A 57,530-nucleotide genomic window follows, 5' to 3' on the forward strand; every position below is an offset into this window, starting at 1 on the left:
TCATTTCCATTTATGCGCGCATCGGCTCCAACAGCGACCGTCTCTACACCGAGCTGCTGGCCAAGGCCAACGAGGTCAAGAACAAGCTGCCCCAGGACGCCGAAGACCCGGTGCTGAGCAAGGAAGCCGCCGACGCCTCGGCGCTGATGTACATCAGTTTCTACAGCGCCGAGCTGAGCAACCCGCAGATCACCGATTACCTGTCCCGGGTCATCCAGCCGAAGCTGGCGACGCTGCCGGGCATGGCCGAAGCCGAGATCCTGGGCAATCAGGTGTTCGCCATGCGCCTGTGGCTCGATCCGGTCAAGCTCGCCGGTTTCGGCCTGACCGCCAGCGACGTCACCGAAGCCGTGCGCAAGTACAACTTCCTGTCCGCGGCGGGCGAGGTGAAAGGCGAGTACGTGGTCACCAGCGTCAACGCCAGCACCGACCTGAAATCCCCCGAGTCCTTCGCGGCCATCCCGCTCAAGACCGTGGGCGACAGTCGCGTGCTGCTGGGCGATGTGGCGCGGGTGGAAATGGGCGCCGAGAACTACGACACGGTCAGCTCGTTCGACGGCACACCGTCGGTGTACATCGGCATCAAGGGCACACCCAGCTCGAACCCGCTGGACGTGATCAAGGAAGTGCGGCGCATCCTGCCGGAGCTGGAAGCTCAGTTACCGCCGAGCCTCAAGGCGTCCATTGCCTACGACGCCACGCTGTTCATTCAGGCCTCGATCCATGAAGTGGTGAAGACCCTGATCGAAGCGGTGCTCATCGTCATCGTCGTGGTGTTCCTGTTTCTGGGTGCCTTGCGCTCGGTGCTGATCCCAGTGATCACTATCCCGCTGTCGATGATCGGCGTGCTGTTTTTCATGCAATTGATGGGCTATTCGATCAATTTGCTGACGCTGCTGGCGATGGTCCTTGCCATCGGTCTGGTGGTGGACGACGCCATCGTCGTGGTGGAGAACATTCACCGCCACATCGAGGAAGGCAAGACGCCGTTCGATGCGGCAATCGAGGGCGCTCGCGAGATCGCCATGCCGGTGGTGTCGATGACCATCACCCTGGCAGCGGTCTATGCACCCATCGGTTTTCTGGAGGGACTGACCGGCGCGCTGTTCAAGGAATTCGCCCTGACGCTGGCCGGCGCGGTAGTGATTTCCGGCATCGTCGCGTTGACCCTGTCGCCGATGATGTGCGCCGTGCTTCTGCGCCGGGAAGAGAACCCCAGCGGCCTTGCGCACAAGCTCGATCACGCCTTCGAAAGTCTGAAGCGCCGCTACCAGCGCCTCCTCCATGGCACGCTGAATACGCGGCCGGTGGTCATCGTGTTCGCGGTGCTGGTGCTGTGCCTGATTCCGGTGTTTCTCAAGCTGAGCCAATCGCAACTGGCGCCGGACGAGGACCAGGGCATCATCTTCATGATGGCGACGGCGCCGCAGCCGACCAACCTCGATTACATGAACACATACACTGACCAGTTCATCAGCATTTTCAAGGCGTTCCCGGAGTACTACTCCTCGTTCCAGATCAACGGCTTCAATGGGGTGCAGACCGGCGTCGGCGGGTTCCTGCTCAAGCCATGGGATGAGCGCAGCCGCACGCAAATGGAGCTGCTGCCCGAGGTGCAGGCCAAGCTCAACGGCATCACCGGGCTGCAGGTTTTCGGCTTCAACCTGCCGTCGTTGCCCGGCACCGGTGAGGGCCTGCCGTTTCAATTCGTGATCAACACACCGGGCGACTATGCCGCGCTGCTGGAGGTCACGGATCGCATCAAGAAACGCGCCGCCGAATCGGGCAAATTCGCATTTCTGGACGTTGATCTGGCCTTCGACAAGCCGGAAGTGGTGGTCGACATCGACCGCGCCAAAGCCGCGCAGATGGGCGTGTCAATGCAGGACCTTGGCGGCAGTCTGGCGACGCTCCTCGGCGAGGCGGAAATCAACCGCTTCACCATCGACGGGCGCAGCTACAAGGTCATCGCCCAGGTTGAGCGGGCCTACCGCGACAACCCGGCCTGGCTGGCGAATTACTACGTCAAGAACGCCGATGGCAAGATGCTGCCGTTGTCGACGCTGATCACCGTCAGCGACCGGGCCAGACCCCGGCAGCTCAATCAGTTCCAGCAGCTCAACTCGGCGATCATCTCTGGTTTTCCGCTGGTGAGTCAGGCGGAGGCGATTGAGCTGGTGAGACAGATCGCCATCGAAGAGTCGCCGCCGGGTTTTGCCTACGATTACGCCGGCGCGTCCCGTCAGTACGTGCAGGAAGGCAATGCACTGTGGGTGACGTTCGGCCTGGCCCTGGCGATCATTTTTCTGGTGCTGGCCGCGCAGTTTGAGAGCTTCCGCGATCCGCTGGTGATTCTGGTGACTGTGCCACTGTCGATCTGCGGCGCGCTGATTCCGTTGTTCCTCGGCATCTCGTCGCTGAATATCTACACGCAGGTGGGTCTGGTCACGCTGATCGGGCTGATCAGCAAGCACGGCATTCTGATCGTCGAATTCGCCAATCAGCTACGCCGCGATAAGGGCCTGACTGCCCGCGAAGCGGTGGAGGAAGCGGCGGCGATTCGTTTGCGCCCCGTGTTGATGACCACCGCAGCGATGGTGTTCGGCATGGTGCCGCTGATTCTCGCGACGGGCGCGGGCGCGGTCAGTCGCTTCGATATCGGTCTGGTGATTGCCACGGGCATGTCGGTGGGGACGTTGTTCACGCTCTTTGTGCTGCCGTGCGTGTATACGCTGCTGGCGCGACGGGACGAGCCGCACCCCGAAGGCAATGGCCATTCGAATGCCGACACGACTCCCGGTACCTGACGCAAGGAAAAATAAACACACGCCCACAAAAAAGGCCCTGATTTTTCGGGGCCTTTTGGTCAATGCAACAGAAAGGAATCAGCCTTGAGGTCCGCTCCCTTGGGCCAGGCCGAACATCAACAGGAGCAGATCGTGATCAGGCCGGGCCGTGTCGGACATCTTGGCCACCCGAGGCAGCGGGCAATGGCCTTCGCCATGCACTGCACTCAAAATCTTTGGTCCGGGCTGATCCCAGGCCGCCAACGCGATGGAAGTCACCCCCAACGCCCCGACCAAAAACAAACCTCGCGCCATTTCTAACTTCATCGCTGTAAACCTTTGATGGGCCTGCCAAACGCGGTCTCGTAAAAGTAGACCAGCTTGGTCCAGTCCGCTGGCTGAAACGACGAATGGCGACGCAGTTGTTTCATGTCGTGCTGCGCGGCGGCATAAGACGTCAGCCGCTGACGGCATTTCTCCAGATCGAGCAGCGCGACCTCAGCATTGGCATTGGCGCCCTCGCCCACGACGCGAACGAAAACGTGCTTGATGTAAATGCAGCTGTGCTGCCAGCGACCCTTGTGCATACGGGCCAGGTTGCTGGCGATTGCCTGAAGCATCTGCTCGTACACCACTTCGCCGTGCTGCTCGCGACCGCCGGCGCGCAGCCAGTTTTCGAATTCGTCGAAGCCGTCCAGAGAAGCCGTGACCAGCAACGCACGCCACTCGTTGTTCTCATCGCGCTCGGCACCACAGAACACCATGCGCGGCACGTTGACGTCGAGCTGGCGAAGACCTTCGAGGGCATCGCGCTCACGCAGCACGGTCGGACGGCCAAACGGGTGCAACCAGCTGCGGTAGATATGGCCGGTTTGGCGCTTCACATACAGCAGCCGACCGTTTTCCGAGACGACACGCTGTACGCCACTTTCACCGCCACGGCGCACGTTGGGCTCTTCGACCCATTCGCCCCGCGTGTTCCAGAAATAGGCGAAGCGGTCCTTGGCGGGAACGGCTAACTCTGTTGCGAAATCCACGGCCATCCTGTTACCTCTTACGTAATAGATACACACGCCACATGGCGTACATCGGCAGGAAATCCAGGCGCTCCTGAATCCGAAACCCTGCCTGTTCAAATTCGGCCTCTACGGTGGCCACCGGCAGCACGAAGCGATTCTGATAATCATGTTTCGGTCGCGCCCCTTCAGCGCGGCGTCGCTTCCAGGCCTTGAAATTGCCATCCACCCACAGCGACACGATCACGCTGTCCCGGCTCACCCGGTGAAACTCTTTCAGCAGCACGGCGCGGTCTTCAGCCTTGCCGATGTGGTGCATCAAACGCATGCAGAAGATGCTGTCGACGGCGTTGTCCGGCATCTCGATGGCAAACGCCGATGTCTGCAGCGGCTGCACGCGCTTGACGATCTCCGCGGGTTGCGACTCGCAGGCAATCTTGACCATGGAAGCCGAGTTGTCCGCCCCGATGATCACCCGGTTGGCTTTCTCGGCCAGCACCGGCCAGAAACGTCCTGCGCCACAGGGGAGATCCAGCACCAGCCCCGGTTCGCCCGCCAACGCCAATGCGCGGCGTGCAAGTTGTTTGTCCCGGCGATCAGACAGGCGCCTGGCCAGTCCATCGTTGTGTTTGCGCAAATACCTTTTAGCGTGTTCGTCGTCGTATTTGCGTGAAAAATCCAGCTCGATCCGCTTGCTCATGGCTGCCTCCCCTTGATGAGAGGGCCAAACTAAGCAGCGAAGCGTCACGCTCAGGTCAGATGAATGTGAAAAAAGCGTCCGAAAAAGTGAAAAAATGTTACGAGGTTATTCAAGGACTTAGGGCCAGCATACGGCCATATCCCGGTCTGTTTTAGCACCTTTACACAGGCTGTACATTTGTCGACGGCAACCGAGCCGAGTCTTTGCCAAGGCGCAAACCCATGTCCACGCTGAATCGGCAACCGTTTGGCTCCATGGTGTCCAGGCTGACGGACCACCCTTGGTTCTCGCAGATACGCTGCACCAATGACAGCCCCAGACCCAAACCTTCGCCGCGTTGCTCAGTACCGCGCACGAACGGCTGAAACATCGCCTCACGTTTTTCTTCCGGGATGCCCACGCCGGAATCCTCCACCATGAACCCGCCTTCTCGCAGCGTCAGGCGGATAAATCCGGTGTCGGTGTAGTGCAACGCGTTGCGCAGCAAGTTGCCCATCACGGCATAGAGGAAGGTGGCGTTGTAAGCGGTATCGGAGGGCTCGCCGGGCAGGTATTCCAGGGTCAGGCCTTTGTGTTCGATCGGTTCGCGCCACAGGCTGATCAACTGCTGGGCGGCGCCTTGCAGGGTGAGTTGCGGGTACAGGGCGAGGTCATCGCGCTGGGTGCGGGCCAGCATCAGGAAGGTCTGCACCAGATCGCGCATTTCTTCGCACGCCCGCGCCACGCGCTCAACCTGGGCACGGGCGCGCTGATCCAGCGCCGGGTTTTCCAGCAGCAGCTCACAGGAACTGGCCAGCACCATCAACGGCGTGCGCAGTTCGTGGCTGACGTCGCTGGTGAACATCCGCTCGCGGGTCAAGGCATCACGCAGACGGCCCAGCGTGGCATCGAAGGCCACCGCCAGCTCACCCACTTCGTCGGCGGCGTAATCGGGGGCGAGAGGCGGGGCAAGGCCGAGCAACTGATCGCGATGACGCACCTGTCGCGCCAGCCGCACAACCGGCGCCATCACCCGGCGCGCCAATATCCAGCCGAGGAAGACTGCCAGCGCCAGCGCCAGCACAAAGCCCACCAGCACGACGGCGAACAGCACGCGCTCACGCTCTTCGAAATCGCTTTGGTCCTGAAGCAGCACATAGTGACGGCCGTCTACGACCTCAACCATGGCGTGGTAGGACAACGGCCCGCGAAACACTTCGTGAAAGCCTGGTTCCAGGTGACGCAAATCCTTCGGCAGCTCGAAATCCCCCGGGCCGCCGCTGAAGTAAAACAGCTGATCCGGCTCGGGGCGATGGCTCCAGTCGTTGACGCTGTCCATCAGCAGCAGACGCGTCAGGTCGCCGCCCAGTCCAGCCGAAATCAGCTTCTCTTCGACCAGGTGCACCGTCGCGACGATGCCCATGGCGAAGCACCCGGCAACCAACGCGCTCATCAAGGCGAAGGCGATGATGATCCGTTGGGCGAGGCTCTGCTTAAACTCCATCACGCCCCTCGGCGAGGCGGTAGCCGACACCGTGAACGGTCTGCAACAGCGGCTTGGCGAACGGCTTGTCGATGACCTGGCGCAATTGGTGAACGTGGCTGCGCAGGCTGTCGCTGTCCGGGCAGTCATCGCCCCACAGGGCTTCTTCCAGGACTTCACGACGCAGGACGTGAGGGCTCTTCTGCATCAACACCGCCAGCAATTTCAGGCCCACCGGGTTGAGTTTGAGCAGACGCCCTTCGCGAGTCACTTCAAGGGTGTCTAAGTCGTAGATCAGATCGGCCACCTGCAGGGTACGCCGCCCGCCGCCTTGGGCACGACGCAATACAGCCTCGATGCGCGCCGCCAGTTCCGACAGCGCGAACGGCTTGAGCAGGTAGTCGTCGGCGCCGGAGCGGAAACCCTGCAGGCGGTCGTCGAGCTGGTCGCGGGCGGTGAGCATGATCACCGGCGTGTCGCGGCGCGCGTCTTCACGCAGGCGCTTGCACAGTGTGTAGCCGTCGATGCCGGGCAGCATGATGTCGAGCACGATCAGGTCGTAATGCTCGGTGGCCGCCAGGTGCAGACCGGACAGACCGTCTTGGGCGCAATCGACGGTATAGCCCTTCAAACCGAGGTAATCGGCGAGGTTTGCCAGGATGTCGCGGTTGTCTTCAACCAGCAGAATTCTCATGGCGCGTGTCTCCCTATGCGGTGTGGCGAGACCCGGGACACGGCGCGAGGGGCCGTTCAACAAGGTCAGAGTTGGCGGCAGCTTACGGCGATGCGCGCTCAAGGGCCAGCACTGCGGTGTATAACGTTTTTTTCACTCGCGGTTCACGGCGCCGCGACAGCGTTCTGCTCAGACTTCGCACCGCTCCGGCTCTGTATACTCCCCGCTCTCCCTCGCCCACTACACGGGATTTGCCATGTCACACGCACTCGCACGGCCCGCCTCACGCCCGATCAACTTCTGGGTTTACCTGGGCATCCCGGCCGTGACCGCAATCGTTCTGATATTGCTCGAACTGACTTCGCTGGACATGGACATCGCCAAACTGGCTTACGACCCGGTGGCGGGCGAGTTCATCGGGCGGCACAGTTTCTTTCTTGAAGACATCCTGCATGACCGGGCCAAACAGGCCGTCATCGCCATTGGGGTGTTGTCCTTCGTGAGCTTCATCGCCTCGTTCTTCGTCAGCGCACTGAAGCCGTGGAAACGTGAACTGGGCTGCATGGTGCTGTCGATGGCGTTATCCACCAGCTTCGTCACGCCGGTCAAAGTCGTGACATCGGTGCAGTGCCCGTGGAGCCTGAAAGAATTCGGCGGCCAGGAAACCTACAGCGAACTCCTCAGCCCCCGCCCGCAAACCGACAAACCCGGCCGTTGCTGGCCCGGCGGTCATGCAGCCACCGGCTTCACACTGTTCGCCCTGTTCTTCGTCTTCCGCGACCGAAAACCTCGCCTGGCCAAAGCCGGCCTGATCTTCGCGGCGGGCCTGGGCACCGTCTTTTCCGTCGGCCGAATGCTTCAAGGCGCGCACTTCTTCTCCCACAACATCTGGACAGCGGTGTTCTGCTGGCTGCTGTGTTTGGGGGCGTATTACTTCGTGCTGTACCGGCCGGCGAAGAAGAAGGATGTGGCGGTGAATGGAGAAGCGGTATCAGGATGAGGCTACCGACGAAGTAGTTTCGGGATCATGGCTAGACCGGGGACAGATTGATTTACGGTGAAGCGCTGTAAATAAATCAGTCCCCTGCAACCTCCATCGGGGGTCAGACCAAAAATTGATGGTGCCCACGCGGGCCTCTTCCCGGCTAAAGCCGGTCCCACTGAAAGTACCGCGTACACCCTGTGGGATCGGCGGCGCTCCCCCCGTAGGACCGGCTTTAGCCGGGAAGCCCTTGATCTGCTTAAACCCGCTTTTGATCTTCGTACACAAAAAGCCCAGACGACACAAAACGCGACTTGGGTGCAGGCTGAACGCAGGTCTTGCGCAGTGGGCCGAGCCGCATGGATGCGGCGAGAGCGCCGTCAGGACATGGATGTCCGTTCGGCGCGGGCCCACGGAGCGAGACCGGAGTGAAGGAACCCGACGAAGTCGGGCCTAACCAGGAGCAAGCACCCTTGGTTACTTGGGGTGCTTTTCCAAGTAACTCGCCGGAGGCGAAACGTCTGCCCCTAGGCAGACGCTCTTGATCCTGAGGCTTTTCAAAGGTCACTCGCGGAGGGAGTCATTTAGCGCCGCCCATAAAAAAACCCCGCCGAAGCGGGGTTTTTTTCTACATCGGGGTACGACTGGCTTACATCATGCCGCCCATACCACCCATGCCGCCCATATCAGGCATACCGCCACCAGCAGCCTTCTCATCAGCCACATCAGCAATCATCGCCTCAGTGGTGATCATCAGACTGGCGATCGACGAAGCAGCCTGCAGCGCAGAACGCGTCACCTTGGCCGGATCAAGAATACCCATCTCGATCATGTCGCCGTACTCGCCGCTCGCAGCGTTGTAACCGTAGTTACCAGTACCCTGCTTGACCTTGTCGACCACAACGCTAGGCTCGTCGCCCGAGTTCGCAACGATCTGACGCAGAGGCGCTTCAACCGCACGACGCAGCAGAGCGATACCCACGTCCTGATCAGCGTTGTCGCCACGCAGTTCGGAAATCGCCTGCAGCGAACGAACCAGAGCAACACCACCGCCAGGCACCACGCCTTCTTCAACGGCTGCACGGGTTGCGTGCAAGGCGTCTTCAACGCGGGCTTTCTTCTCTTTCATTTCAACTTCGGAACCGGCACCGACCTTGATCACTGCAACGCCGCCCGACAGCTTGGCCAGACGCTCTTGCAGTTTTTCTTTGTCGTAGTCCGAAGACGTGTCGCCGATCTGCTGACGGATCTGCGCGATACGACCGTCGATGTCGGCACGAACGCCAGCACCGTCGATGATGGTGGTGTTTTCTTTGTTCAAGATAACGCGCTTGGCATTACCCAGGTGTTCCAGGGTAGCGGTTTCCAGGCTCAGGCCGATCTCTTCCGAGATAACGGTACCGCCAGTCAGAACAGCGATGTCCTGCAGCATGGCCTTGCGACGGTCGCCAAAGCCTGGGGCCTTGACCGCTGCAACTTTGACGATGCCACGCATGTTGTTCACGACCAGAGTCGCCAGTGCTTCGCCTTCAACGTCTTCAGCCACGATCAGCAGAGGACGGCCAGCTTTCGCAACGGCTTCCAGAACGGGCAGCATTTCGCGGATGTTGGAGATCTTCTTGTCAACCAGCAGCAGCAGCGGGCTGTCCAGCTCGGCAACCATGGTGTCCGGCTTGTTGATGAAGTACGGGGACAGGTAGCCACGGTCAAACTGCATGCCTTCAACAACAGACAGCTCGTTTTCCAGACCCGAACCTTCTTCAACGGTGATAACGCCGTCTTTGGTCACTTTTTCCATGGCTTCGGCAATGATGTCGCCGATGGAATTGTCCGAGTTGGCCGAGATGGTGCCGACCTGGGCGATTGCCTTGGTGTCGGTGCAAGGCTTGGACAGCTTCTTCAGCTCGGCAACAATGGCGATGGTCGCCTTGTCGATGCCGCGCTTCAGGTCCATCGGGTTCATGCCGGCAGCGACGGCTTTCAGGCCTTCGTTGACGATGGCTTGGGCCAGAACGGTAGCAGTGGTGGTACCGTCGCCAGCGTCATCGTTTGCACGGGAAGCAACGTCTTTGACCAGCTGCGCGCCCATGTTTTCGAAACGGTCTTTCAGCTCGATTTCTTTGGCTACGGACACACCGTCTTTGGTGATCAGCGGAGCGCCGAAGCTTTTTTCGATGATGACGTTACGGCCTTTTGGGCCCAGAGTTGCTTTTACTGCGTCGGCCAGGACGTTGACACCAGCCAGCATTTTTTTACGGCCAGCATCGCCGAATTTAACTTCTTTAGCAGCCATGATCGTTATTCCTTAAATACTTTGTAGTAACGGGAAATGGGGTATCAACTCAGCCTTCGACGACCGCGAGAATTTCGTTCTCGCTCATCACCAGCAGGTCTTCGCCGTCTACTTTCACAGTGTTGCTGCCGGAGTAAGGGCCGAACACCACTTTGTCACCCACTTTCACGGCCAGCGCGCGTACTTCACCGTTGTCCAGGATGCGACCGTTGCCGACGGCGAGGATTTCGCCACGGTTAGGTTTTTCAGCAGCCGAACCAGGCAGCACGATACCGCCAGCAGTTTTTGTTTCTTCTTCGCTGCGACGGATTACGACGCGGTCATGCAGAGGACGAAGCTTCATTGTCGATCTCCTAATTATGGTTTTTAAACGCCCGGTGCGGACACCGGCGGGTTAAAACATCCGGGCTTGCCGGTTACGGTTCGCAAGCGAACCGCAGAATACGGTCTGACGAAACGCGCCAGAAACCTTGCGGTGACCCATACATAAGGGCGAGCAAGCCGATTTCAAGGCTGACCCGAGAAATTTTTTGCATGAATGGCGGTCGCGAAAACGAACACGGCACCCGCAGGTGCCGTGTCGTGGTGACGTTGAATCACTTTTTATCGAGGGGTTCGAACTCGCCTTCGATCACTTCACCCTCAATGACTTCAGGGCGACGTGCTTCAGGACGGGCAGCACCGGGATGCATGGAGCCTGCCGAATTTGCCGCATGCATGTTCTCGGCAAACGCACGCTGGCGCGCGGCCTGGGCCTCGGCGCGATTGCGCACCTTGCCGACGATCATCCGGCGGGTGAACGGCATCAGGAACAGCAGACCCAGCACGTCACTGATGAAGCCAGGCAGCACGAGCAAGGCACCGCCGATAGTCATCATTAAACCGTCGAGCATCTGCTGCGCCGGCAGCTCACCACGGGCCAGACTCTGCCGGGCACTCAAGGCGGTAGCCACTCCGGCGACCCGCACCACGAACACACCGAGCATCGACCCGGCAACGACCAGCAGGAAGGTCGGCAGAAAGCCGATCGACATCCCGACTTTCACCAGCACGAACAGCTCGAGCACCGGAAAAAGCAACAAAAGCAGAAGAAAAACGCGCATCAAAGTGAGTTCCTAGACGGAAGAAGGCTTCCAGTAGACCTTACGTGACGTCGCAAAGTCGTTAATTCAAGCCTCGGCCTGTTCAAGTGTGGGCCATTTTTCAGCGTGAGCCAGCTGAACCAAGGCCTGGCGGACGTGTGTCGGCGTATTGCAGGGCTCTGCGAAGGCCAACCAGTACAGACTTTGACCCACGCGCAGGTGCATGCCCTCGCTGTCGATGCCCACCAGCGTGGCAGGCTCGGTCTTGGGCAAACCGGCCAGCTCGACGTAGTGGGCGATGGCCTTGGCGTGATCAGCATTCATGTGCTCGACCATGCTGAGCTCCGCAGCCCCGGCGAAGGGATTGGCCAATGCCGCGTCGTCCAGCCAGTGGATCGCGCCAAACCCGCCGATGAAACGGTAGCGCACCGGCTTCAGCACCCAGAAATCAAAATCATGAGCGCTGTGGTAGCTCTCGGATTCAGGAAAATAACGGTAGTAACGCTGAGCGGCCGCTTCAATCTGGGCCTCGTCGCTGATTTTCTCGGCCTCGGCCATCAGCGTGACGCGCCCCACCGCTTGCACATCCTCGGCGCCGCGCTCGCCCACCAGCAAGGAACACTTGGCGTCGAGCTGCAGATTGTGGGTGTGCTGCGCGATGCGGCTGATGAGGATCAACGGACGGCCCTGGTCGTCCAGGCAATAAGGCACCACAGAGCCAAACGGGTAACCGGGCATCGACTTGGAATGGGTCGATAACACGCCGCGGTATTCCTTGAGCAGCAAGGTACGGGCTTGCCGGTTGGCGCTGGCGCTCATGTGGGGCTCCTGAACAGTAAAACGAAGGCATCAAGGGACGCGTAGCAGCAGACGGCGACGCAGGCCCCACGATAATCGTTATCGCCGGAAGGTGCCAGATTGAGCGGGGGTGACGATTTCGTGGAGGGTTCGCGTAAAAAGAAAACGCTTGAAAATGAAACTGGCCAACGCACGCAGATCAGATTGTGATCTGCGCACGCTCAGGCATTGATAAAGCTTTTTTTACCAGGAAACACCAAAACCGGCGGTGTAGCGGGTCTTGTCCAGGTCGCCGTTGTCGGAGCCGCTGATGATGTCTTTCTCCGCCTTGAGGTTGAGCGACGCCCATTCGGTGACTTTGTAGCGCAGGCCCACTTCCGTCTCGAGGCTGTAGTCAGCCACGCCGCTGATCGGCTTGCCGACTTCACCGTTGGTGAAGAACTCGACCTTCTTGCCGATCAGGTAACGGTTGTAGTCCCAGGTGCCGGACACGGAATAGAAGTTGTCTTTCTCGCCGTTGGAGTATTCGAAATCGGTGCGGTTAAGCAGCGCGCCGATTTTGAATGCGCCCAGTTCGTCGTCCCAGAACTGGTAGCCCGGACCGGTACCCACGGTGCGCTGACGGGCCAGGTCTTCAATGGTGTCACGCTTGTAGGTGATACGACCGTCCCAGAACCACTTGTCCGTGAAGAACCGGTCGACCGAGTATTCGGCGTCCCAGTTATTGGTGGTGGTCAGGCTGTCCTGCGATTCGCGGTTGTACTCGCCCTTGGCGTTGTGGCGCCACTGGCCATGGGTCGCGGACGTCTTGAAGGCGATGTTGTAATCATCGGTGTCGTTCTCGGCGCGCTGGAAGTCCAGTGCAGCATCGACGTTGCCCTTCCAGACCAGATCGGTGACCACCGGCTTGGGTTTGATGATCTGCTGGATGCTCGCCAGTTCAACCGTCTTCGGCGCATCGCCATTGGCCAGCGTGACCTTGCCATCTTCGGCCGGCTGCAACGACTTGGACACTTCGCCGGTGGTGGCGTCCTGCTTTACCAGAAGGTGCTGGTCACTCTCCAGCGTCTTGATTTCCTTCCAGTCCAACGGGACGTCGCCTGCATATTTGGTATTAATCAGCAGCTTGCCGCCGTCGAAGAACTTGATAGTCCCGGTCATCTTGTCGCCGTTTTTCAACCAGACGGTGTCGGCGAGCAATGGGGTAGAAGCAGTAGCAACAGCAACGCACAACAGGGTTCTGGACAACATAAGCAACGACAAGGCTCTGGTTCGCGGAGAATCGGGCATTATCCGGATAGATAACGGGTTGGCCATCGGCAGACCGCCGACACAGGTAACACTGACAGTAGGAAGTTTCCCTAGTTCCTTATCGAAAATTCCCGTTCATCCCTTTTACAGGAACGAATGCGTGATCGAACAATCATCGGCTCAAAACGACCCTGCCGGCCTCTCTCCCGCTGAGGCACGGCGCACGGCGTTATACCTCACACTGCATCAAGTGCCGGAAGGCAAGGTAGTCGGTTACGGTCAGTTGGCCGAGCTGGCCGGTTTGGGACGAGCGGCGCGTTTCGTTGGCAGGGCATTGAGCCAGTTGCCGGACGGCAGCAGCCTGCCCTGGCATCGCGTGATTGGCGCCGGCGGGCGCATCAGCCTGGCCCCCGGAACCGTGTCGGGCGAGGAGCAACGGGCGCGCTTGCGGGCCGAGGGCGTGACCATCCGTAACAATCGTGTGGATATGCAGCGTCATGGCTGGCGCCCGACAGAGCACAACGGTTAGAGTGCGCGCTTTGTTTACGTAACCTGAGGCAGATTCCAGCCCATGCCCCGCAAAACCTGGCGCGCCGCGCTCGCCGCATATGCCAGCCCCTCTACGTTTGTGCTCCTGTTGCTCGGCTTTGCCGCGGGCATGCCCTACATGTTGGTGTTCTCAACGCTATCTGTCTGGCTGCGCGAAGCCGGCGTTGCGCGTGAAACCATTGGCTATGCCAGCCTGATTGGCCTGGCCTATGCCTTCAAATGGGTCTGGTCGCCGCTGCTCGATCAATGGAGCCTGCCGTTGCTGGGCCGGCTCGGCCGACGCCGCTCGTGGCTGGTGCTCTCGCAATCGCTGGTGACCCTGGGCCTGATCGGCATGGGGTTCTGTGACCCGCAGCAGCATCTGTCGTGGCTGATCGCGATTGCCGTGCTGGTCGCGTTCTCCTCCGCGACCCAGGACATCGCCATCGACGCCTACCGCCTGGAAATCGCCAGCGACAGCCAGCAAGCGACCCTTGCCGCCAGCTACATGGCCGGCTATCGCGTCGCCGCCCTCCTCGCCACTGCCGGCGCGTTGTATTTCGCCGAAGGCTTCGGTTCGACCGGCTTTGCCTACAAACACTCGGCCTGGGCCGGCACCTACGTGCTGTTCGGCCTGCTCATGGTGCCCGCGCTGATCACCAGCCTGATCATGCGTGAACCGTCCGTGCCGATCCGCACCCAGCTGTCGGCCGTGCGCTACGGCTTTGCCCATCAACTGGCCTCGGTGTTCGTGCTGATCATTCTGCTGGTCTCGGTGCCGGCGATGTTTACCCAGCTGTACAACACCGATTTCGCCAGCGTGCTGTTTCAGGGCACCACCTGGAAAGACCTGCTGATGGAAGACCGCGCCTTTCTGCGCGCGATCCTCTACACGCTGCTGACCGTGGCCTGCCTGTCGTCCATGGGCCGCCGCGGTCTGGCGCCGGTGCTGACGCCGATCAACGATTTCATCCTGCGTTATCGCTGGCAGGCCTTTCTGCTACTGGGGCTCATCGCCACGTATCGCATGTCCGACACGGTCATGGGCGTCATGGCGAACGTGTTCTACATCGACCAGGGCTTTACCAAGGATCAGATTGCCAGCGTCAGCAAGATCTTCGGGCTGGTGATGACGCTGGCCGGCGCGGCGTTTGGCGGTCTGGCGATCGTGCGCTTCGGCATTCTGCCGATCCTGTTCATCGGCGGCGTGACCTCGGCTGCGACCAACCTGCTGTTCCTGATGCTGGCCGACATGGGCCCGAACCTGAAGATGCTGATCGTCACGATCTCGCTGGACAACTTCAGCTCGGGCCTCGCGACATCGGCGTTCGTGGCCTACCTGTCGAGCCTGACCAACCTCAAGTTCTCGGCCACTCAGTACGCGCTGCTCAGCTCGATCATGCTGCTGTTGCCGCGCCTGATCGGTGGCTACTCCGGGGTTATGGTGGAGAAGCTGGGGTACCACAACTTCTTCCTGGCGACCGCGCTGATGGGCGTGCCGACGCTGTTCATGATCGCCCTGCACTGGGCGCAGGAAGCACGCCGGGAAGCGCGGGAAGAAGCGGCAGAACCCGAAGAGCCGGCCAAGCCTGCGGATTCGGTGCTCTAAAGAGCCTTCATCTTCCGGCTGCTACAAGGTTGCCTCCGCCACGGCGACCAACAAAAAGCCCCGCACTTTCACAAGTCGGGGCTTTTTGGTGTCTGCGGTCGAGCGTTACGCCTTTGCGGGCTGCTCATCCTGCACCACACGAATCACGCGCTGCGGGAACGGGATGTCGATGTTGGCCGCGCGCAGGCGGTCACGGATTTCAGCGTTGAAGCGGTTCGACACGTCACCGAAGTCACCGGTCTTGGTCCACACACGCAGCGACACGGTAATCGAGCTGTCGCCCAGTGCCGCGACCACCGCCTGTGGCGCCGGATCCTTCAGGATGCGCGGATCATCCGCCATGTCCATCAGCACTTGCAGCGCCTGCTTCAAATCGGCGTCGTAATCGATGCCCACGTCGAAGGTGATCTTGCGCGTCGGCTGACGGTTGGTATTGGTGATGATGCCGTTGGACAGGTTGCCGTTGGGCAGGATTACCGTCTTGTTGTCGCCGGTGCGCAGCACGGTGTGGAAGATCTGAATCCCGTCCACGGTGCCCGACACGCCTTGCGCTTCGATCCAGTCGCCAATGCGGAACGGACGGAACAGCAGAATCAACACGCCACCGGCAAAGTTCGCCAGACTGCCCTGCAACGCCAGGCCGATGGCCAGACCCGCCGCACCGATCGCGGCAACGAATGAGGTGGTTTCTACCCCGATCATCGAGGCAACGCTGACGATCAGCAGTATCTTAAGAATGATGTTGGTGATGCTGCTGATGAAGCCCTGCAACGCCAGGTCGACGTGGCGCAGCGCCAACAGCGCGCCCACTCGGGACGTCAGTCTATTGATCAGCCACCAGCCGACCAGCAGGACGACCACTGCCAGCAGCACTTTGCTGCCGTATTGCATGACCATCGGGATCCAGGCCTGAGACGCTTTCACCAGATGGTCTACCTGGCCGTTTAAATCCAAGTCCATCTATTTCTCCTCGGGGTCGCGACATGGAAGGCTTAAGCAACGGCGCCGAATGGGCCCGTTATTTCAGCCAGACCTGCATTCGGACGCACAGGAACCCCTCGGGTTCCTGAGCCAACATGAAATCGCGGGGCAAATCGCGGGGGAATCAGTCGCGGAAGTTGTTGAATTGCAGCGGCATGCCGAACTCGTGACCACGCAGCGCAGCGATCGCTTCTTGCAGGTCATCACGCTTCTTGCCGGTGACGCGCACTTGCTCGCCCTGAATGGCAGCCTGAACCTTGAGCTTGGCTTCCTTGATGTGAGCGACGATCTTCTTCGCCAGCTCCTTGTCGATGCCTTCCTTGAGCGTGGCCTCCTGCTTCATGACCTTGCCGGACGCGAAGGGGTCCTTCAGTTCCAGGCACTGCACGTCGATCTTGCGCTTGACCAGGGCCAGCTTGAGGATCTCGATCATGGCTTCGAGCTGAAAACCTTCTTCGGCCGTCATCTTGATCAGCAGGTCTTTTTCCGTGAATTCGAAGCTGCCTTTGCCTTTGAGGTCGTAGCGGCGGTCCAGCTCCTTGATCGCGTTGTCGACGGCATTCGTGACTTCGTGTTTATCCAGTTCAGACACTACGTCGAACGAGGGCATGTAGATTCTCCAATTGATACGGCGCGGCTCGACATGTGGATGGAGCACGCCTGACTTGACGGTATGAAAGCCCGGTCATTATAACGAGACTTTTCCCACGTTCATGTGAGCCTGCGATGTTGATTTGGTTTTCCTTGCGCACCGAGATCTTCGTCATCGGGGGTGATTTCAGTTGAATCCCGTGCGCTGGCATGTGCTGGGTGCGGGCAGTCTGGGCAGTCTGTGGGCCACGCGACTGGCCCGGGCGGGTTTGCCGGTGCGGCTGATCGTGCGCGACGAGGCTCGACTGGTGGCCTACAACACGCAAGCCGGTCTGGCGCTCAACGAAAACGGTCAACGCCAGAGGTTTGCTATCCCGGCACAGACGGTCAGCGCAGGCGAGCCCATCCAGCGGCTGCTGGTGGCGTGCAAGGCCTACGACGCTGAACGCGCCGTTGCAGCCGTCGCCCATCGTCTGGCCGACAAAGCTGAGGTCCTGCTCCTGCAAAACGGGCTGGGCAGCCAGGACGCCGTGGCCGCGATGATTCCTGAGGCACGCTGCATCTTTGTCTCCAGCACCGAAGGCGCCTACCGCGATGAAGACTGGAGCGTGGTGTTCGCCGGACAGGGTTTCAACTGGCTCGGCGACACGCAGCAAGGCGCGGCGCCGGCCTGGCTGGACGAACTCAAGCAGGCCGGCATCCCCCATCAGTGGACCGCTGACATCACCGAACGCCTCTGGCGCAAGCTCGCGCTCAACTGCGCCATCAACCCGCTGACCGTGTTGCACCAATGCCGCAACGGCGAGCTGCAGGCTCATGCCGAGGAAGTGACGGCGCTGTGTGCCGAGCTCGGCCATGTGCTGCACTGCTGCGGTCAGCCCGGCGCGGCGGAAGGGTTGCTGGAACAGGTGCAACAGGTGATTGCCGCCACCGCCGGGAATTATTCCTCCATGTATCAGGATGTCGCCCAAGGCCGCCGCACCGAGATCCGCTACCTGCTCGGGCACGTCTGCGCCACGGCGGCGGCGCTTGATTGCCCGGCACCCACACTGAACCTGTTGCGCCTGCGCCTGATCGAACACCTCAACGCCCGAAGTCTGCCCAGCGACTGACGGGTTTGCTCACGGGCGGAACAGCGCTAACCTGCCCGCTCCTCCTTCCGGTGACCTGCCCCATGCCATTGCGCCAGCGCCTCGAAAACCTGCCGGTCGGTCAAAAACTTCTGGCCGCCTTGCTGGTATTGCTCACCACCGTGCTGGTGGTCGCCAACCTAACCTTCATCAGCGCCGCCTATTACATCTCTCAAGAAGCGATGGCGCCCCAGGCGTTGCAAACGATCGGTCGACTGATCAGCAATCCCGGGCTGTCCGAGCAAGCCTTATCCTCGACCTACAACGCCCAGGCGCTGCTCAAGGAACTTAAAAATTACGGCCCGTTGCGGGCGGCGGCTGTTTACGACAGCAGCGGTACGCGTCTGGCGCAGATGCAGCAGGGCGACAAACTGCGCATGCCCGACCACTATCGGGATCTGGAGAGCTGGCGCATTACCGAGTTTCGCAACACCCAGGTCATCCCCATTCCCAAAGCAGGGCAAGCGGCGGGGCATCTGTTGCTGGTCGCCAGCAGCGAATTGCCGACGGCGTTCTACACCGGCACGCTCACCGCCAGTATCGGCATTCTGATTTTCAGCATCTTGCTCTGGGCCGGTGTGGCCCGGCAGATTCGGCGCTTCATCACCGAGCCGATCTACCAGCTGGAAGACCTATCGCGGCGGGTCACCCGCGAGGAGAACTACGCGCTGCGAGCGACGCCCGGCAACAAGGACGAGATCGGTTCGCTGGCCGAGGCGTTCAACACCATGCTCTCGCGCATGGAAGCCCGTGAGCAGCAGCTCAGACGCGCCCGCGATGAATCCCAGGAAGCCTACGATCAGGCCCAGGGTCTGGCGGAAGAAACCCGTCACACCAACCGCAAGCTGGAGCTGGAAGTTCAGGTGCGCAGCAAGATCGAGAAGAAGCTCACGGGGTTTCAGAATTACCTCAACAGCATCATCGACTCCATGCCCTCGGCGCTGATTGCCCTGGATGAGCAGCTGTACGTCACCCAATGGAATCAGGAAGCCGGCGCCCTGTCCGGCACCCCGCTGGACGAGGCGTTGAACCAGCCGATTTACTCCGCCTTCCCGCCGATGCGCGCCTTCTTGCCGCAGATCAAACAGACCGTCGAGCGTCACACCGTCACCAAGATCGAGCGCGTCACCTGGGTCAAGGGCGAAGAGTCGCGTCATTACGCCCTCACCTTCTACCCGCTGACCGGCGATGCAGGCCGTGGCGCGGTGATCCGCATCGATGACATCACCCAGCGCCTGTCGCTGGAAGAAATGATGGTCCAGTCGGAGAAAATGCTTTCGGTGGGTGGTCTGGCCGCCGGGATGGCCCATGAGATCAACAACCCCCTCGGTGCGATCATGCACAACGTGCAGAACATCCGCCGTCGGCTGTCGCCCGATCTGCCGAAGAATCTGGAGCAGGCCCAGCAGGAGGGCATCGAGCTGGCGGCAGTGAATCAATACCTGATCGCCCGCGAAGTGCCGCAGTTGCTGGACGGCATTCAGTCAGCCGGGGCGCGGGCGGCAAAGATTGTCAGCCATATGCTCAGCTTCAGCCGGCGCAGTAACCGTCAGCTGGCGCCCTGCGATCTGCCGGCACTGATTGATCAAGCCGTGGAGATCGCCAGCAACGACTTCGACCTGACCATCGGTTTTGACTTCAAGGGCCAGAACATCATTCGCCAGTTCGATCCTGCTCTGGGCCCGGTGCCTGCGACGGCCAACGAACTGGAGCAAGTGCTGCTCAACCTGCTCAAGAACGCCGCTCAGGCTATCCATCAGCGTGAAGACGCGAGGGAGCCGGGGCGCATCATTTTGCGCACGCGCTTGAACCCGCCCTGGGCGGAAATCCAGGTCGAGGACAACGGCATCGGCATGTCGGAAAGCGTGCGCAAGCGCACCTTCGAGCCGTTTTTCACCACCAAGGAAATCGGTCAGGGCACGGGCCTCGGGCTGTCGGTGTCGTATTTCATCATCACCAACAACCACAAAGGCCAGATGGAAGTGCATTCCACCCTCGGCCAGGGCACCTGTTTCACCTTGCGCCTGCCGCTGGTGGACAATTCGATTGATATGCCTGCACCACAGGTCATTGGTCAGAACGACCGGGAGTAGAGCCATGGGATTTCGCTTGTCGAAAATTTACACGCGCACGGGTGACACCGGCGAAACGGGCCTGGGCGATGGCCGCCGAGTGCCGAAGGATCACCCGCGGGTCGAGGCCATCGGGGAAGTCGACTCACTGAACAGTCAGGTCGGCGTGTTGCTGGCCGGCCTTTCGGCGGCAGTCGCGACTCATCCGGCACTGCAGGAAGTCATCGACGTGTTGGCGCCGTGTCAGCATCGACTGTTCGACCTGGGCGGCGAGCTGGCGATGCCGGAATACAAGGCGCTGAATGCGGCGGAGATTGAGCGCCTGGAAACGGCCATCGATCACTGGAATGAGGAGCTGGGGCCGCTGGAGAACTTCATTCTGCCGGGCGGCTCGACGCTGATCGCCCAGGCCCACGTTTGCCGGAGCCTGGCACGCACGGCGGAGCGGCGTTGCCAGCACCTGAACGCGGTCGAGCCACTGGCCGGGGTTGGTCTGGCGTACATCAATCGGCTGTCGGATTTGCTGTTTGTCGCGGCACGGATCATTGCCCGGCGCGAGGGGGTGGCGGAGATTTTGTGGGAGCCTGCGAAGAAGCCGCAGTGACTGGGTAAGGAGTAGGCAGGACTGTGCTGCGGTGATGATGTGCTGATACACCGCAACTCAGCTGGCAAATGCAAAAGCTGTGGGAGTGAGCTTGCTCACGAAGACTGCCTTTCAGCCACTAGAGATCTAGTGGATGTACAGACCTCTTCGCGAGCAAGCTCGCTCCCACAAGTTCTTCATCGGCAGCGGAACCAGGTGTTGTGCCAAGAAGGATGAGCCGGCACCGACATTTGCTTTGTCAGTCCTGCGGCCAGAACGCGCGAATGCCGGCCACACCCTGCGCGCCACATTCCCAGGCGTGCTGACGGTCCGTCGGCCCTACCCCGCCCAGCAGATAAACCGGTTTACTGAAGCCCTCAATCAACTCGCGGGCGTTTTCCCAACCCAGCGGCTGTGCATCAGGGTGAGTTTGCGTCGGCAGCACGGGCGAGAGGGTGACGAAATCCACGCCCATCTGCTCGGCCAGACTCAACTCTTCAGCGTCGTGACATGAGGCTGCCTGCCAGCGATCGTCAGGAAACGGACGGCCCTTGCTGGCGTATTTGCGCAGCTGTTCGCTGGTCAGGTGCCAGCCCGCTGCCGGAAAGTCGCCCAGCCATTCCCTCGGCCCTTTGAGCATCAACTGCGCCTTCCCCGCGCACAGCCCGACCGCGTCCACCGCAACGTCACGGTATTTCGGGTCGTACATGTTCGGCGCACGCAGCTGAACCAGCTTGATGCCGCCAGCCACCGCCGTGCGTATGCCCCGCAGCAGCTCGGGCGTTTCCAGATCGTCCGGGGTGATCAGGTATTCACCCGGCAAACGCGCGGCGGCCACGATCGGCCTGTTCGCTGCCGGGAATTCATACTCGGCCAGTTCCCGCTGCGATACCCAGGCCAGCGGTTGCCCTTCAACACCGTGGGGCTCGCCGGTAAACGACGAGACTTCCCAGACGTCCAGCAACACCTGTTTGTCCGGGTAGTCGTGCTTGATCTTGATCAGCGGGCGCGCCGCAGTCACGACGATGCCGAGTTCTTCGTGCAGCTCGCGAGACAGCGCGGCTTCGACCGATTCATCAGGCTCGACCTTCCCGCCGGGAAACTCCCACAAGCCGCCTTGATGCTGTTTGTCGGCGCGTCGGGCGATGAGGATCTTGCCGTCGGTGCCACGGATAACCGCCGCGGCCACATGGATGCGTTTCACGTTCAACCTTCCTCCAGACCTGCCTGCTGCCAGCGCTTGAACTCAGGCCACTGATAAATCGTTTCGACGTAGGCGGCCGCATCTGCTGGCAGCTCGACGCGATAGGTACGAAAGCGCACGGCGACCGGTGCGAAGAACGCATCGACGATGCCCGGCGTGCCGAACAGGAAACCCTCGCTCACACCCGACACCGCGCGGCATTCACGCCACAGCGCAACCATGCGGTCGATATCTGCCTGAGCTTCGACCGCAATGACTTCCAGCGCCTCGTCCTGACGCAAGTCCATCGGCAAATGCGAGCGCAGTCCGACAAAGCCGCTGTGCATCTGCGCGCACGCCGACCTAGCTTGAGCGCGGGCGGCGATATCCGCCGGCCACAAGCCTGCATTCGGAAAACGCTCCGCCAGATATTCACAAATCGCCAGAGAATCAACGATGGTGCCGTGCTCGCACTTCAGTGCCGGGACTTTACCGGTCGGCGAATGCTCCAGAATCAGGCGCGTGGTGTCAGCCTGATTCAGGCGAATCACCTGATCGGTGAACGCCTCGCCGGTCAGCGCAAGTGCCAGCCACGGACGCAGCGACCAGGAGGAATAACGTTTGTCGCCGATGATCAGGTGCAGGCTCATGTCTTGGCTCCGTTGAAACCGGTGGACTCGCTCGTGACTCAGGTGCGGTATTCCGCGTTGATCTTCACGTATTCGTGCGACAGGTCGGTGGTCCAGATGGTTTCGCTGCAATCCCCACGTCCCAGCTCGATGCGGATGGTGATCTCTTCCTGCGCCATCACCAGCGAGCCTTGCTCTTCAGTGTAGGTGCTGGCGCGGGCGCCTTTGCTGGCGATGCAAACGTCACCCAGAAACACGTCGATCTTGCTGACGTCCAGGTTCGGCACGCCCGCACGCCCTACGGCCGCCAGGATCCGGCCCCAGTTCGGGTCCGACGCGAACAGCGCGGTTTTGATCAGCGGCGAATGGGCCACGGTGTAACCCACGTCCAGGCATTCCTGGTGATTGCCGCCGCCGTTGACTTCGACGGTCACGAACTTGGTCGCGCCCTCGCCGTCACGGACGATGGCCTGGGCGACGTCCATGCACACTTCGAAAACGGCTTTTTTCAGCGCTTCAAACAGCGGGCCCTTGGCTTCAGTCACCGCAGGCAAGTCGGCCTGACCGGTGGCGATCAGCATGCAGCAGTCGTTGGTCGACGTGTCGCCATCGATGGTGATGCGGTTGAACGACTTGTTGGCGCCGTCGCGAATTAGGTCCTGCAGCACGCTCGGCGCCACCTTGGCGTCGGTAGCGATGTAGCCCAGCATGGTCGCCATGTTCGGACGAATCATGCCCGCGCCTTTGCTGATGCCGGTCACGGTGACCGTCACACCATCGAGCACGAACTGACGGCTCGCGCCTTTAGGCAGCGTGTCGGTGGTCATGATGCCGGTGGCCGCAGCAGCCCAGTTGTCGACGGACAAATCATCCAGTGCGGCCTGCAGCGCGCCTTCGATCTTCTCGACGGGCAACGGCTCGCCGATCACGCCGGTGGAAAACGGCAGCACGGCGCTGGCATCCACCCCGGTGATCTCGGCCAGCTTCGCGCAGGTGCGCTCGGCAGCCGCCAGCCCTGGTTCACCCGTGCCGGCGTTGGCGTTGCCGGTGTTGGTCAGCAGATAACGCACGGTGCCCTGCACGCGCTGTTTGGCGACGATCACCGGCGCCGCGCAAAACGCATTCAGGGTGAACACGCCTGCAACGCTGGAGCCTTCGGCGCAGCGCATGACCACGATATCTTTGCGCCCCGGGCGCTTGATGCCGGCGGAAGCGATGCCAAGTTCGAAACCGGGAACCGGGTGCAGCGTCGGCAAAGGACCAAGACCAACAGCCATGAAGTGCGCTCCTTGAAAGACAGTCACACCGCGCGGCCTTGCCGACACGGCTCGATTGATTGAAAAACGCCGCGACGGCTGAGCCGGTCGCGGCGTGATATTACAGGTCAGCTACAGCTCTTCGCGGTGGGCGACTCAGCTGATCTGGCCGTGACAGTGCTTGAATTTCTTGCCCGAACCACACCAGCACAATTCGTTGCGGCCCAGCTTTTGGTCGTTGCGTACCGGCGACAGTGCGGCGGCTGCAGCTACCGCAACGTCCTCGCCCTCTTCGGTGAGCAGGTCCGGCTGATCCAGACCCGGTGCTTCGGCGTGCTGGAACTGCATGCGCTGCGCCAACTCTTCGGCTTCACGACGCAGACGCGCCTCTTCCTCGGCCGGATCTTCGCGGCGAACCTGGACGTGGGACAGCACACGAATGGCATCGCGCTTGATCGAATCGAGCAGCTCCTGGAACAGGGCAAACGACTCGCGCTTGTATTCCTGCTTCGGGTTTTTCTGAGCGTAGCCGCGCAGGTGAATACCGTGACGCAGGTGATCCATGGTCGACAGGTGGTCTTTCCACAGGTCATCCAGCACGCGCAGGAGAATCTGCTTCTCGAACGTGCGCAGCGCCTCGGCACTGGCCTGGTCTTCTTTCTCGTTGTAGGCCGCCAGAATGGCTTCCATCAACTTCGGACGCAGAGTGTCTTCGTTCAGGTGATCGTCTTCGTCGAGCCACTGCTGAATCGGCAGCTTCACGCCGAAATCGCTGTTCAGCGCGGCTTCCAGACCGGCCACGTTCCACTGCTCAGGCAACGACTGCGGCGGGATGTGCGCGGTGATCGTGGCGTCGAGGACTTCTTCGCGGAACTCGGCAATGGTGTCACCAATGTTGGTCGCAGCCAGCAGGCTGTTACGCATGTGGTAGATCACTTTGCGCTGTTCGTTGGAAACGTCGTCGAACTCAAGCAGTTGCTTGCGGATGTCGAAGTTGCGACCTTCGACCTTGCGCTGCGCTTTTTCGATCGCGTTGGTCACCATGCGGTGCTCGATCGCTTCACCGGACTGCATGCCCAGCGCTTTCATGAAGTTCTTCACCCGGTCAGAAGCGAAGATGCGCATCAGGCTGTCTTCCAGCGACAGGTAGAAACGGCTCGAACCGGTGTCACCCTGACGACCGGCACGACCCCGCAGCTGGTTGTCGATACGGCGGGATTCGTGACGCTCGGAAGCGATCACGTGCAGACCGCCCGCTTGAATCACCTGCTGATGGCGCTTCTGCCAGTCGGCCTTGATTTGCGCGATCTGCTCCGGGGTCGGGTCTTCCAGGCTAGCCACCTCAACTTCCCAGTTACCGCCCAACAGAATGTCGGTACCGCGACCGGCCATGTTGGTGGCAATGGTCAGCGCACCCGGACGACCGGCCTGGGCAATGATCTCGGCTTCTTTTTCGTGGAACTTGGCGTTCAGAACCTTGTGCTCGATGCCTTCCTGCACCAGCAGGCGGGACATGTGCTCCGAGGTTTCGATGGTCGCTGTACCTACCAGCACCGGACGCTGCTCGGCCAGGCAGGCCTTGATGTCGGTGATGATCGCCGCATACTTCTCTTCGGCGGTCAGGTACACGAGGTCGTTGAAGTCTTTCCGCGCCAACGGCTTGTTCGGCGGAATAACCATCACGGCCAGAGCATAGATCTGGTGGAATTCGAACGCTTCGGTGTCTGCCGTACCGGTCATGCCGGACAGCTTGTTGTAGAGACGGAAGTAGTTCTGGAAGGTGGTCGAGGCCAGGGTCTGGCTCTCGGCCTGAATATTCAGGCCTTCCTTCGCTTCGATGGCCTGGTGCAGACCTTCGGACAGACGACGACCCGGCATGGTACGGCCGGTGTGTTCGTCGACCAGCAGGATCTGGCCGTCCTGAACGATGTACTCGACGTTGCGATGGAACAGCTTGTGGGCACGCAGGCCGGCATATACGTGGGTCAACAGGCCCAGGTTGTGCGCCGAATACAGGCTCTCGCCTTCCGCCAGCAAACCGACTTCGGTGAGCATCTCTTCGATGAACTGGTGACCGGACTCGTTCAGCTCAACCTGACGGGATTTCTCGTCAATGGAGAAGTGGCCCTGTTTGGTGACAACGCCTTCCACTTCCTCGATGTGCTGCTCGAGCTTGGGGATCAGCTTGTTGATTTCGGTATAGAGCTTGGAGCTGTCTTCGGCCTGGCCGGAGATGATCAGCGGCGTACGGGCTTCGTCGATGAGGATCGAGTCGACTTCGTCGATCACGGCGAAATTCAGCTCACGCTGGAATTTGTCTTCCAGGCTGAACGCCATGTTGTCGCGCAGGTAATCGAAACCGAATTCGTTGTTGGTGCCGTAGGTGATGTCAGAGGCGTAGGCGGCGCGCTTCTCTTCCGGCGGCTGGAAAGGCGTGACCACGCCTACGGTCAGACCGAGGAATTCATACAGCGGGCGCATCCAGTTGGCGTCACGACGGGCCAGGTAGTCGTTCACCGTGACCACGTGCACGCCTTTGCCGGACAGCGCGTTGAGGTAGACCGCGAGGGTCGCGACGAGGGTTTTACCTTCACCGGTACGCATCTCGGCGATCATGCCTTCGTGCAGCGTCATGCCGCCGATCAGCTGTACGTCGAAGTGACGCATGCCCATGATGCGTTTACCCGCTTCGCGGCAGACCGCGAAGGCTTCAGGCAAGAGCTGGTCGAGGGTCTCACCTTTGGCTATGCGGGCCTTCAACTCATCGGTTTTGGCGCGCAGCTGTTCGTCCGAGAGGGCGAGCATTTGCTCTTCGAAGCTGTTGACGACCTGGACCGTCTTGAGCATGCGCTTCACTTCGCGCTCGTTCTTGCTTCCGAAAAGTTTTTTTAACAAAGGTGCAAACATATCGAAAGGATCTTCCACACATAGGGATGGAGGGCGGCCCCGTGAGTCGCCCGAGCAGCCCTCATGGCCGCATGCGAACGAGCATTCTACCCGGAAATGGTGGTGAGGAAAGTGGCGTTATTCCACGATGCTGGCACAGCAATGTTACGGGGCAGAAGTACAATAGGGTCATTTCCCGCGACTTCAACCCATGCGGGTGAGAAGTTTTATTAATGTTTTTTCATGATCGCGCGGCGTATTTGCACCCTTGACGCCTGACGCAAAGGTGCGTCTACCGATTCTGCTAAGATCACGCCCTAGCAACACAAGGCACCCCATCATGGCATTTCGTCCCCTACCGGCTCGCGCACCGGCTGTGCTTCTGCGCGAAGCCCGGCCCCTCAAAGCCATCTTCAACCACGCCCAACGCCTCGCGCACTTGCAGCGTCTGCTGGAAAGCCAGCTACAACCCGCCGCCCGCGAGCACTGCCACGTCGCGTCATGGCGCGAAGGCACACTGCTGCTCATCGTCACCGACGGCCACTGGGCCACTCGACTGCGTTATCAACAGAAGCGTTTGCAACGGCAACTGGTCGCGTTCAAGGAATTCGGCAACCTCACCCGCTTGCAACTGAAGGTACAGCCCGCAAGGACTCATCGAATCGCGGCCGGGCATACGCGCGATCTTTCGGTCGCGGCGGCCGAGACCATCACCGCCACGGCGGAAGGCATCACCGACCCGAAACTGCGTGCTGCGCTCGAACGGCTGGCCGCGCATGCTGTGCCTAAAGAGGCTGGGGATTCGTAAACCTGCAGAATGCCGGCGTTTTCACTGGCCCCTTCCCGGCTAAAGCCGGTCCCACTAAAAAGCATCGCGTACACCCTGTGGGACCTATGGAGGTCAGTGGGACCGGCTTTAGCCGGGAAGCTTTTGATCTGCTTTAAAGCTTTCGATCTTCATACGCAAAAGGCTCGGACACCGCAAAACGCGACTTGGGTGCAGGCCGAACGCAGGTCTCGCGCAGTGGGCCGAGCCGCATGGATGCGGCGAGAGCGCCGTCAGGGCATGGATGCCCGTTCGGCGCGGGCCCACGGAGCGAGACCGGAGTGAAGGTATTCCGACGAAGGAGGAACCCAACCAGGAGCACGGCCTTTTTGGTTACTTTTTTCTGGGACGGCAATCCGGGCTGTTGGAAAAAGTGACCCGCCGTAAGGGCGGAACCATAACTCCAGTGAACACAAAAAACGGATATGCCCGCTATCTAATTGACACTCATAAAAAAGGCCACCCAAAGGTGGCCTGAAAACATCAAAACTAGGAAGAAGAGACTGTTTACACCGCCGCAACGGGGCGCATGTAAGAGATCGGTGCGGTGCTGGCATCTTCGAAGGTCACAACTTCCCAAGCGTCTTCCTGAGCGATCAACGCACGAAGCAAACGATTGTTCAGACCGTGTCCCGACTTGAAGCCCTGATACTCGCCGATCAGACTGTTGCCCAACAGATACAGGTCACCGATGGCATCCAGAATCTTGTGCTTCACGAACTCGTCTTCATAACGAAGACCGTCTTCGTTCAACACGCCGTCCTTGTCCACGACGATCGCGTTTTCAACGCTGCCGCCCAGAGCCAGGTTATGTTTACGCAGATATTCGATGTCTTTCATGAAACCGAATGTCCGCGCACGGCTCACTTCTTTAACGAACGAAGTGCTGGAAAAATCCACACAAGCCGTTTGCGTGCGGTTCTTCAGATACGGGTGATCGAAATCGATCTCGAACCCTACCTTGAACCCTTCAAACGGTAAAAACTTGGCGGACTTGCCGTCTTCTTCTACGCACACTTCTTTAAGTATGCGGATGAATTTCTTCGGTGCGTCCTGTTCTTCCAGGCCAGCCGATTGAATCAGGAATACGAAGGGACCTGCGCTGCCATCCATGATTGGAACTTCGGAGGCAGAAAGTTCAACGTAGGCGTTATCGATGCCAAGGCCGGCCATGGCCGACAGCAAGTGCTCGACCGTATCGACCTTCACGTCGCCATTGAACAGCGTCGTGGAGAGCGTGGTGTCACCCACATTCAACGCATGAGCGTTGATCTGGACCACCGGCTCAAGATCGGTACGGAAAAACACAATGCCAGCGTTCACAGGTGCTGGTTTGAGGGTCAGGTAAACCTTCTCCCCCGAGTGCAGGCCGATACCTGTGGCACGGATAATATTTTTCAGGGTGCGTTGTTTAATCATGGCATTGGCCGCTTCAGCGCGTATCGCGAATTAGTATCAACAAAGGCTGGCGATGATAGCAGACCCCGCCTTTGCTGAACACCAATCACCCTTATACCCCTGATAGAACCCATTAATCAGCCTGACGACGCAGGAACGCTGGAATATCCAGGTAATCCAGATCGTCTTGCGGGTTCATCTTCGCTGCGGCTGTTGCGCCCGCGTGTGCCTGATTGCGCATCACGGTTGGACGGTCCAGATCGCGGTAGTTGACCGAAGGCAACTCCTGGCGTGCGGCGTGCTGCTGCGCAGGTGCGGCTTGAGCGGTCTGCATGGTGTTGTCGATGACCTTCACAGGCTTCTCGATTTTTGCACCCAGGCCAGTAGCAACAACAGTCACGTGCAGCTCGTCGCGCATGTCCGGATCGATAACGGTACCGACCTTGACCATGGCGTGCTCGGAGGCGAACGCTTCGATGATGCTACCCACGTCGGAGTACTCACCCAGAGACAGGTCAGGCCCGGCGGTGATGTTGACCAGAATGCCGCGAGCACCTTGCAGGTTCACGTCTTCCAGCAACGGGTTGCGGATCGCCGCTTCAGTGGCTTCACGCGCACGGTTCGGACCGCTGGCGCAGCCAGTGCCCATCATCGCCATGCCCATTTCGGACATCACGGTGCGTACGTCGGCGAAGTCGACGTTGATCATGCCTGGGCGTTTGATGATGTCGGAGATACCGCGAACGGCACCGGCCAGTACATCGTCAGCCTTGGCGAAAGCCGACAGCAGGCTGGCGTCTTTACCCAGGATGGTCAACAGTTTCTCGTTGGGAATGGTGATCAACGAGTCGACGCTTTCGGACAGCGCGCGGATGCCTTCATCGGCGATCTGCATGCGCTTGCGGCCTTCGAACGGGAACGGACGCGTCACGACCGCAACGGTCAGAATGCCCATTTCCTTGGCCACTTCGGCAATGATCGGAGCCGCACCGGTACCGGTACCGCCGCCCATGCCGGTGGTGATGAAGACCATGTTGGTGCCTTGCAGCACTTCAGCGATGCGCTCGCGGTCTTCCAGTGCAGCCTGACGGCCGACTTCAGGATTCGCACCTGCGCCCAGGCCTTTGGTCACGCCGGTACCCAGTTGCAGAATGGTACGTGCGCCAATGTTTTTCAGGGCCTGAGCATCGGTGTTGGCGCAGATGAACTCGACGCCTTCGATGTTGCTCTTGACCATGTGATTGACTGCGTTGCCGCCGCCACCACCAACGCCGATAACTTTAATTACCGGGCTTTGTGGGATGTTGTCTACGAGCTCGAACATGTTCCCTCTCCTTCAGTTCTCTAGTTTTATGTCGCCTGTTGCCTGCCTACCACTTTTTGAATCTTAGAAATTCCCCTGAACCCAGCGCTTGAGACGCTCTAACACTGGTGCCTTCGGTTCATCGCTATAACTGCTACCGGAGCCGGAAAGGCCGGACAGCGAGATGCCGTCAGACTGCTTTTGCAGTCCGTACAGCAACAGGCCGACGCCGGTTGAGTAGATCGGGTTGCGAACGACGTCCGCGAGCCCTTTGACGCTGTGCGGCACGCCGAGGCGGACCGGCATGTGGAAGATCTCTTCGGCCAGTTCGACCGCGCCTTCCATTTTCGAGGTGCCACCGGTCAGCACGATGCCGGCCGGGATCAAGTCTTCGTAGCCGCTGCGACGCAGTTCGGCCTGAATCAGGGTGAACAGCTCGTCATAGCGCGGCTCGACCACTTCGGCGAGGGCCTGACGGGACAGTTCACGGGGCGGACGGTCGCCGACGCTTGGCACTTTGATGGTTTCACCGGCACCGGCCAGTTTGGCCAGGGCGCAGGCGTAGCGGATCTTGATTTCTTCGGCGTACTGGGTCGGTGTGCGCAGCGCCATGGCGATGTCGTTGGTGACCTGGTCGCCGGCAATCGGGATCACCGCGGTGTGACGGATCGCGCCTTCGGTGAAGATCGCGATGTCGGTGGTGCCGCCGCCGATGTCCACCAGGCACACGCCCAGTTCTTTCTCGTCGTCGGTCAGCACCGAGTAGGCCGAGGCCAGTTGCTCGAGGATGATGTCGTCGACTTCGAGGCCGCAGCGGCGCACGCATTTTTCGATGTTCTGTGCAGCATTCACCGCGCAGGTCACCACGTGGACCTTGGCTTCCAGACGCACGCCCGACATGCCCAGTGGCTCGCGAACGCCTTCCTGGTTATCGATGACGTAGTCCTGCGGCAGCGTGTGCAGCACGCGCTGGTCAGCCGGGATCGCCACGGCCTGGGCAGCGTCGAGCACGCGCTCAAGGTCGGCCGAGCTGACTTCGCGGTCGCGAATCGCCACGATGCCGTGGGAGTTCAGGCTGCGGATGTGGTTGCCCGCAACGCCGACGAACGCCGAGTGGATGCGGCAACCGGCCATCAGCTGCGCTTCTTCTACGGCGCGCTGGATCGATTGCACGGTGGATTCGATATTCACCACCACGCCCTTCTTCAGGCCGCGGGACGGGTGAGTGCCGATACCGACGATTTCCAGCGTGCCATCAGCCGCGACTTCGCCTACCAGCGCCACCACTTTGGAGGTGCCGATATCCAATCCGACGATCATTTTGCCGCTTTGCACGTTTGCCATGGGTCCTGCCTCTTATCAATTCTTCGCGACGGCGGGTTTGTCCGTCGTTGGCGCCGCTGCCTGTTCGCGCCAACCAACGGCCAGGCCGTTGTTGTAACGAAGGTCGACGCGCGCAATGTTCGTGATCTGGTCTTTCAGTGTCTTGTCGTAGATGGCGATAAAGCGGCGCATCTTCTCAAGCAGATTGCCTCGTCCCAGCAGCAGCTCCAGGCCTGGGCCTGCAGTGCCTGCGCCGGTGGTCAGAAACCAGCTGCCTCGCTCACGCAGTTCCAGACGAGCGATGGAGAACCCCAGCGGGCGCAACATCTGGCTCAGCACCTGGTACTGCTGCATCACCTGCTGTTGAGCCCGTTGAGGCCCGAACAACTGCGGAAGGTGTTCGTAGTTGGCCAGCTCACGCGGGGTGAATGCCTGACCCTGGTTGTTCAGCAGGGATTGATCGCCCCAGCGAGCAACCGGTAGTTGTTCTTCCAGCCGGATCACCACCTGATCCGGCCAGACGCGGCGAACCTCGGCGTGGGCAATCCACGGCATTTGCTCAAGCTCTGTGCGCATGCCGGCCAGGTCGACGTTGAAAAAGCTCGTCGCCACGTACGGCGCGATTCGCTGCTGCACGGCCTGCTGGCTGATGTAGCTCAGGTCGCCCTGAACGTTGATCCGCGAGATCGGACGGTCGGCGTACGGCAACAGACGCTGGGCCGCTTCGTACGTCCCGAACCCCAGCACGACCAACAACACCGGCCACATCAGGCTGCGCAGGAAACCGAAGTTCGGCCGCGGCATGCGAGACGACATGGGCTCCTTGGCAACCATGCGGCTGGCACCACGCGGCACCGGCTTGTTGCGGCCGGCGGCGGATTGCTGATGACGAACCGTTGCGCCATGCATGATTTACCCTCGCACCTGGACGCTGTCGGCCAGAATCGCTAACACCAACTGTTGGAAATCGAGCCCGGCCGCGCGTGCAGCCATGGGCACAAGGCTGTGATCGGTCATGCCAGGAACGGTGTTCACTTCCAAGAGCCAGAATGTGCCGTCGGCGTCCTGCATGACATCGGTACGCGCCCAGCCGGCAATGCCGACCGCTTCACACGCCCGCGCCGTGAGTGCCTTGAGTTCATCTTCTTTGGCTGCATCGAGGCCGCACGGGATCCGGTACTGGGTATCGGAGGCCAGGTATTTGGCGTCGTAGTCGTAAAAACTGTGGGGAGTACCCAGACCGATGGGAGGCAAGACCTGCCCACGCAGAGAGGCGATGGTGAACTCCGGACCTTCAATCCATTGTTCAACCAACACTTGCGAATCGTAGGTACGGGCGGCGTTCCAGGCGGCGATCAATTCGTCGACGCCGGTCACCTTGGCCATACCGATACTGGAACCTTCATGGGCGGGTTTGACGATCAAAGGAAAGCCCAGTTCCGTTGCTGCAGAAATACAATCTGCCTCGCTGCTCAGCACGGCATGGCGGGGCGTCGGCAACCCGAGGCTCTGCCAGACCTGCTTGGTGCGCAGCTTGTCCATCGCCAGCGCCGACGCGAGCACGCCGCTGCCGGTGTAGGGAATTTCCAGGCACTCAAGCAGGCCCTGCATGGTGCCGTCTTCGCCACCGCGACCGTGCAGCACGATGAACGCGCGATCGATCTTTTCGCTGACCAGCCGCTGCAGGAAATCCTCGCCCACGTCGATACCGAACGCGTCGACGCCTGCGCTTTGCAGGGCCTCAAGCACTGCACCGCCGGATTTCAGGGACACCTCCCGCTCCGCGCTCTTGCCGCCGAACAGCACGGCGACGCGACCGAAGCGTTTCGGCTCCAGCGTCGAGAACAGGGCGGACTGCAGGGCGGCTGTCATTTCAGCTTACCTTCGGTTGAGGCCACGATGGCGCCGGTGAAGAGCGGGCTTTTCAGCAGCTGTGGTGCAAGGCCGCCGATGTCGCCAGCGCCCTGGCACAGCAGGATGTCACCGGCGCGCAGCAGCGGTTTGACCAGCGGGGCCAGTTCGACGCCACGCTCGATGTAAATCGGATCAAGCTGCCCGCGCTGACGAATGCTGTGGGCCAGCTGACGGCTGTCCGCACCCGGAATCGGTTCTTCACCGGCCGGATAGACTTCCATCAGCAGCAACACGTTGGCCTCGTTGAGGACCTGCACGAAGTCGTCGTACAGATCGCGGGTGCGGCTGTAGCGGTGCGGCTGGTAGACCATGACCAGACGACGGTCCGGCCAGCCACCGCGCACGGCATTGATGACGGCAGCCACTTCACGCGGGTGGTGACCATAGTCGTCGACCAGCATCACGTTGCCGCCTTCCACCGGCAGTTCGCCGTACACCTGGAAACGACGGCCAACGCCCTGGAAGCCGGACAGGCCCTGAACGATGGCTTCGTCTGAGACGCCCTCATCAGTGGCGATGGCAATGGTTGCCAGCGAGTTCAGCACGTTGTGCTTGCCTGGCATGTTGACCGACACATCCAGTGGCTCGCGGTCACGACGCAGCACGGTGAAGTGTGTGTGCATGCCGTCCTGACGGACGTTGATCGCGCGCACGTCGGCGGCGTCATCGAAGCCGTAGGTCATGATCGGGCGCTTGACCGAAGGCAAGATGTCGCGCACCACCGGATCGTCGATGCAGACCACGGCCAGACCGTAGAACGGCAGGTTGTGCAGGAATTCGACGAAGGTCTTCTTCAGTTTGTTGAAGTCGCCTTCGTAGGTCGCCATGTGGTCCGCGTCGATGTTGGTGACCACGGCCACCAGCGGCTGCAGGTGCAGGAAGCTGGCGTCGCTTTCGTCGGCTTCGGCGATCAGGTAACGGCTGGTGCCGAGCTGAGCGTTGGTGCCGGCAGCGTTCAGACGCCCGCCGATCACGAAGGTCGGATCAAGGCCACCCGCCGCGAACACCGAGGCGATCAGGCTGGTGGTCGTGGTTTTGCCGTGGGTACCGGCGACCGCGATGCCGTGGCGATAGCGCATCAGCTCGGCCAGCATTTCAGCGCGTGGCACGACAGGAATGCGACGTTCAAGGGCAGTCGCCACTTCCGGATTGGAAGTATTCACCGCGCTGGACACCACCAGCACGTCAGCCGTCGAGGCGTTTTCCGCGCGATGACCAATGAAAATCTGCGCGCCGAACGATTCGAGACGCTCGGTCACCGGCGAAGCCTTGAGGTCGGAACCGGACACGTCGTAGCCCAGGTTCAGCAACACTTCGGCAATACCGCACATCCCCACGCCGCCGATGCCCACGAAGTGGATACGACGGATGCGGCGCATTTCCGGCTGTGGCATGGCGCGTTGATTCTCAACCATGGGCCACCTCCAGGCAGATATCGACGACGGTGTTGGTGGCATCAGGCTTGGCCAGTTGGCGAGCCGTGACGGCCATGCGGTTCAATTGTTCGGGTTGCATCAAAACCTCTTTCAGGCGAGCGGCCATTTCGGCGGCGCCAGTTGTCGCTTGCGGCATGACGAAGGCAGCGCCCTCGCGAGCCAGATATTCGGCGTTGCGCGACTGGTGGTCGTCGATCGCGTGGGGCAAAGGCACCAGCAACGACGGCAGCCCGGCAGCAGCCAGTTCACTGACAGTCAGCGCACCTGCGCGGCAGACCACCAGATCCGCCCAGCCATAGGCTTGGGCCATGTCTTTGATGAACGGGGCGACCTGCGCCTCGACACCGGCGGCGCGGTAACGCTCGGCGGTGACTTCATCGTGATGCTTGCCGGCCTGATGGAACACTTCAGGGCGGATATCGGCAGGCACTTGCGCCAGGGCTTCCGGCAGCAATTTGTTCAGCGGCTCGGCGCCCAGGCTTCCGCCCAGCACCAGCAAACGAGGCCGGCGACCGATCAGCGTCTGGCGCGGCGTCTCGAAAAACAGCTCGGCGCGCACCGGGTTACCGGTGGTGCGACGCTTGGTCGACGCGGCGAAGGTCTGCGGGAACGCTTCACAGACACGCGCGGCGAACGACGCCAGACTGCGATTGGCCGTGCCCGCCACAGCGTTTTGCTCATGGATAATCAGCGGCACACCGACCAGCTTCGCCGCCAGACCACCAGGGCCTGTTACGTAGCCACCAAAGCCGACGACGCAGACCGGCGACAGCTCACGCACGATCTTGCGCGCCTGCAACAACGCCTTGATCAACATGAACGGTGCCTTGAGCAACGACAGCCGGCCCTTGCCACGCAAACCCGTGACGTTGATCAGGTGCAGCTTCAGGCCTGCGGCGGGCACCAGCTCGTTCTCGATGCCGCGCGGCGTCCCGAGCCAATGCACGGTGTAGCCGCGTGCCTGGAATTCACGGGCGCACGCCAGCGCCGGGAACACGTGTCCGCCAGTGCCGCCTGCCATGATCAAAACGTTACCGGCGGCCATGGGTCGGCTCCTCGGCAAAGTCGCTTTCCTGGAACTCGGCTTCTTCACTGCCCATGTTGTTGCGCGATTCCCACTCGATGCGCAGCAACAGGCCCAGGCTGGCGCAGCAGATGATCAACGAACTGCCGCCGTAGCTGAGGAACGGCAGGGTCAGACCCTTGGTCGGCAGCAGACCGACGTTCACGCCGATGTTGATCAGAAATTGACCAATCCACAGGAAGGCCAAGCCATACGCGGTGTAGGCAGCGAAGAACTGCTTGGCGCGCTCGGCCCACATGCCGATGTACATCGCCCGGATACTGACGAACACGAACAGCGCGACCGTGGCGAGGGAACCCACCACGCCCAACTCTTCAGCCAGTACCGAGAACACGAAGTCGGTGTGCGCTTCCGGCAGGTAGAACTGCTTCTGCACGCTGTTGCCGAGGCCGACGCCGAACCATTCACCGCGACCGAAGGCGATCAGCGCCTGGGTCAGTTGGTAGCCGGAACCGAACTGATCGGACCACGGGTCGGTGAAGGTAATCAGACGCGCCATCCGGTACGGCTGTGCCTGAACCAGCACGAACACGGCCCCCACTGCCAGCGCGACCATCAAGCTGAAACGGAACAACCCGACGCCGCCAAGGAACAGCATTGCTGCCGCCGCGCCCATCATCACGACTGTGGCACCGAAGTCCGGCTCCATCAGCAGCAGACCCGCCATCGGCAGCAGCACGATGAACGGCTTGAAGAAGCCCATCCAGCTCTCGCGCACTTCTTGCTGGCGACGAATCAGGTAACCGGCCAGGAAAATCACCACGAATACTTTGGCGATTTCCGACGGCTGCACGTTGAACATGCCGAAGCCGATCCAGCGCATCGAACCGTTCACCTCACGCCCGATGCCGGGCACGATTACCGCGATCAACAGGCCGAACGCGCCAATCAGCATCAGCCAGCCAAGGCGCTGCCACGTGGCGACCGGCACCATCATGGTCGCGACGCAGGCGATCAGGCCGAGCACCAGATAGATCAGGTGACGGGTCATCATGTACAGCGCGTTGCCGGACTGGACTGCAGCCACTTCCGACGACGCGGAAGTGATCATCACCAGGCCCAGGCCCAGCAACGCGAGGCAACCGGCGAGCATCGGGAAATCGACGTCAACACCACGGCCGCTGATGATCGGCGACGGGTACGGCTTGATCACGCCAAAAATCATGACAAGTCCCCCACGGCCCGGGCGAACAGTTGTCCGCGCTCTTCGAAATTCTTGAACATGTCCAGGCTTGCGCAGGCAGGCGACAGCAACACGGCGTCCCCTTCCTGTGCGATATCAGCAGCACGTTGCACGGCTTCTTCCAATGTAGTGACGCGTACCAGAGGCACCGAATCGCCGAAGGTCGCGGCGAGCAAATCCGCATCGCGGCCCAGCAGGACAACGACGCGGCAATGGGCGGCAACCGGGGCTTGCAGCGGGGTGAAATCCGCGCCCTTGCCATCGCCACCGGCAATCAGCACCAGCTTGCCGTCGATGTCGGCGCCCAGGCCTTCGATCGCTGCCAGCGCGGCGCCGACGTTGGTCGCTTTGGAGTCGTCGTAGTAATTCACGCCGTCGAGCTCACGCAGCCACTGGCAGCGATGAACCAGACCGGCAAATGTCTTGAGGCTGGTAAGCATGGCGTCGAACGGCAGACCCACCGCATGACCCAGCGCCAGTGCGGCCAGGGCGTTGGCCTGATTGTGGCCACCACGGATTTTCAGCTCGCGGACCGGCATGAGGTTGTCGAACTGAAAGGCCAGGTACTTCTCGCCGTTCTCTTCGCGCAAGCCGAAGCCGTTTCTGTCGGGCGTGTTCAAACCAAAGGTCCAGCACGGCACGCCTTCGCCGATCAACGGGCGGGTCAGCGCGTCCTGACGATTCACCACCACTTGGCGCGCGCCACGGAAGATCCGGTGCTTGGCCAGGTGATAAGCCGGCAGGCCGCTGTAACGGTCCATGTGGTCTTCACTGATGTTCAGCACGGTCGCCACTTCAGCGCCAAGCTGATCGGTGGTTTCCAGCTGGAAGCTCGACAGCTCCATCACATACAGCTCGACGTCGTCGCTGAGCAGGTCCAGCGCCGGCGTACCGAGATTGCCGCCAACCGCAACTCGCTTGCCCGCTGCCGCCGCCATCTCGCCCACCAGCGTGGTGACCGTGCTTTTCGCGTTCGATCCGCTGATGGCCACGATGGGCGCCCTGGCATTGCGAGCGAACAGCTCGATGTCGCCGGACAGCTTCACGCCGCGCATCGCCGCTTGCTGCAGGGCCGGGGTTGCCAGCGCCAGACCGGGGCTGACATACAGCTCATCGGCGCGGCACAGGAATTCAACGTCCATCTCACCACAGCGCACTTCGACCTGTGGGTAGTCACGGCGCAATGTCTCGAGTTCTGGCGGATGCTCCCGCGTATCGGCGACAGCAAACGACACACCCCGGTTCGCCAGGAAGCGAACCAGGGACATGCCGCTCTTGCCGAGGCCGACAACGATGCGGAAGTGGTCAGAAGCGATCAGTGACACTCGTTCTACCTCAGTTTCAACGTGGCAAGGCCGACCAACACCAGAATCACGGTGATGATCCAGAAACGGACGATCACGCGCGGCTCAGGCCAGCCCTTGAGTTCAAAGTGGTGATGGATGGGCGCCATGCGGAAAACGCGGCGGCCGGTCAATTTAAACGATGCGACCTGAATGACGACTGACAGGGTCTCCATCACGAAGACGCCGCCCATGATGAACAGGACGATTTCCTGACGGACAATCACAGCGATGGTGCCCAGCGCCGCGCCCAGTGCCAGCGCCCCGACGTCGCCCATGAACACTTGAGCCGGATAGGTGTTGAACCAGAGGAACCCCAGGCCTGCGCCGATCAGCGCGCCACAGAACACGATCAATTCGCCCGCGCCCGGCACGTAAGGGATCAGCAGGTATTCCGCAAATTTCACGTTACCCGACAGGTAGCAGAAGATCCCCAGCGCGCCGCCGACCATTACGGTTGGCATGATCGCCAGACCGTCCAGGCCATCCGTGAGGTTCACGGCGTTGCTGGAGCCGACGATCACGAAGTAGGTCAGCACGACGAAGCCAATGCCCAACGGGATACTGAAGTCCTTGAGCATCGGGATCAGCAGCGTGGTTTCCACGGGCGATTGCGCAGTCATATAAAGGAAGATCGCCGCGCCCAGGCCGAACACCGATTGCCAGAAGTATTTCCAGCGGCTCGGCAGCCCGCGCGAGTTCTTCTCGATCACCTTGCGGTAGTCGTCGACCCAGCCGATGGCGCCGAACAGCAGCGTGACGATCAGCACGACCCACACATAACGGTTGCTCAGATCAGCCCACAACAACGTGGCGATGCCGATTGCAGACAGAATCAGCGCACCACCCATGGTCGGCGTGCCGGACTTGGACAGGTGCGATTGGGGTCCGTCGTTGCGCACGGATTGACCGATCTGCTTGCTCTGCAGGGCGCGGATCATCCACGGGCCCAGGCACAGGGAAAGTGACAGTGCGGTGAGCACGCCAAGGATCCCGCGCAGGGTCAGGTACTGAAAGACCGCGAAGCCTTTGTAGAACTGTTGCAGATACTCGGCCAGCAGCAGCAGCATTAATGTTTCTCCAGGCGTGTTCCGCATAAGGCCGCTACGACGTTTTCCATCGCAGCGCTGCGTGAACCTTTAATCAAAATGGTGGTGTTTTTATCGTGCTCGGCGCCAAGCGCTTCGATCAGCTCAGCCTGAGTTTCAAAATGGCGGGCATCCTGCCCGAAAGCCTTGACCGCATGGGCCATCAACGGACCGACGGCATACAGTGCGTCGACTTTGCCGACCGCGTATTCGCCGACGTCGCGATGGCCCTGCTCCGCCCAGGCGCCGAGCTCGCCGATGTCGCCCAGCACCAGAACCTTGCGGCCCGGGAAACCGGTGAGGATGTCGGTCGCGGCAGCCACGGAAGTGGGGTTGGCGTTGTAGGTGTCATCGATGACGCGCATGCCGTTCGGCGCCAGTTGCGCGACGGTGCGGCCCTTGACCGGCTGTACGTCGTTAAGCCCGGTGACGATGCCTGCCAGCGATACATCCAGCGCGTGGGCAGCAGCCGCTGCGGCCAACGCATTGGCAACGTTGTGCGTGCCCAGCAGATTCAATTGCACCGGGGCTGAGCCGTTCGGGGTGTTCAACGTGAATGCCGGGCAACCGCGCGCATCAATGCCCAGGTCGCTGGCGTAGAAGTCAGCACGGCTGTTGTTGAGCGCGAAGCTCAACACGTTGCGCGAGCCGGCGCGGGCCACCCAGATATCGAACGCCTTGTCGTCGAGGTTCAATACCGCAACACCGCGAGCGTCCAGGCCTTCGATGATCTCGCCCTTGGCTTCGACGATCTTTTCCGGACCGCCGAACTCACCGACATGGGCAGTCCCGGCGTTGGTCAGGACACAGACATGGGGCTTGGCGAGGCTGACCGTGAAAGCGATCTCGCCGACCCGGGACGCGCCCAGTTCGATGACGGCGGCGTCGAATTCCGGCGCCAGCTCCAGCAGCGTCAACGGCACGCCGAGTTCGTTGTTCAGATTGCCGCGGGTCGCCAGCACAGGGCCACGCGTGCGCAGGATGCTCGCCAGCATTTCCTTCACGGTGGTCTTGCCGCTGGAACCGGTGATCGCAGCGACCGGCTTGTCTATAAAGGCATTGCGGTTCAGCGCGCCGAGTTGCGCGAGGGCTTTGCGGGTGTCGGTGACGATCAACTGCGGCAGCGAACTGCCCGGGACCTCGCGTTCAACCAACGCGCCAACTGCGCCTTTGGCAGCGACTTGATCGAGATAGTCGTGACCGTCGAAGCGCGGGCCGGTCAACGCCACGAACAATTGGCCGGGCGTGATCGCGCGGCTGTCGATGCTGACACCGGAAAAACTGCAGTCATGGCCGACACGACGTGCGTCGAGCGGCACCAGCAGTTCGCTAAACGAGAGCGGCTTAAGCATGTGCAGCCTCCCAGGCGTCGAGCGCTTTGCTGGCTTCTTCCAGATCGGAAAACGGCTGACGCTGGCCGTTGATTTCCTGGTAATCCTCGTGGCCCTTGCCCGCCAGCACGATCACATCGGCAGCGGATGATTGAGCAATGATCTGCGCGATCGCCTGACCACGACCGGCCACGAAATCGACAGCGTTCGCCGAGACGAATCCACCGCGGATGTCATCAAAAATACGAGCTGGGTCTTCGCTGCGCGGGTTGTCGTCGGTGACCAACACTTTGTCGGCCAGACGCTCGACCACTTCCGCCATCAGCGGCCGCTTGCCGCGATCACGGTCGCCGCCGCAGCCGAACAGGCAGGTCAGTTGACCTTTTGCATGGGGGCGCAAAGCGGCGAGCACTTTTTCCAGCGCGTCAGGGGTGTGGGCGTAATCGACCACGACCAGCGGACGCGAGCCACCGCCCAGCCGTTGCATCCGGCCGGCAGGGCCTTCCAGCGTCGGCAGGACTTTCAAGATGTCGTCCAGTGGGTAATCGAGACCCATCAAAGCGCCGACCGCAGCCAGCACATTGCTCAGGTTGAAACGACCCAGCAGGCTGCTGCGCAACGCATGGCTGCCTTGAGGCGTTACCAATGTCGCGCGCACGCCGTCGTCATCGAAATGCGCATCACGGCAGAACAGGTAAGCGCTGCTGTCTTCCAGGCTATAGGTAATCAACCGTGAAGGGTGCGGCGCAGCGGCGAGCTGGCGACCAAACCCGTCGTCAAGATTGACCACACGGCAGCGCAGGTCATTCCAGGCGAACAGCTTGGCCTTGGCGGCCGCGTAAGCCTCCATGGTGCCGTGATAATCGAGATGGTCACGGGACAGGTTGGTCATCACTGCCACATCGAAAGCCAATGCAGTCACCCGGCCCTGATCCAGCCCGTGGGACGAGACTTCCATGGCAACCGCTTTGGCCCCGGCCCTTTTAAGGTCGTAGAGCGTCGATTGCACGGAGATCGGATCCGGCGTGGTGTGAATGCCGCTTTTCAGTTCGCTATAGAAGCCAGTGCCCAGCGTGCCGATGATGCCGCAGTGCTGCCCGAGCGTGTCCAGCGCCTGCGCCACCAGTTGAGTCACGCTGGTTTTGCCGTTGGTGCCAGTCACGCCGATCAGGTTCAGGTTGCGGCTCGGGTCGCCATAGAAGCGACCGGCGATATCGGACAGCTGCGCTGCCAGCCCCTTGACCGGAATCATCGGAATATCGGTAATCGGCAGCACCTTGGCGCCTTCGACTTCATAAGCAATGGCCGCCGCGCCGTGGGCGATGGCGTCGGTGATGTGCTCACGGCCGTCGACCTTGAGGCCCGGAATCGCCAGAAACAGATCGCCCGGACGCACTTTGCGGCTGTCCAGGGTCAGTTCGCGAATCAGCAGATCGCGGTTGCACTGCGCAAACAGCTTGCTCAAATTCAAAGACATCAGCCACGTCCTCCCTTGACTGGGGCGGCGGCGGGCGCAGCGTTGGCTTGTTGCTCAGGCGGAACCGGCGCGAGGTTGTCCGGGCGCACATTCATCAAGCGCAGCGTGCCCGACATCACCTTGCTGAAGACTGGAGCGGAAACCAGACCACCGAAGTAACCGCCTTTGCTCGGCTCATCGATGACCACAACGACCGCGTAACGCGGGTTGCTCATCGGGCCGAAACCGGCGAACAGCGAACGGTAGGAGTTTTCCGCGTAGCCCTTGGTGCCCACGGAGGTTTTCCGCGCGGTACCGGACTTGCCCGCCACGTGATACGACGGAACGCGCGCACGGTAAACACCACGGGGGTCTTCGATCACTTGCTGCAACATGCCCTGCACGGTCTTGGCCGTCGCTTCCGGAATGGCCTGAACCGACTCGGCTGGCGTATCGGTCTTGAGAATGGTCAGCGGCACAATCTTGCCGTTGTTGGCCAGCGCCGCGTAGGCGTGGACCAGCTGCAACGCCGTCACCGACAGGCCGTAGCCGTACGACAGCGTTGCGGTTTCAGCCTTGCGCCACTCACGGTAGTTCGGCAGGTTGCCGACGCGCTCGCCCGGGAAGCCAAGGCCGGTGTATTGGCCCAGGCCCACACGCTGCATGGCGTGGAAAATCGCTTCGCCACCCACGTCGAACGCGACTTTACTCATGCCGACGTTACTGGAGTTGATCAGGATGCCGGTCAAGTCGAGGATCGGGCCTTCGGTTTTGGTCACGTCACGGATGGTGTATTTGCCGATCTGCAACGTGCCCGGGTAGACCTCGACCTTGTCGCTCGGCTTCCAGCGGCCGCTTTCCAGCGCGGCGGTCATGGAGATCGGTTTCATGGTCGAACCCGGTTCGAACACGTCGATGATCGCGCGGTTACGCATCGCCGCCGGCACCATGGTGCGACGGTTGTTCGGGTTGTACGTCGGCTGGTTGACCATCGCCAGCACTTCGCCGGTTTTCACGTCCATGATCACCAGGCTGCCGGCCTTGGCGTCGTTTTCCTGAATGGCGTTGCGCAGCTCACGGGTTGCCAGGTATTGCAGGCGCAGATCAATAGACAAAGCCAAGGTCTTGCCGGCCTTGGCGTTTTTCTTCACTTGCAGGTCTTTGATCATCCTGCCGCGCCGGTCCTTAATGACCTGCCGCTTGCCGGGGACGCCGGCGAGCCAGTCTTCATACGCCAGCTCTACGCCTTCACGGCCGTGATCATCGAGGTCGGTAAATCCGACCATGTGCGCGGTGACATCGCCCGCTGGGTAGAAACGGCGGAATTCTTCCTTGCCGTAAACGCCCGGGACTTTCAGGTCGAGCACCGACTGACCCTGCTCCGGGGTCAGGCCACGGACCAGATAGATGAATTCTTTGCTTGCCTGTTCATTGAGGCGATCCGTCAACGCCTTGGGATCTTGCCCCAGCGCTTGCGCGAGCTGGACCCATTTGGTCTTGTCGGCCTGCATTTCGGACGGGTTTGCCCAGATGGTGGTGACCGGCGTACTGACGGCCAGCGGCTCACCGTTGCGGTCGGTGATCAGACCACGGTGGGCGGGAATCGAAACGGTGCGCAGGCTGCGTGCATCGCCCTGCTCAATGAGGAAACGGTGATCGATGACTTGCAGGTCGACGATGCGGTAGCAGATCGCGATGACCATGACCGACAGCAGGCCGACCACGACGCGAAACCGCCACGGGTAGAGCGCCCCTTCGAGTTTCATCATGGCGACACCATCCGGATGTCGGCGGCGTTCGGGATGCGCATTTTCAGCTGATCGGTGGCCAGGGCCTCGATACGGCTGTGGGCAGTCCAGGTGCTTTGCTCAAGAATCAGGCGACCCCACTCGGCCTGCGCTTTGTCGCGCACGCTGAGTTCACCGTAAAGGGAGTTGAGCAACTGACGGTTCCAGTGCGCGCTGTACGCCACACCGATCGCTGACACCAGCACGGCGATAAACAGCATCAGCATGAAGAAGCTGCCGCCCGGCAGGGGCTTGAAGAAACCGCGGTTCATCGGAGTTTCTCCGCGACGCGCATGACGGCGCTGCGCGAACGCGGATTGGCGCGGGTTTCATCATCGGACGCGAACTGCGCCTTGCCGATCAACTTGATACGCGGCTCGAACGCCTGATGACGGATCGGCAGGTTGCGCGGCAGGTTGTCGGCTTCGCCCTTGACCAGCTTGCGCATGAACAATTTGACGATGCGGTCTTCCAGCGAGTGGAAGCTGATGACCACCAGACGGCCGCCCACTTCAAGGGCTTCCAGCGCAGCGTCAAGGCCGGCTTCCAGATCGCCCAGTTCGTTGTTGACGTGAATGCGCAGGCCCTGGAAAGCGCGGGTCGCCGGGTTCTTGCCCTTTTCCCACGCCGGGTTGGCGACTTTCAGCACTTCGGCCAGATCGCCGGTGCGCTCGAACGGTTGAGTCTCGCGGCGGGCCACGACGGCACCGGCCATGCGGCGGGAGAAACGCTCTTCGCCGTATTCCTTGAAAACGCGGGCGATCTCTTCGGCGGGCGCAGTGTTGACGAATTCGGCTGCGCTGACGCCGCGGGACGGGTCCATACGCATGTCGAGGGGGCCGTCATTCATGAAGCTGAAGCCGCGCTCGGGGTCGTCCAGTTGTGGCGACGACACACCGAGATCCAGAAGAATGCCGCTGACTTTACCCGCCAACCCGCGCTCTTGAGCTTCGGCGCCCAATTCAGCAAAGCTGCGCTGCACAATGACAAAGCGGCCGTCTTCGGCCGCCAGCGTTTGCCCGGTGGCAATCGCTTGGGGATCTTTATCGAATCCGAGAAGCCGACCCTCCGGCCCCAGGTTCTGCAATATAAGGCGGCTATGTCCGCCACGACCGAACGTGCCATCCAGATAGCAGCCATCGGCGCGCACCGCTAGAGCCTCGACGGCTTCTTCGAGCAGTACGGTGATGTGGGTAAAGCCGCTATTCGTAGTCACAGGATCAAATCACGCAGTTCATCGGGCATCGCACCCGGTTTTTGAATGGCCGCAAGGTCCGCATCAGCAAGTGCGTTCCAGGCGTCCTCATCCCACAGTTGAAACTTGTTGAGCTGGCCTACCAGCATCACTCGCTTATCGAGCTTGGCGTATTCACGCAAACGTGGCGGCACCAGAAAACGCCCACTGCCGTCCAGCTCCAGATCAACCGCATTACCGATCAACAGCCGCTGCAGGCGACGGTTTTCTTCACGAAATGTGGCGAGCTCGCGCAGCTTGGCCTCAATCAACTCCCACTCGGGAAGCGGATAGATGCACAAGCACGGGTCGACGGTATCAATGGTGACAATCATCTGGCCGGCGCTACGCGAATCCAACTCGTCACGGTACCGGCTCGGCATAGCGAGACGGCCCTTTGCGTCGAGATTGATTGCGTTTGCACCACGGAACACAGGCGCGATCTCCAAATATTATCTTTTTGCGGTCAAAAAACCCACTTCACGCCACTTTCCGCCACTTGCGCACACTATAGGAATGCGCCCACCACACCGTCAAGGCGACTTCACGAGGAAAACCCTTACAGGACGGATATTTAGGAGCACTTACGCAGGAGATGTAGCGGATTTCAGACCGGTCCTACGGATATTTCCGAGGATGAACAAATAGATGAGGTCTGAAGTTAAAGTGATTTGTGAGGTTTAAGATTTTTTTGGTATTACGGAAGGGGATGAATCGTACAAACGAGGGGAAGAAAAGGAGGTGGAGAGTCGATCTGTAAGCCGGGTTCTGTCGAGGACAGTCATTCCTCTACGATGGCCATCACTGGACATCTTTAGCAACCTACCCGGTTCCAGCGCGGGCCACGCCTTGGAACCCTATTTGGTCTTGCTCCGAGTGGGGTTTACCTAGCCACGAACTGTTGCCAGACGTGCGGTGCGCTCTTACCGCACCTTTTCACCCTTACCGGCACCGAAGTGCTTAGGCGGTTATTTTCTGTGGCACTTTCCGTAGGCTCACGCCCCCCAGGCGTTACCTGGCACTCCGCCCTATGGAGCCCGGACTTTCCTCCCCCCTCCATTGCAGAACAATGAAAGGCAGCGACTGTCCAATCGACTCTCCGCCGCCAAGGTTAATGGGAGGGCGGCTCAAGAACAAGCTTTAATCGGCTATCGCGCCATTTGCAGAGCTGCCCGCGACATCCCGTCACACGCCTTTCTGTTTATCCAGCGCCACCTGATAGAGCAGGTTCTTGCGTACGCCGGTGATCTCGGCTGCCAGTGCGGCGGCACGCTTGAGGGGCATTTCCTCCAGCAGCAGATCCAGCACCCGCCGCGCTTCGGCGCCAATCACGTCTTCGCCTTCGGGCTCGCTCCAGCCCGCCACAAGCACCACGCACTCGCCGCGCTGCTGATTACTGTCGCCCTCAACAAAGGCACGAAGCTCGGACAGCGGCAGCCCCTTGAGGGTTTCGAACGTTTTGGTCAATTCGCGGCCAAGCACGGCGGGGCGGTCGGGGCCGAAGACTTCTTCCATGTCCTGAAGGCATTCGAGAATGCGGTGGGGCGCTTCATAGAAGATAAGCGTGCGCGGTTCTTCCTTGACGAGTTCGAGCCGCGCTTTTCGGCCCACCGACTTGGCCGGCAAGAAGCCTTCGAAGATGAATCGGTCCGAGGGCAACCCCGCCGCAGACAGCGCCGCAATCAAAGCGCAGGCGCCCGGCACAGGGATCACTTGAATACCCGCTGCCCGGGCCTGACGCACCAGATGGTAACCGGGGTCGGAAATCAGCGGCGTCCCGGCATCGGAAATCAGCGCAACGTTATCGCCGGCCAGCAGGCGCGTGATGAAACGGCTCCCCTCCTCGCGCTCGTTGTGCTCATGACAGGCCGCCAATGGCGTCGGAATGCCGAAGTGCTGCATCAGCCGTAACGAGTGGCGGGTATCTTCTGCGGCAATCAGCGAAACATCGCGCAGCACCTTCAAGGCGCGGGCGCTGATGTCATCCAGGTTGCCGATCGGCGTGGCCACCACATAAAGCGCGCCTGTAGTGGAATTCGAAGCACCCGGAGCAGTCAAAGCGCACACCTCATGTTGTGTAAAAGCCTGCATTGTACAGGCTGCGGCCGACAAAACAGGACGTCGCACCCCGTGAGTCCAGAAAAGCAGCTCGAACACCCGCAACATGGCAGCGACTCCGCGACAGACCGACTCACGTCAACTGACGCGCCCGGAGACGATCAATATCGCCGCTTTAACGCCTTCAACGTCGCGCCCCGGCCAGTGCTTGGGTACACTTCCACGCTAATTTGCTCGAGTATCAGGAACATACACATGATCGCTTGCCTGCGGCTGTTCTCTGCCCTCTGCCTCGCTGCCCTTCTGGCTGCCTGTGCCGGTTCGCCCTCCTCCAGCCTTGGCGAATTGCCTCGCTCCCCCGATGCCAGCATCGAACAACTGCTCGAACAGGCCGCTGCGGCAAAATCGCCTGATCAGGCAGCGTTGCTGAAACTGACGGCGGCCGACCTGGCAGCGCTTCAGAACAACCCGAGCCGCGCTGCGAGCATTCTCGAGCAGGTCCAGATGGATCAGCTCAAGACCGACAAGCAAATCTACGCCAACACCCTGTCTGCCGAACTGGCATTGGGTCGCAGCCAGCCGAAGGCCGCGCTGACCGCCCTCAACCACCCGAGCATGCAGCATCTGGGCGAAATGCCGGTTGACCTGCAAACCCGCGCTCACACCGTTCGCGCCCGGGCGTTTGAGGCAGACGGCCAGACTCTCGCAGCCGCGAGCGAGCGCGTGTTCATGGGCCCGTTGCTGCAAGGCGACGCCCTGAACGCCAACAACGACGCTATCTGGACGCTGGTAGCCGCGCTGCCACCCGAGCAGCAGCAAAGCTCGGCCAACGATGACATGGGCGGCTGGTTGAGCCTGGCCCGCGCGGTCAAAGGCGCCGGCACGCTGGAACAGCAACAGGCGGCCATCGACAACTGGAAAGCGCAGAACCCGCAACACCCGGCTGCGCGCCAGCTGCCGACTGCCCTCGCGCAGCTGCGTGACCTGAAGAGCCAGCCGTTGACCAAGATCGCGCTGCTGCTGCCGCAAGACGGTCCGCTCGCCTCGGTCTCCCGCGCCCTGCGTGACGGCTTCATGGCTGCGAACTACCAAGCGCAGCAGGCCGGCGAGAAGCCACCTGCGATCGAAGTATTCGACAGCTCCCGCGTGACCTCGATGGACGCCTTTTATGCGCAAGCCAAGGCTGCAGGCGTGCAACTGGTGGTGGGTCCGCTGGAGAAGCCACTGGTTAAACAGCTGAGCGCTCGCCCTCAATTGCCGATCACCACGCTGGCGCTGAACTACAGCGATTCCGGCACCCAGGGCCCTGCCGAGCTGTTCCAGTTCGGTCTGGCAGCGGAAGACGAAGCCCGCGAAGTGGCCCGCCGTGCCTGGGCCGATGGCAAGCGCAGTGCGGTTGCCATGGTACCGAAGGGCGAATGGGGTGATCGCGTGCTGGAGGCCTTCCGTCAAAGCTGGCAGGCCAAAGGCGGCACCTTGCTGGGTGCTGAACGCATCGACCAGCCGGTCGCACTTGCTCAACAGGTTGCCGATCTGTTCCAGTTGCGCAACAGCGAAGGTCGCGCCCAGCGCGTGCAAGGCGCCACTGGCACGCAGATGGCTGCTCAGCCTTCCCGTCGCCAGGACGTGGACTTCATGTTCCTCGCTGCAACGCCTCAACAGGCTCAGCAGATCAAGCCGACCATGGTCTTCCAGTACGCTGGTGATGTGCCGGTCTATGCCACTTCGCACCTGTTCACCAACAGCGGTGACCCGGCGATGTACAACGACCTGAACGGCGTGCGCTTCTGCGAAACCCCTTGGTTGCTGAACGCCAACGACCCGCTGCGTCAGCAAGTGACGGCGCAATGGCCACAAGCCTCCGGCAGCCTTGGCCGTCTCTACGCCATGGGCATCGACGCGTATCGTCTGGCGCCACGACTGACTCAGTTGAAAACGCTGCCTGAGAGCCGCATCGACGGCCTGTCCGGCAGCCTGGCGATCGGCCAGGGCCAACGCATCGAGCGTCAACTGCCGTGGGCAGAGTTCGTAGACGGCAAGGTTCAGCGCCTGCCGGACACCGCGCCTTGACCTCAGGCACGCCCCGTCAAACCGCAGGGCGCGAGGCCGAAGCCTACGCCCTGCGTCACCTGCAACAGCATGGATTGCAGCTGATTACCCGCAACTGGGCATGCAAACGCGGCGAGCTTGATCTGGTCATGCTCGACGGCGATACAGTAGTATTCGTCGAAGTTCGGTATCGTCGCCATGCCGGTTGGGGTGGCGCGCTGGAAAGCGTCGATTTTCGCAAGCAGGAAAAGCTCACGCTGGCGGCTCAGTCCTTTCTGCAAAGCGAGGTGCGCTGGGCCGATTCACCGTGTCGCTTCGACGTCGTCGCGATCAATGGCGACCCCGGCACATCACCCGCGCTTAACTGGCTGACCAACGCTTTCGATTGCTGAAAACGCGATGATTCCGTGGGATTGCAGCGTAAGATCGGCCGCCCTCCCTTTTGTAGGACCGGCTTTAGCCGGGAAGCTTTTGCTGCTGTGCTTTATCCTTTACCGCCCAACGAACCACACTGGCTCTTTTGCTCTTTGCTTTGCGGGCTGCACAGTTTTGTGCCGGGACGCCGATGACTTATCGGACGCCGCCCCGACCAGCCGCCCCTATTAAGGTTTTCATAGATGGACATGCAATCCCGAATTCGCCAGCTTTTTCAGGCCAGCATCGACACCAAGCAACAGGCGATGGATGTTGTTGCACCCCACATAGAGCAAGCCAGCCAAGTGATGGTCAACGCCCTGCTCAACGAGGGCAAGATGCTCGCTTGCGGTAATGGCGGTTCGGCTGGCGATGCCCAGCACTTTTCCTCGGAGCTGCTCAACCGTTTCGAACGCGAGCGACCGAGCCTGCCCGCCATCGCGCTGACCACGGACACCTCCACCATCACCTCCATCGCCAACGACTACAGCTACAACGAAATCTTCTCCAAACAGATTCGCGCGCTGGGTCAGCCGGGCGATGTGCTGCTGGCGATTTCCACCAGCGGCAATTCGGCGAACATTATTCAGGCCATTCAGGCCGCACATGATCGTGAAATGATTGTCGTAGCCTTGACCGGTCGCGATGGCGGCGACGTTGCGTCGTTGCTGTTGCCGGAGGACGTTGAAATCCGCGTCCCGGCGAAAGTCACCGCACGTATCCAGGAAGTCCACCTGCTGGCGATCCACTGCCTTTGCGACTTGATCGACAGCCAACTGTTCGGGAGTGAAGAATGATATCCAAACGTCTTAGCCTGCTGGCCCTGACGCTCTGCCTGGGCATCAGCGGATGCAGCTCGGTGATCAACGCCAGCCGTGAAGCGCCGATCGATGACGATCGTGGTACACGCACCTTCGGCAGCAAGATCGACGACTCGCTGATCGAGACCAAGGTCGCGGTCAACATCGCCAAAGCCAGCCCTGACCTGGACAACGCATCACACATCGTCGTGACCAGCTTCAACGGCATCGTCCTGCTGGCCGGCCAGACCCCGCGCGCCGACCTCAAGCAACTGGCCGAGCAAACCGCCAGCCAGGTGCAGAAGGTCAAGAAGGTCAACAACGAACTGCAGGTCACCGGCCCGTCCTCGATGCTGGCGCGCAGCAATGACGCCTGGCTGACGAGCAAGATCAAAACCGAGATGCTCACCGACAGCACCATCCCGGGCTCGCGCATCAAGGTCGTGACCGAGAACGGCATCGTCTACCTGCTGGGCCTGCTGACTCAGGCCGAAGCTACCCGCGCCACCAACCTGGTGCAAGGCGTCGGCGGCGTGCAGAAGATCGTGAAGCTGTTTGAGTACATCGACTGAGGGTGTGGCAAGAGCCAATCGGCGCGCACAAAAAAGGCGATCCCTCGGGATCGCCTTTTTCGTTACTGCAGAAGCGACTTACTTGACCACTTTCAGACTCGGCCGGCCCGTAGGGCGTGGTGGCTCGTCGTTCGGTGGAGGCATGTCGTCTTCGACGTCCAGATCTTCGTCTTCGTCCACAGCAGGCTCCAGATCGAAGACCATGCCCTGCCCGTTCTCGCGGGCATAAATGCCCATGATCGCGGCAATCGGCACATACAAGCTGTGGGGAACGCCACCGAAGCGGCCTTCGAAACTCACCGCGTCGTTGTCCATGTGCAAATGGCGCACGGCGCTCGGTGAAATGTTCAGAACGATCTGCCCGTCATTGGCAAAGCCTTGCGGGACTTGCACCGCCGGAAACTCGGCATTGACGAGTACGTGCGGTGTGCAATCGTTATCCACGATCCACTCATACAAAGCGCGGATCAGATAAGGGCGACTGGAGTTCATCAAACGGCTCCTAAGGCCTTAGCGCATGTCGCGTTCGACACCAGACAGACTTGCCTGAAATGCCTCACGCGCAAATTGGCGCTCCATGTAGTCAAGCAGCGGCTTGGCGGGCCGCGGCAATTCGATACCCAGAATCGGCAGGCGCCAGAGTATGGGCAATAGACAGCAGTCGACCAGACTTTGCTCGTCGCTCAGGAAAAAAGGCTTATCCGCGAACAACGGCGATACGCCGGTCAGACTTTCGCGCAGCTCCTTGCGCGCCTGAACACGTGCGGCTTCTTTGCTGCGCGGGTCCAGAATCAGATCCACCAGACCGCACCAGTCGCGCTGAATCCGGTGGATCAGCAAGCGGCTGTTGGCACGCGCCACCGGATAGACCGGGAGCAGCGGCGGATGGGGATAACGCTCGTCCAGGTATTCCATTACCACCGTCGACTCGTACAACGCCAAGTCGCGATCAACCAGGGTCGGCACGCTGCCGTACGGATTCACCTCGATCAATTTGGGCGGATGACGGCCCTCGACAACTTCAATGATCTCGGCGCTGACACCTTTCTCGGCGAGCACAATGCGCACGCGATGGGAATAGTGGTCGGCGGGGTCGGAGTAACAGGCCAACCGATTGGTCACGCCCATGGCGGTCCTCCTCGCTTGTAGATATTCAAAAAGCAGAAATACGGATGCGCCGCGAGGGCGCTTTCGGCGACGTCCACGATGATCAGGTGTTCAACGCGGGCGACAAGATAGCTCATTTACTCAAGGTAGATTCTGCAATCTTCAGCCCGCCACTATACCCGCTCTGCACGGATTACCTGAAACAGCGCAGCAGCAGGTGGCCGAGACATGCGAATCCGACGCCTGCTCAACGGATGTCTTTCCAGAATTCACGCTTGAGCAGCCAGGCCAGGATGCACAACACGGCGAGGTAAAGCAGCACGTAGGTGCCGATGCGCTGGTGCTGAAGCTTGTCCGGATTGGCCGAGTAGGCAAGGAAGGTGACGAGGTTCTTTACCCTCTCGTCGAACTGCGCGTTGGTCAGCGTGCCGGTGTTGGGCACGATGATCAGCTGATCGCAGGCTTCGCGATTCAGGGGCGTGTCGGTGTGTTTTTCCCCGCCCTCGACGTGCTGAACTTCCTTGCAGGCGAGCCTTTGACGCCCCTGAAGCCCTTCCAGCACGTTGGGCATGGCCACGCTGGGGAAAACGGTGTTGTTCACGCCCCAGGGCCGCGTCCGGTCCTCGTAGAACGAACGCAGGTAGCCATAGAGCCAGTCCGTTCCGCGAACGCGCGCGACGAGGGTCAGATCGGGCGGTGCGGCGCCAAACCAGGCTTTTGCATCCGCGGGCTGCATGCCGATGGTCATGTGGTCGCCGATCTTCGCCCCGGCAGGCGCCAGCTTCTCCAGCATCCGCTCGTGGGGAATGCCGAGGTCGTCTGCAACGCGCTCGTAGCGCTGGAACCTGGCGCTGTGGCAACCCATGCAGTAATCGACGAACGTCCGCGCGCCATCCTGCAGGGCGGACTTGTCGGACACATCGATATCAACGCCTTCAAGGCCCGCGCCATGCTCATCAGCGAACGACAGCGCCGGCAACATGGCCATGAGCAAGACGACGAGCACCTTTTTCATCAGCTCGTCACCCTGTCCGGCACCGGCTTCGTCCGCTCCAGGCGCGTGTAGAACGGCATCAGGATGAAGTTGGCGAAATACAGAAAGGTGCAGACTTGTGACAGCAATGCGCGCCCGGGGCTTGGCGGCAGAACGCCCAGCACCCCGAGCGTCACGAAGCACACGCAAAACACCGTTAGCCCCGCGCGGCTCAGCCAACCCTTGTACCGCATCGATTTGACCGGGCTGCGGTCAAGCCACGGCAGCACGAACAGCAACGCGATGGCCGTACCCATGGCCATGACGCCGAGAAGCTTGTCCGGGATGGCGCGCAAGATCGCGTAGAACGGCGTGAAGTACCAGACCGGCGCAATGTGCTCCGGGGTCTTGAGTGGGTTCGCTGGCTCGAAGTTGGGCTGCTCGAGAAAGTAGCCGCCCATCTCCGGGAAGAAAAACACCACCGAGCAAAAGATGAACAGAAACACCACGACGCCGAGCAGATCCTTGACCGTGTAGTACGGGTGGAAGGGAATGCCGTCCAGCGGGTTGCCGTTCTCATCCTTGTACTTCTTGATGTCGACGCCGTCGGGGTTGTTCGAGCCCACTTCATGCAGCGCCAGAATATGCAACACCACAAGCCCGAGGATCACGATTGGCAGCGCCACGACGTGCAGCGCGAAGAAGCGGTTGAGGGTGATCCCGGAGACCAGGTAATCACCGCGGATCCACTGTGCGAGGTCGTTGCCGATCACCGGAATGGCGCCGAACAGGGAAATGATCACCTGCGCGCCCCAGTACGACATCTGTCCCCACGGCAGGAGGTAGCCCGTGAACGCCTCGGCCATCAGTGCCAGATAAATCAGCATGCCGAAGACCCAGACCAGCTCCCGCGGCTTCTGATAAGAGCCGTACAGCAGGCCGCGGAACATGTGCAGGTAGATGACGATGAAGAATGCCGACGCGCCGGTCGAATGCAACAACCGCAGGATCGAGCCGTATTCGACGTCGCGCATGATGGACTCGACCGAGGCAAAGGCTCCCTCTGCCGTGGGCGTGTAACTCATCGTCAGCCAGATGCCCGTGAGGATCTGGTTCACCAGCATCAGGAGAGCCAGCGCACCGAATATATAGAAAAAATTCAGGTTTCTGGGCACGTAGTACTTGCTGAGGTGGTTTTCCCACATTGAGGTCGCGGGGAAGCGCGCATTGATCCAGTCCATGAGCCTGCTCATCACGCTTCCCCCTGATCCACACCAATGACGATGATTGAGTCCGACTCGTAGGCATGCGGCGGCACTGGCAGATTCAGCGGTGCAGGCTGCGCCTTGTACACGCGTCCGGCCAAATCGTAACGGGAGCCGTGGCAGGGACAGAAATATCCGCCAACCCAGTCCTTGCCCAAGTCAACGGGGGCGACTTCGGGGCGAAACGTGGGCGAGCAGCCGAGATGGGTGCAGATGCCGACCAACAGCAGAATTTCCGGCCGGATGGAACGCACCACCGGATCGACGTAACCAGGCTGGGTGGAGGCCTTTGACTCGGGGTCGGAGAGCTGGCCGGCAAGTTGGCCCAGACGAGAAAGGATCTCGGGCGTACGACGGACAATGAACACCGGCTGCCCGCGCCATTCGGTGATCATCTGCTGGCCGGGCTCGATCTTGCTGATGTTGACTTTGACAGGCGCTCCCGCAGCCCTGGCCCTGGCGCTCGGGAACCATGAGCCCACGAACGGCACGGCGGCACCGACCGCTCCTGCTGCACCCACCACAGACGTGGCCGTCACAAGGAAGCGACGCCGGCCCGTGTTTACGCCGTCATTGCCCATGGCGCCCTCTCCCGTCAGCATCCGAGTTCTCCTTGACCAGGCCCTCGGAATCAATAAAAGACAGCCATAAAAAAACGCCCAGCTTCGTATAGAAACTGAGCGTTCTTTTTGAACGGAAGCGAATTAACGCTTCGAGTACTGCGGACGCTTACGCGCTTTACGCAGACCGACTTTCTTACGTTCAACTTCGCGAGCATCGCGAGTGACGAAGCCTGCTTTGCGCAGAGCGCCGCGCAGGGTTTCGTCGTACTGCATCAGAGCGCGGGTGATACCGTGGCGGATTGCGCCAGCCTGACCACTCACACCACCGCCGATGACAGTGACGTAGATGTCGAATTTCTCGACAGTCTGAGTCAGTTCCAGCGGCTGACGAACTACCATGCGGGCAGTTTCGCGACCGAAGAACGAGTCCAGGGAACGGTTGTTGATGGAGATGTTACCGGTGCCCGGACGCAGGAAAACGCGAGCGGTTGCGGTCTTGCGACGGCCAGTGCCGTAATTTTGAGTCGCCGACATAATGAACTATTCCGTTAAAACTTCAGTTCTTGGGGCTGCTGAGCAGTATGAGGGTGTGCAGCGCCCGCATAGACTTTCAGCTTACGATACATGTCGCGACCCAGCGGGTTCTTAGGCAGCATGCCTTTGACCGCGGTCTCGATCACGCGCTCAGGAGCTTTGGCGATCAGCTTTTCAAAGTTGATCGACTTGATCCCGCCCGGGAAACCGGAGTGAGAGTAGTAGATCTTGTCGGTGGTCTTGGCACCGGTCACACGGATCTGCTCGGCATTGATCACGACGATGTAGTCGCCAGTGTCAACGTGCGGAGTGTATTCCGGCTTGTGCTTGCCACGCAGACGGCTCGCGATTTCAGTGGCCAGACGACCCAGGGTCTGACCAGCAGCGTCGACGACGAACCAGTCGCGCTTTACTGTTTCCGGTTTAGCGGTAAAAGTTTTCATTCTTTATAGCCTCAAAGGCCGCCCTGAAAAATAGACGGCGGAGCATACTCATTAGTACGGTCTTTGACAAGTCAAAGGCCGCCGGGCACGAACGCTATAGGGGGCTCGGGTCAGCGCGTTCGATCGCAGCGGTTTCTTTTGGCGCGGGGCATCACTCCAGCGACAAAGAGGAGCGGAATTATGCAGATTGCGAAAAAAATTTCAACCTGCTTTTATGGCTGTTTTAAACAGGAGAGCCAAATGGACTACCGCCAACTGGGCAGAACCGACCTCAATGTCAGCGCAATCTGCCTCGGCACCATGACTTGGGGCGAGCAGAACAGCCAGTCCGAGGCCTTCGCGCAGATCGAACGGGCCAAGGCCGCCGGCATCAATTTCATCGACACCGCCGAGATGTATCCGGTCCCGCCGAAGAAAGAAACCTACGCCAGCACCGAGACCATCATCGGCAACTGGTTCAAGCAGAGCGGCGACCGCGCTGACTGGATCCTCGCCAGCAAGATCGCCGGTCCCGGCAACGGCATCGATTACATTCGTGACGGCCAGCTGAAATTCAACCGCGATCACATCGTCGCTGCGCTGGATGCGAGCCTGAAACGCCTGCAGACCGACTACCTCGATCTGTATCAATTGCACTGGCCTGAGCGCAGCACCAACTTCTTCGGCAAACTCGGTTACAACCACAGCGAGGAGCACTTCACCCCGCTGCTGGAAGTGCTTGAAGCGCTGGACGAACAGGTCAAGGCCGGCAAGATCCGCCACGTCGGTCTGTCCAACGAAACGCCATGGGGCACCATGAAGTTTCTTGCTGAGTCCGACGCCCATGGTCTGACGCGCCCGGTGTCGATTCAGAACCCCTACAACCTGCTCAACCGCAGCTTCGAGGTGGGTCTGGCAGAAGTGGCGATTCGCGAGCAATGCGGCCTGCTGGCCTACTCGCCCATGGCCTTCGGGATGTTGTCTGGCAAATACGCCGACGGCGCCCGTCCTGCCAAGGGCCGTCTGAGCCTGTACAGCCGCTTCACGCGCTATTTCAATCCGCAATCGGAAGCGGCCTGCGCGCGTTATGTTGCACTGGCTCGCGAACACGGTCTTGATCCGGCTCAAATGGCCCTGGCGTTCGTGACCGGGCGCAGCTTCGTCACCAGCAACATCATCGGTGCAACGACGCTGGAGCAGTTGGAAAGCAATCTGGCGAGCGCGGAACTGGTGCTGTCGGATGAAGTGCTGGCGGGCATTGAAGCGATTCACAAGGATCAACCGAATCCTGCGCCTTGATCGGTGATTGCGTGATCGCTGATTGACTGTGGAACCGCAGAGGGTCTTTACAAGGCCCCTCTGGGGTTCAGCACAGGATTACAGAGACCGGGCGATGATCTCTTTCATGATTTCGTTGGTCCCGGCATAAATCCGCTGAACTCGCGCGTCCGCCCATGCCCGGGCGATCGGGTACTCCCACATGAAACCGTAGCCGCCATGCAGCTGCACGCATTCATCCAGCACCTTGCACTGCAGGTCGGTTGACCAGTATTTCGCCATGGCTGCCGTCGGCACA

54 protein-coding genes and 1 other RNA gene (2 of these 55 cut by a window edge) are annotated in these 57,530 nt (G+C 60.7%); 13 read left to right on the forward strand and 42 right to left on the reverse strand.

From position 1 onward, the window contains the following. Window positions 1-2,807 carry the 3' portion of a multidrug efflux RND transporter permease subunit gene (locus QWI20_RS11205; RefSeq protein WP_369305554.1) on the forward strand. 268 nt of this gene lie to the left of the window's left edge, so only the last 2,807 of its 3,075 coding nucleotides appear in the window; its start codon lies off the left edge, out of view; it ends in the stop codon at window positions 2,805-2,807. A 78-nt stretch (window positions 2,808-2,885) separates the two neighbouring features. Here QWI20_RS11205 and QWI20_RS11210 read toward each other — a convergent pair whose 3' ends face one another. From QWI20_RS11210 to colR, 5 genes are all read right to left on the reverse strand, one after another. Beyond that, on the reverse strand, window positions 2,886-3,113 hold the full coding sequence (locus tag QWI20_RS11210; RefSeq protein WP_108120736.1) for a hypothetical protein: 228 nt from the start codon (window positions 3,111-3,113) through the stop codon (window positions 2,886-2,888). Beyond that, window positions 3,110-3,829, reverse strand: a complete 720-nt coding sequence (locus QWI20_RS11215) for a lipopolysaccharide kinase InaA family protein (protein ID WP_369305555.1) — start codon at window positions 3,827-3,829, stop codon at window positions 3,110-3,112. The genes QWI20_RS11210 and QWI20_RS11215 overlap by 4 nt, the downstream gene beginning before the upstream one ends. Before the next feature lie 4 nt (window positions 3,830-3,833). After that, a complete protein-coding gene (locus tag QWI20_RS11220) occupies window positions 3,834-4,502 on the reverse strand; it encodes a class I SAM-dependent methyltransferase (RefSeq protein WP_369305556.1) in 669 nt (222 codons plus the stop codon). A gap of 160 nt (window positions 4,503-4,662) precedes the next feature. Beyond that, window positions 4,663-5,985 carry a sensor histidine kinase gene (locus QWI20_RS11225; protein WP_369305557.1) on the reverse strand — a complete coding sequence of 441 codons (1,323 nt, stop codon included), beginning with the start codon at window positions 5,983-5,985 and terminating at the stop codon, window positions 4,663-4,665. After that, complete coding sequence (gene colR, locus QWI20_RS11230; RefSeq protein WP_037014624.1) at window positions 5,975-6,658, reverse strand: two-component system response regulator ColR; 684 nt, start codon at window positions 6,656-6,658, stop codon at window positions 5,975-5,977. The genes QWI20_RS11225 and colR overlap by 11 nt, the downstream gene beginning before the upstream one ends. A 235-nt stretch (window positions 6,659-6,893) precedes the next feature. Between colR and QWI20_RS11235 the strand changes: the two genes are divergently transcribed. Further along, complete coding sequence (locus QWI20_RS11235; protein WP_369305558.1) at window positions 6,894-7,637, forward strand: phosphatase PAP2 family protein; 744 nt, start codon at window positions 6,894-6,896, stop codon at window positions 7,635-7,637. A gap of 631 nt (window positions 7,638-8,268) precedes the next feature. Here the strand turns inward: QWI20_RS11235 and groL are convergent. From groL to QWI20_RS11260, 5 genes are all read right to left on the reverse strand, one after another. Beyond that, complete coding sequence (groL, locus tag QWI20_RS11240) at window positions 8,269-9,912, reverse strand: chaperonin GroEL (RefSeq protein WP_133772246.1); 1,644 nt, start codon at window positions 9,910-9,912, stop codon at window positions 8,269-8,271. A 49-nt stretch (window positions 9,913-9,961) separates the two neighbouring features. After that, window positions 9,962-10,255, reverse strand: a complete 294-nt coding sequence (locus QWI20_RS11245) for a co-chaperone GroES (protein WP_037014630.1) — start codon at window positions 10,253-10,255, stop codon at window positions 9,962-9,964. Window positions 10,256-10,508: 253 nt separating this feature from the next. Further along, complete coding sequence (locus tag QWI20_RS11250; RefSeq protein WP_369305559.1) at window positions 10,509-11,015, reverse strand: FxsA family protein; 507 nt, start codon at window positions 11,013-11,015, stop codon at window positions 10,509-10,511. 66 nt (window positions 11,016-11,081) lie between these two features. Beyond that, window positions 11,082-11,813 carry a HugZ family protein gene (locus QWI20_RS11255; protein WP_369305560.1) on the reverse strand — a complete coding sequence of 244 codons (732 nt, stop codon included), beginning with the start codon at window positions 11,811-11,813 and terminating at the stop codon, window positions 11,082-11,084. A gap of 222 nt (window positions 11,814-12,035) precedes the next feature. Further along, a complete protein-coding gene (locus QWI20_RS11260; protein ID WP_065992174.1) occupies window positions 12,036-13,043 on the reverse strand; it encodes a DUF481 domain-containing protein in 1,008 nt (335 codons plus the stop codon). A 160-nt stretch (window positions 13,044-13,203) separates the two neighbouring features. Here QWI20_RS11260 and QWI20_RS11265 point away from each other — a divergent pair, with 160 nt between their 5' ends. Both QWI20_RS11265 and QWI20_RS11270 read left to right on the forward strand, forming a co-directional pair. Further along, entirely contained in the window at window positions 13,204-13,572 is a 369-nt protein-coding gene (locus tag QWI20_RS11265) for an MGMT family protein (protein WP_369305561.1), read from the forward strand. 42 nt (window positions 13,573-13,614) lie between these two features. Next, entirely contained in the window at window positions 13,615-15,180 is a 1,566-nt protein-coding gene (locus QWI20_RS11270; RefSeq protein ID WP_369305562.1) for an AmpG family muropeptide MFS transporter, read from the forward strand. Between the two features lie 105 nt (window positions 15,181-15,285). On the opposite strand, the gene QWI20_RS11275 is transcribed toward QWI20_RS11270, so the two are convergent. Both QWI20_RS11275 and QWI20_RS11280 read right to left on the reverse strand, forming a co-directional pair. Beyond that, window positions 15,286-16,134, reverse strand: coding sequence for a mechanosensitive ion channel family protein (locus QWI20_RS11275; protein WP_346627122.1), 849 nt, complete (start codon window positions 16,132-16,134; stop codon window positions 15,286-15,288). Between the two features lie 151 nt (window positions 16,135-16,285). Next, window positions 16,286-16,771, reverse strand: a complete 486-nt coding sequence (locus QWI20_RS11280) for a YajQ family cyclic di-GMP-binding protein (RefSeq protein ID WP_065992166.1) — start codon at window positions 16,769-16,771, stop codon at window positions 16,286-16,288. Between the two features lie 181 nt (window positions 16,772-16,952). Here QWI20_RS11280 and QWI20_RS11285 point away from each other — a divergent pair, with 181 nt between their 5' ends. From QWI20_RS11285 to QWI20_RS11295, 3 genes are all read left to right on the forward strand, one after another. Continuing rightward, window positions 16,953-17,864 (forward strand): putative 2-dehydropantoate 2-reductase, encoded by a 912-nt coding sequence (locus QWI20_RS11285; RefSeq protein WP_369305607.1) that lies wholly within the window; start codon window positions 16,953-16,955, stop codon window positions 17,862-17,864. A 62-nt stretch (window positions 17,865-17,926) separates the two neighbouring features. Further along, window positions 17,927-19,975: an ATP-binding protein gene (locus tag QWI20_RS11290; RefSeq protein WP_369305563.1), complete on the forward strand. Its 2,049-nt coding sequence runs from the start codon at window positions 17,927-17,929 to the stop codon at window positions 19,973-19,975. Between the two features lie 4 nt (window positions 19,976-19,979). Further along, the gene (locus QWI20_RS11295) at window positions 19,980-20,558 is read left to right on the forward strand and encodes a cob(I)yrinic acid a,c-diamide adenosyltransferase (RefSeq protein WP_065992164.1); all 579 of its coding nucleotides are present in this window, start codon (window positions 19,980-19,982) and stop codon (window positions 20,556-20,558) included. Between the two features lie 238 nt (window positions 20,559-20,796). Here the strand turns inward: QWI20_RS11295 and QWI20_RS11300 are convergent, their stop codons facing one another. The 4 genes from QWI20_RS11300 to secA all read right to left on the reverse strand — a co-directional run bounded on the left by QWI20_RS11300 (window position 20,797) and on the right by secA (window position 26,512). Next, the gene (locus QWI20_RS11300) at window positions 20,797-21,741 is read right to left on the reverse strand and encodes a Nudix family hydrolase (RefSeq protein WP_369305564.1); all 945 of its coding nucleotides are present in this window, start codon (window positions 21,739-21,741) and stop codon (window positions 20,797-20,799) included. Between the two features lie 2 nt (window positions 21,742-21,743). After that, window positions 21,744-22,370: a glutathione S-transferase family protein gene (locus QWI20_RS11305; RefSeq protein WP_369305565.1), complete on the reverse strand. Its 627-nt coding sequence runs from the start codon at window positions 22,368-22,370 to the stop codon at window positions 21,744-21,746. A 38-nt stretch (window positions 22,371-22,408) separates the two neighbouring features. Then, entirely contained in the window at window positions 22,409-23,626 is a 1,218-nt protein-coding gene (argJ, locus tag QWI20_RS11310; RefSeq protein WP_369305566.1) for a bifunctional glutamate N-acetyltransferase/amino-acid acetyltransferase ArgJ, read from the reverse strand. 135 nt (window positions 23,627-23,761) lie between these two features. Further along, entirely contained in the window at window positions 23,762-26,512 is a 2,751-nt protein-coding gene (secA, locus tag QWI20_RS11315; RefSeq protein ID WP_369305567.1) for a preprotein translocase subunit SecA, read from the reverse strand. A gap of 319 nt (window positions 26,513-26,831) precedes the next feature. Here secA and QWI20_RS11320 point away from each other — a divergent pair, with 319 nt between their 5' ends. Beyond that, window positions 26,832-27,299, forward strand: a complete 468-nt coding sequence (locus QWI20_RS11320) for a DUF721 domain-containing protein (RefSeq protein ID WP_369305568.1) — start codon at window positions 26,832-26,834, stop codon at window positions 27,297-27,299. Between the two features lie 525 nt (window positions 27,300-27,824). On the opposite strand, the gene lpxC is transcribed toward QWI20_RS11320, so the two are convergent. The 18 genes from lpxC to rsmI all read right to left on the reverse strand — a co-directional run bounded on the left by lpxC (window position 27,825) and on the right by rsmI (window position 47,255). Next, entirely contained in the window at window positions 27,825-28,736 is a 912-nt protein-coding gene (lpxC, locus tag QWI20_RS11325; RefSeq protein ID WP_065992158.1) for a UDP-3-O-acyl-N-acetylglucosamine deacetylase, read from the reverse strand. A gap of 112 nt (window positions 28,737-28,848) precedes the next feature. Further along, window positions 28,849-30,039 (reverse strand): cell division protein FtsZ, encoded by a 1,191-nt coding sequence (gene ftsZ, locus QWI20_RS11330; RefSeq protein WP_074884474.1) that lies wholly within the window; start codon window positions 30,037-30,039, stop codon window positions 28,849-28,851. Between the two features lie 63 nt (window positions 30,040-30,102). Further along, entirely contained in the window at window positions 30,103-31,362 is a 1,260-nt protein-coding gene (ftsA, locus tag QWI20_RS11335; protein ID WP_037014678.1) for a cell division protein FtsA, read from the reverse strand. A 15-nt stretch (window positions 31,363-31,377) separates the two neighbouring features. Further along, the gene (locus QWI20_RS11340) at window positions 31,378-32,250 is read right to left on the reverse strand and encodes a cell division protein FtsQ/DivIB (protein ID WP_133772219.1); all 873 of its coding nucleotides are present in this window, start codon (window positions 32,248-32,250) and stop codon (window positions 31,378-31,380) included. Between the two features lie 3 nt (window positions 32,251-32,253). Next, entirely contained in the window at window positions 32,254-33,213 is a 960-nt protein-coding gene (locus QWI20_RS11345; protein ID WP_369305569.1) for a D-alanine--D-alanine ligase, read from the reverse strand. Then, entirely contained in the window at window positions 33,210-34,670 is a 1,461-nt protein-coding gene (gene murC, locus QWI20_RS11350; protein ID WP_133772215.1) for a UDP-N-acetylmuramate--L-alanine ligase, read from the reverse strand. Before murC ends, QWI20_RS11345 begins: the two co-directional genes overlap by 4 nt. Next, a complete protein-coding gene (gene murG, locus QWI20_RS11355) occupies window positions 34,663-35,736 on the reverse strand; it encodes an undecaprenyldiphospho-muramoylpentapeptide beta-N-acetylglucosaminyltransferase (protein ID WP_369305570.1) in 1,074 nt (357 codons plus the stop codon). Before murG ends, murC begins: the two co-directional genes overlap by 8 nt. Then, complete coding sequence (gene ftsW, locus QWI20_RS11360) at window positions 35,723-36,937, reverse strand: putative lipid II flippase FtsW (protein WP_192171889.1); 1,215 nt, start codon at window positions 36,935-36,937, stop codon at window positions 35,723-35,725. Before ftsW ends, murG begins: the two co-directional genes overlap by 14 nt. Next, a complete protein-coding gene (gene murD, locus QWI20_RS11365; RefSeq protein WP_369305571.1) occupies window positions 36,937-38,283 on the reverse strand; it encodes a UDP-N-acetylmuramoyl-L-alanine--D-glutamate ligase in 1,347 nt (448 codons plus the stop codon). Before murD ends, ftsW begins: the two co-directional genes overlap by 1 nt. Window positions 38,284-38,288: 5 nt before the next feature. Continuing rightward, entirely contained in the window at window positions 38,289-39,371 is a 1,083-nt protein-coding gene (mraY, locus tag QWI20_RS11370; RefSeq protein ID WP_037014691.1) for a phospho-N-acetylmuramoyl-pentapeptide-transferase, read from the reverse strand. Further along, window positions 39,371-40,741, reverse strand: a complete 1,371-nt coding sequence (gene murF / locus QWI20_RS11375) for a UDP-N-acetylmuramoyl-tripeptide--D-alanyl-D-alanine ligase (RefSeq protein ID WP_369305572.1) — start codon at window positions 40,739-40,741, stop codon at window positions 39,371-39,373. Before murF ends, mraY begins: the two co-directional genes overlap by 1 nt. Next, window positions 40,734-42,197 carry a UDP-N-acetylmuramoyl-L-alanyl-D-glutamate--2,6-diaminopimelate ligase gene (locus tag QWI20_RS11380; protein ID WP_369305573.1) on the reverse strand — a complete coding sequence of 488 codons (1,464 nt, stop codon included), beginning with the start codon at window positions 42,195-42,197 and terminating at the stop codon, window positions 40,734-40,736. The genes murF and QWI20_RS11380 overlap by 8 nt, the downstream gene beginning before the upstream one ends. Next, window positions 42,197-43,945, reverse strand: a complete 1,749-nt coding sequence (locus QWI20_RS11385; protein ID WP_133772203.1) for a penicillin-binding protein 2 — start codon at window positions 43,943-43,945, stop codon at window positions 42,197-42,199. Before QWI20_RS11385 ends, QWI20_RS11380 begins: the two co-directional genes overlap by 1 nt. Next, window positions 43,942-44,235: a cell division protein FtsL gene (gene ftsL / locus QWI20_RS11390; protein WP_192171762.1), complete on the reverse strand. Its 294-nt coding sequence runs from the start codon at window positions 44,233-44,235 to the stop codon at window positions 43,942-43,944. The genes QWI20_RS11385 and ftsL overlap by 4 nt, the downstream gene beginning before the upstream one ends. Further along, on the reverse strand, window positions 44,232-45,179 hold the full coding sequence (rsmH, locus tag QWI20_RS11395) for a 16S rRNA (cytosine(1402)-N(4))-methyltransferase RsmH (protein ID WP_369305574.1): 948 nt from the start codon (window positions 45,177-45,179) through the stop codon (window positions 44,232-44,234). Before rsmH ends, ftsL begins: the two co-directional genes overlap by 4 nt. After that, a complete protein-coding gene (gene mraZ, locus QWI20_RS11400; protein WP_192171890.1) occupies window positions 45,176-45,631 on the reverse strand; it encodes a division/cell wall cluster transcriptional repressor MraZ in 456 nt (151 codons plus the stop codon). The genes rsmH and mraZ overlap by 4 nt, the downstream gene beginning before the upstream one ends. A gap of 307 nt (window positions 45,632-45,938) precedes the next feature. Beyond that, window positions 45,939-46,296, reverse strand: an RNA gene (gene rnpB / locus QWI20_RS11405) — RNase P RNA component class A. Window positions 46,297-46,382: 86 nt separating this feature from the next. Then, entirely contained in the window at window positions 46,383-47,255 is an 873-nt protein-coding gene (gene rsmI / locus QWI20_RS11410) for a 16S rRNA (cytidine(1402)-2'-O)-methyltransferase (RefSeq protein ID WP_369305575.1), read from the reverse strand. A 255-nt stretch (window positions 47,256-47,510) separates the two neighbouring features. Here rsmI and QWI20_RS11415 point away from each other — a divergent pair, with 255 nt between their 5' ends. The 4 genes from QWI20_RS11415 to QWI20_RS11430 all read left to right on the forward strand — a co-directional run bounded on the left by QWI20_RS11415 (window position 47,511) and on the right by QWI20_RS11430 (window position 51,090). Next, entirely contained in the window at window positions 47,511-49,325 is a 1,815-nt protein-coding gene (locus QWI20_RS11415) for a penicillin-binding protein activator (protein ID WP_369305576.1), read from the forward strand. Further along, window positions 49,322-49,696, forward strand: a complete 375-nt coding sequence (locus QWI20_RS11420) for a YraN family protein (RefSeq protein WP_369305577.1) — start codon at window positions 49,322-49,324, stop codon at window positions 49,694-49,696. Before QWI20_RS11415 ends, QWI20_RS11420 begins: the two co-directional genes overlap by 4 nt. Before the next feature lie 225 nt (window positions 49,697-49,921). Then, the gene (locus tag QWI20_RS11425) at window positions 49,922-50,515 is read left to right on the forward strand and encodes a phosphoheptose isomerase (RefSeq protein ID WP_065992135.1); all 594 of its coding nucleotides are present in this window, start codon (window positions 49,922-49,924) and stop codon (window positions 50,513-50,515) included. Next, on the forward strand, window positions 50,512-51,090 hold the full coding sequence (locus tag QWI20_RS11430) for a BON domain-containing protein (protein ID WP_346627041.1): 579 nt from the start codon (window positions 50,512-50,514) through the stop codon (window positions 51,088-51,090). Before QWI20_RS11425 ends, QWI20_RS11430 begins: the two co-directional genes overlap by 4 nt. 78 nt (window positions 51,091-51,168) lie before the next feature. Here the strand turns inward: QWI20_RS11430 and QWI20_RS11435 are convergent, their stop codons facing one another. The 7 genes from QWI20_RS11435 to rplM all read right to left on the reverse strand — a co-directional run bounded on the left by QWI20_RS11435 (window position 51,169) and on the right by rplM (window position 55,975). Then, window positions 51,169-51,582 carry a ClpXP protease specificity-enhancing factor gene (locus tag QWI20_RS11435; RefSeq protein WP_122535926.1) on the reverse strand — a complete coding sequence of 138 codons (414 nt, stop codon included), beginning with the start codon at window positions 51,580-51,582 and terminating at the stop codon, window positions 51,169-51,171. An 18-nt stretch (window positions 51,583-51,600) separates the two neighbouring features. After that, a complete protein-coding gene (locus QWI20_RS11440) occupies window positions 51,601-52,218 on the reverse strand; it encodes a glutathione S-transferase N-terminal domain-containing protein (RefSeq protein ID WP_037014722.1) in 618 nt (205 codons plus the stop codon). A gap of 226 nt (window positions 52,219-52,444) precedes the next feature. Further along, window positions 52,445-53,212, reverse strand: coding sequence for a cytochrome c1 (locus tag QWI20_RS11445; protein ID WP_369305578.1), 768 nt, complete (start codon window positions 53,210-53,212; stop codon window positions 52,445-52,447). Further along, entirely contained in the window at window positions 53,212-54,423 is a 1,212-nt protein-coding gene (locus QWI20_RS11450) for a cytochrome bc complex cytochrome b subunit (RefSeq protein ID WP_369305579.1), read from the reverse strand. Before QWI20_RS11450 ends, QWI20_RS11445 begins: the two co-directional genes overlap by 1 nt. After that, window positions 54,423-55,016 carry a ubiquinol-cytochrome c reductase iron-sulfur subunit gene (petA, locus tag QWI20_RS11455; RefSeq protein ID WP_369305608.1) on the reverse strand — a complete coding sequence of 198 codons (594 nt, stop codon included), beginning with the start codon at window positions 55,014-55,016 and terminating at the stop codon, window positions 54,423-54,425. The genes QWI20_RS11450 and petA overlap by 1 nt, the downstream gene beginning before the upstream one ends. A 123-nt stretch (window positions 55,017-55,139) precedes the next feature. Continuing rightward, complete coding sequence (gene rpsI / locus QWI20_RS11460; RefSeq protein ID WP_065992123.1) at window positions 55,140-55,532, reverse strand: 30S ribosomal protein S9; 393 nt, start codon at window positions 55,530-55,532, stop codon at window positions 55,140-55,142. 14 nt (window positions 55,533-55,546) lie between these two features. Next, window positions 55,547-55,975: a 50S ribosomal protein L13 gene (gene rplM, locus QWI20_RS11465; protein WP_019693576.1), complete on the reverse strand. Its 429-nt coding sequence runs from the start codon at window positions 55,973-55,975 to the stop codon at window positions 55,547-55,549. A gap of 240 nt (window positions 55,976-56,215) precedes the next feature. Here rplM and QWI20_RS11470 point away from each other — a divergent pair, with 240 nt between their 5' ends. Next, on the forward strand, window positions 56,216-57,253 hold the full coding sequence (locus tag QWI20_RS11470; RefSeq protein WP_369305580.1) for an NADP(H)-dependent aldo-keto reductase: 1,038 nt from the start codon (window positions 56,216-56,218) through the stop codon (window positions 57,251-57,253). 78 nt (window positions 57,254-57,331) lie between these two features. Here QWI20_RS11470 and QWI20_RS11475 read toward each other — a convergent pair whose 3' ends face one another. Beyond that, on the reverse strand, window positions 57,332-57,530 hold the final stretch of the coding sequence (locus QWI20_RS11475) for an acyl-CoA dehydrogenase family protein (RefSeq protein WP_369305581.1). It continues 938 nt past the right edge of the window; the window shows 199 of its 1,137 coding nt (coding positions 939-1,137); its start codon lies off the right edge, out of view; it ends in the stop codon at window positions 57,332-57,334.

The sequence above is a fragment of the Pseudomonas sp. W2-17 genome, assembly GCF_041060445.1.
Lineage (GTDB): Bacteria > Pseudomonadota > Gammaproteobacteria > Pseudomonadales > Pseudomonadaceae > Aquipseudomonas.

Bases quoted from the DNA above. Each gene is read 5' to 3' on its own strand.
- QWI20_RS11210 (WP_108120736.1), bottom strand. From the start codon at position 3,113: ATGAAGTTAGAAATGGCGCGAGGTTTGTTTTTGGTCGGGGCGTTGGGG.
- QWI20_RS11215 (WP_369305555.1), bottom strand. From the start codon at position 3,829: ATGGCCGTGGATTTCGCAACAGAGTTAGCCGTTCCCGCCAAGGACCGC.
- QWI20_RS11220 (WP_369305556.1), bottom strand. From the start codon at position 4,502: ATGAGCAAGCGGATCGAGCTGGATTTTTCACGCAAATACGACGACGAA.
- QWI20_RS11225 (WP_369305557.1), bottom strand. From the start codon at position 5,985: ATGGAGTTTAAGCAGAGCCTCGCCCAACGGATCATCATCGCCTTCGCC.
- colR (WP_037014624.1), bottom strand. From the start codon at position 6,658: ATGAGAATTCTGCTGGTTGAAGACAACCGCGACATCCTGGCAAACCTC.
- QWI20_RS11235 (WP_369305558.1), top strand. From the start codon at position 6,894: ATGTCACACGCACTCGCACGGCCCGCCTCACGCCCGATCAACTTCTGG.
- groL (WP_133772246.1), bottom strand. From the start codon at position 9,912: ATGGCTGCTAAAGAAGTTAAATTCGGCGATGCTGGCCGTAAAAAAATG.
- QWI20_RS11245 (WP_037014630.1), bottom strand. From the start codon at position 10,255: ATGAAGCTTCGTCCTCTGCATGACCGCGTCGTAATCCGTCGCAGCGAA.
- QWI20_RS11250 (WP_369305559.1), bottom strand. From the start codon at position 11,015: ATGCGCGTTTTTCTTCTGCTTTTGTTGCTTTTTCCGGTGCTCGAGCTG.
- QWI20_RS11255 (WP_369305560.1), bottom strand. From the start codon at position 11,813: ATGAGCGCCAGCGCCAACCGGCAAGCCCGTACCTTGCTGCTCAAGGAA.
- QWI20_RS11260 (WP_065992174.1), bottom strand. From the start codon at position 13,043: ATGTTGTCCAGAACCCTGTTGTGCGTTGCTGTTGCTACTGCTTCTACC.
- QWI20_RS11270 (WP_369305562.1), top strand. From the start codon at position 13,615: ATGCCCCGCAAAACCTGGCGCGCCGCGCTCGCCGCATATGCCAGCCCC.
- QWI20_RS11280 (WP_065992166.1), bottom strand. From the start codon at position 16,771: ATGCCCTCGTTCGACGTAGTGTCTGAACTGGATAAACACGAAGTCACG.
- QWI20_RS11290 (WP_369305563.1), top strand. From the start codon at position 17,927: ATGCCATTGCGCCAGCGCCTCGAAAACCTGCCGGTCGGTCAAAAACTT.
- QWI20_RS11295 (WP_065992164.1), top strand. From the start codon at position 19,980: ATGGGATTTCGCTTGTCGAAAATTTACACGCGCACGGGTGACACCGGC.
- QWI20_RS11305 (WP_369305565.1), bottom strand. From the start codon at position 22,370: ATGAGCCTGCACCTGATCATCGGCGACAAACGTTATTCCTCCTGGTCG.
- argJ (WP_369305566.1), bottom strand. From the start codon at position 23,626: ATGGCTGTTGGTCTTGGTCCTTTGCCGACGCTGCACCCGGTTCCCGGT.
- secA (WP_369305567.1), bottom strand. From the start codon at position 26,512: ATGTTTGCACCTTTGTTAAAAAAACTTTTCGGAAGCAAGAACGAGCGC.
- QWI20_RS11320 (WP_369305568.1), top strand. From the start codon at position 26,832: ATGGCATTTCGTCCCCTACCGGCTCGCGCACCGGCTGTGCTTCTGCGC.
- lpxC (WP_065992158.1), bottom strand. From the start codon at position 28,736: ATGATTAAACAACGCACCCTGAAAAATATTATCCGTGCCACAGGTATC.
- ftsZ (WP_074884474.1), bottom strand. From the start codon at position 30,039: ATGTTCGAGCTCGTAGACAACATCCCACAAAGCCCGGTAATTAAAGTT.
- ftsA (WP_037014678.1), bottom strand. From the start codon at position 31,362: ATGGCAAACGTGCAAAGCGGCAAAATGATCGTCGGATTGGATATCGGC.
- QWI20_RS11340 (WP_133772219.1), bottom strand. From the start codon at position 32,250: ATGCATGGCGCAACGGTTCGTCATCAGCAATCCGCCGCCGGCCGCAAC.
- QWI20_RS11345 (WP_369305569.1), bottom strand. From the start codon at position 33,213: ATGACAGCCGCCCTGCAGTCCGCCCTGTTCTCGACGCTGGAGCCGAAA.
- murC (WP_133772215.1), bottom strand. From the start codon at position 34,670: ATGGTTGAGAATCAACGCGCCATGCCACAGCCGGAAATGCGCCGCATC.
- murG (WP_369305570.1), bottom strand. From the start codon at position 35,736: ATGGCCGCCGGTAACGTTTTGATCATGGCAGGCGGCACTGGCGGACAC.
- mraY (WP_037014691.1), bottom strand. From the start codon at position 39,371: ATGCTGCTGCTGCTGGCCGAGTATCTGCAACAGTTCTACAAAGGCTTC.
- murF (WP_369305572.1), bottom strand. From the start codon at position 40,741: ATGCTTAAGCCGCTCTCGTTTAGCGAACTGCTGGTGCCGCTCGACGCA.
- QWI20_RS11380 (WP_369305573.1), bottom strand. From the start codon at position 42,197: ATGTCTTTGAATTTGAGCAAGCTGTTTGCGCAGTGCAACCGCGATCTG.
- QWI20_RS11385 (WP_133772203.1), bottom strand. From the start codon at position 43,945: ATGATGAAACTCGAAGGGGCGCTCTACCCGTGGCGGTTTCGCGTCGTG.
- ftsL (WP_192171762.1), bottom strand. From the start codon at position 44,235: ATGAACCGCGGTTTCTTCAAGCCCCTGCCGGGCGGCAGCTTCTTCATG.
- QWI20_RS11415 (WP_369305576.1), top strand. From the start codon at position 47,511: ATGATCGCTTGCCTGCGGCTGTTCTCTGCCCTCTGCCTCGCTGCCCTT.
- QWI20_RS11425 (WP_065992135.1), top strand. From the start codon at position 49,922: ATGGACATGCAATCCCGAATTCGCCAGCTTTTTCAGGCCAGCATCGAC.
- QWI20_RS11430 (WP_346627041.1), top strand. From the start codon at position 50,512: ATGATATCCAAACGTCTTAGCCTGCTGGCCCTGACGCTCTGCCTGGGC.
- QWI20_RS11435 (WP_122535926.1), bottom strand. From the start codon at position 51,582: ATGAACTCCAGTCGCCCTTATCTGATCCGCGCTTTGTATGAGTGGATC.
- QWI20_RS11440 (WP_037014722.1), bottom strand. From the start codon at position 52,218: ATGGGCGTGACCAATCGGTTGGCCTGTTACTCCGACCCCGCCGACCAC.
- QWI20_RS11445 (WP_369305578.1), bottom strand. From the start codon at position 53,212: ATGAAAAAGGTGCTCGTCGTCTTGCTCATGGCCATGTTGCCGGCGCTG.
- QWI20_RS11450 (WP_369305579.1), bottom strand. From the start codon at position 54,423: ATGAGCAGGCTCATGGACTGGATCAATGCGCGCTTCCCCGCGACCTCA.
- petA (WP_369305608.1), bottom strand. From the start codon at position 55,016: ATGGGCAATGACGGCGTAAACACGGGCCGGCGTCGCTTCCTTGTGACG.
- rpsI (WP_065992123.1), bottom strand. From the start codon at position 55,532: ATGTCGGCGACTCAAAATTACGGCACTGGCCGTCGCAAGACCGCAACC.
- rplM (WP_019693576.1), bottom strand. From the start codon at position 55,975: ATGAAAACTTTTACCGCTAAACCGGAAACAGTAAAGCGCGACTGGTTC.
- QWI20_RS11470 (WP_369305580.1), top strand. From the start codon at position 56,216: ATGGACTACCGCCAACTGGGCAGAACCGACCTCAATGTCAGCGCAATC.